This is a genomic window from Sediminibacterium sp. (genome assembly GCF_051860225.1).
Lineage (GTDB): Bacteria > Bacteroidota > Bacteroidia > Chitinophagales > Chitinophagaceae > Sediminibacterium.
On sequence record NZ_JBHYEI010000005.1, the window covers coordinates 114,999 to 172,669 of the forward strand.

General features: G+C 35.1%; 52 protein-coding genes (2 of these 52 cut by a window edge). 22 read left to right on the plus strand and 30 right to left on the minus strand.

Annotated features, from left to right (window positions below):
* The 7 genes from rplW to rpsL all read right to left on the minus strand — a co-directional run.
* Nucleotides 1-188 carry the 5' portion of a 50S ribosomal protein L23 gene (rplW, locus tag ACTIEI_RS14320; protein ID WP_295186368.1) on the minus strand. Its footprint begins 112 nt before the window's first position, so the window shows 188 of its 300 coding nt (coding positions 1-188); it begins with the start codon at nt 186-188; its stop codon lies beyond the left edge, outside the window.
* A gap of 26 nt (nt 189-214) precedes the next feature.
* On the minus strand, nt 215-850 hold the full coding sequence (gene rplD, locus ACTIEI_RS14325; protein WP_439506968.1) for a 50S ribosomal protein L4: 636 nt from the start codon (nt 848-850) through the stop codon (nt 215-217).
* A 35-nt stretch (nt 851-885) separates the two neighbouring features.
* Nucleotides 886-1,503 carry a 50S ribosomal protein L3 gene (rplC, locus tag ACTIEI_RS14330; protein WP_439506969.1) on the minus strand — a complete coding sequence of 206 codons (618 nt, stop codon included), beginning with the start codon at nt 1,501-1,503 and terminating at the stop codon, nt 886-888.
* A gap of 291 nt (nt 1,504-1,794) precedes the next feature.
* On the minus strand, nt 1,795-2,100 hold the full coding sequence (gene rpsJ / locus ACTIEI_RS14335) for a 30S ribosomal protein S10 (protein ID WP_026751395.1): 306 nt from the start codon (nt 2,098-2,100) through the stop codon (nt 1,795-1,797).
* A gap of 296 nt (nt 2,101-2,396) precedes the next feature.
* Complete coding sequence (fusA, locus tag ACTIEI_RS14340; protein ID WP_439506970.1) at nt 2,397-4,547, minus strand: elongation factor G; 2,151 nt, start codon at nt 4,545-4,547, stop codon at nt 2,397-2,399.
* Between the two features lie 193 nt (nt 4,548-4,740).
* Nucleotides 4,741-5,208: a 30S ribosomal protein S7 gene (rpsG, locus tag ACTIEI_RS14345; RefSeq protein WP_439506971.1), complete on the minus strand. Its 468-nt coding sequence runs from the start codon at nt 5,206-5,208 to the stop codon at nt 4,741-4,743.
* Nucleotides 5,209-5,277: 69 nt separating this feature from the next.
* Complete coding sequence (gene rpsL, locus ACTIEI_RS14350) at nt 5,278-5,658, minus strand: 30S ribosomal protein S12 (protein ID WP_026751391.1); 381 nt, start codon at nt 5,656-5,658, stop codon at nt 5,278-5,280.
* Between the two features lie 187 nt (nt 5,659-5,845).
* On the opposite strand from rpsL, the gene ACTIEI_RS14355 reads away from it, so the two are divergent.
* On the plus strand, nt 5,846-9,343 hold the full coding sequence (locus ACTIEI_RS14355; RefSeq protein ID WP_439506972.1) for a T9SS type A sorting domain-containing protein: 3,498 nt from the start codon (nt 5,846-5,848) through the stop codon (nt 9,341-9,343).
* 106 nt (nt 9,344-9,449) lie between these two features.
* Here ACTIEI_RS14355 and ACTIEI_RS14360 read toward each other — a convergent pair whose 3' ends face one another.
* A complete protein-coding gene (locus tag ACTIEI_RS14360) occupies nt 9,450-10,514 on the minus strand; it encodes a branched-chain amino acid aminotransferase (RefSeq protein WP_439506973.1) in 1,065 nt (354 codons plus the stop codon).
* A 73-nt stretch (nt 10,515-10,587) separates the two neighbouring features.
* Here ACTIEI_RS14360 and ACTIEI_RS14365 point away from each other — a divergent pair, with 73 nt between their 5' ends.
* Genes ACTIEI_RS14365 through ACTIEI_RS14375 form a run of 3 tightly spaced genes read left to right on the plus strand, consistent with a single transcriptional unit; the run spans nt 10,588 to nt 12,254 of the window.
* On the plus strand, nt 10,588-11,229 hold the full coding sequence (locus ACTIEI_RS14365) for a hypothetical protein (RefSeq protein ID WP_439506974.1): 642 nt from the start codon (nt 10,588-10,590) through the stop codon (nt 11,227-11,229).
* A gap of 2 nt (nt 11,230-11,231) precedes the next feature.
* On the plus strand, nt 11,232-11,819 hold the full coding sequence (gene rdgB / locus ACTIEI_RS14370) for an RdgB/HAM1 family non-canonical purine NTP pyrophosphatase (protein WP_439506975.1): 588 nt from the start codon (nt 11,232-11,234) through the stop codon (nt 11,817-11,819).
* Nucleotides 11,820-11,822: 3 nt separating this feature from the next.
* Nucleotides 11,823-12,254, plus strand: a complete 432-nt coding sequence (locus tag ACTIEI_RS14375; RefSeq protein WP_439506976.1) for a thioesterase family protein — start codon at nt 11,823-11,825, stop codon at nt 12,252-12,254.
* On the opposite strand, the gene ACTIEI_RS14380 is transcribed toward ACTIEI_RS14375, so the two are convergent.
* The 3 genes from ACTIEI_RS14380 to ACTIEI_RS14390 are packed head-to-tail and all read right to left on the minus strand — an operon-like array spanning nt 12,251 to nt 15,207.
* Nucleotides 12,251-12,985, minus strand: coding sequence for a shikimate dehydrogenase family protein (locus ACTIEI_RS14380; protein WP_439506977.1), 735 nt, complete (start codon nt 12,983-12,985; stop codon nt 12,251-12,253). The genes ACTIEI_RS14375 and ACTIEI_RS14380 overlap by 4 nt on opposite strands.
* Nucleotide 12,986: 1 nt before the next feature.
* On the minus strand, nt 12,987-13,751 hold the full coding sequence (locus tag ACTIEI_RS14385; RefSeq protein WP_439506978.1) for a phosphosulfolactate synthase: 765 nt from the start codon (nt 13,749-13,751) through the stop codon (nt 12,987-12,989).
* Between the two features lie 34 nt (nt 13,752-13,785).
* Nucleotides 13,786-15,207, minus strand: a complete 1,422-nt coding sequence (locus ACTIEI_RS14390) for a tetratricopeptide repeat protein (RefSeq protein WP_439506979.1) — start codon at nt 15,205-15,207, stop codon at nt 13,786-13,788.
* 132 nt (nt 15,208-15,339) lie between these two features.
* On the opposite strand from ACTIEI_RS14390, the gene ACTIEI_RS14395 reads away from it, so the two are divergent.
* Complete coding sequence (locus ACTIEI_RS14395) at nt 15,340-15,693, plus strand: hypothetical protein (protein ID WP_439506980.1); 354 nt, start codon at nt 15,340-15,342, stop codon at nt 15,691-15,693.
* A gap of 15 nt (nt 15,694-15,708) precedes the next feature.
* On the opposite strand, the gene ACTIEI_RS14400 is transcribed toward ACTIEI_RS14395, so the two are convergent.
* Both ACTIEI_RS14400 and yidC read right to left on the minus strand, forming a co-directional pair.
* On the minus strand, nt 15,709-16,347 hold the full coding sequence (locus ACTIEI_RS14400) for a hypothetical protein (RefSeq protein WP_439506981.1): 639 nt from the start codon (nt 16,345-16,347) through the stop codon (nt 15,709-15,711).
* A gap of 4 nt (nt 16,348-16,351) precedes the next feature.
* Nucleotides 16,352-18,190, minus strand: coding sequence for a membrane protein insertase YidC (yidC, locus tag ACTIEI_RS14405; protein ID WP_439506982.1), 1,839 nt, complete (start codon nt 18,188-18,190; stop codon nt 16,352-16,354).
* A 130-nt stretch (nt 18,191-18,320) separates the two neighbouring features.
* On the opposite strand from yidC, the gene ACTIEI_RS14410 reads away from it, so the two are divergent.
* Nucleotides 18,321-19,310: a DUF4407 domain-containing protein gene (locus ACTIEI_RS14410; protein ID WP_439506983.1), complete on the plus strand. Its 990-nt coding sequence runs from the start codon at nt 18,321-18,323 to the stop codon at nt 19,308-19,310.
* Here the strand turns inward: ACTIEI_RS14410 and ACTIEI_RS14415 are convergent.
* Both ACTIEI_RS14415 and ACTIEI_RS14420 read right to left on the minus strand, forming a co-directional pair.
* Entirely contained in the window at nt 19,279-19,659 is a 381-nt protein-coding gene (locus ACTIEI_RS14415) for a hypothetical protein (protein ID WP_439506984.1), read from the minus strand. The two genes, ACTIEI_RS14410 and ACTIEI_RS14415, sit on opposite strands and share 32 nt — an antisense overlap.
* Nucleotides 19,660-19,797: 138 nt before the next feature.
* Entirely contained in the window at nt 19,798-21,447 is a 1,650-nt protein-coding gene (locus ACTIEI_RS14420; RefSeq protein WP_439506985.1) for a CTP synthase, read from the minus strand.
* Between the two features lie 191 nt (nt 21,448-21,638).
* Between ACTIEI_RS14420 and ACTIEI_RS14425 the strand changes: the two genes are divergently transcribed.
* Nucleotides 21,639-22,514: a dienelactone hydrolase family protein gene (locus ACTIEI_RS14425; RefSeq protein WP_439506986.1), complete on the plus strand. Its 876-nt coding sequence runs from the start codon at nt 21,639-21,641 to the stop codon at nt 22,512-22,514.
* A 59-nt stretch (nt 22,515-22,573) separates the two neighbouring features.
* Here the strand turns inward: ACTIEI_RS14425 and rfaD are convergent, their stop codons facing one another.
* Together rfaD and purL are read right to left on the minus strand one after the other, a co-directional pair.
* Complete coding sequence (rfaD, locus tag ACTIEI_RS14430; RefSeq protein ID WP_439506987.1) at nt 22,574-23,578, minus strand: ADP-glyceromanno-heptose 6-epimerase; 1,005 nt, start codon at nt 23,576-23,578, stop codon at nt 22,574-22,576.
* Nucleotides 23,578-25,782 (minus strand): phosphoribosylformylglycinamidine synthase subunit PurL, encoded by a 2,205-nt coding sequence (gene purL / locus ACTIEI_RS14435; protein ID WP_439506988.1) that lies wholly within the window; start codon nt 25,780-25,782, stop codon nt 23,578-23,580. Before purL ends, rfaD begins: the two co-directional genes overlap by 1 nt.
* Nucleotides 25,783-25,944: 162 nt before the next feature.
* On the opposite strand from purL, the gene ACTIEI_RS14440 reads away from it, so the two are divergent.
* Nucleotides 25,945-28,431, plus strand: coding sequence for a DUF4114 domain-containing protein (locus ACTIEI_RS14440; protein WP_439506989.1), 2,487 nt, complete (start codon nt 25,945-25,947; stop codon nt 28,429-28,431).
* A 2-nt stretch (nt 28,432-28,433) separates the two neighbouring features.
* On the opposite strand, the gene ACTIEI_RS14445 is transcribed toward ACTIEI_RS14440, so the two are convergent.
* From ACTIEI_RS14445 to ACTIEI_RS14460, 4 genes are read right to left on the minus strand one after another with little or no spacing between them, the layout of a single operon-like run.
* A complete protein-coding gene (locus ACTIEI_RS14445) occupies nt 28,434-29,072 on the minus strand; it encodes a response regulator (protein ID WP_439506990.1) in 639 nt (212 codons plus the stop codon).
* 11 nt (nt 29,073-29,083) lie between these two features.
* The gene (locus ACTIEI_RS14450) at nt 29,084-30,895 is read right to left on the minus strand and encodes a hypothetical protein (protein ID WP_439506991.1); all 1,812 of its coding nucleotides are present in this window, start codon (nt 30,893-30,895) and stop codon (nt 29,084-29,086) included.
* 3 nt (nt 30,896-30,898) lie between these two features.
* The gene (locus ACTIEI_RS14455; protein WP_439506992.1) at nt 30,899-31,807 is read right to left on the minus strand and encodes a cytochrome c peroxidase; all 909 of its coding nucleotides are present in this window, start codon (nt 31,805-31,807) and stop codon (nt 30,899-30,901) included.
* Nucleotides 31,808-31,809: 2 nt separating this feature from the next.
* Nucleotides 31,810-32,766 (minus strand): hypothetical protein, encoded by a 957-nt coding sequence (locus ACTIEI_RS14460; RefSeq protein WP_439506993.1) that lies wholly within the window; start codon nt 32,764-32,766, stop codon nt 31,810-31,812.
* A 185-nt stretch (nt 32,767-32,951) separates the two neighbouring features.
* On the opposite strand from ACTIEI_RS14460, the gene ACTIEI_RS14465 reads away from it, so the two are divergent.
* The 3 genes from ACTIEI_RS14465 to ACTIEI_RS14475 all read left to right on the plus strand — a co-directional run bounded on the left by ACTIEI_RS14465 (nt 32,952) and on the right by ACTIEI_RS14475 (nt 39,874).
* The gene (locus ACTIEI_RS14465) at nt 32,952-37,088 is read left to right on the plus strand and encodes an SdrD B-like domain-containing protein (RefSeq protein WP_439506994.1); all 4,137 of its coding nucleotides are present in this window, start codon (nt 32,952-32,954) and stop codon (nt 37,086-37,088) included.
* Nucleotides 37,089-37,205: 117 nt separating this feature from the next.
* Complete coding sequence (locus ACTIEI_RS14470) at nt 37,206-39,395, plus strand: glutamine synthetase III family protein (RefSeq protein ID WP_439506995.1); 2,190 nt, start codon at nt 37,206-37,208, stop codon at nt 39,393-39,395.
* Between the two features lie 92 nt (nt 39,396-39,487).
* Nucleotides 39,488-39,874 carry a hypothetical protein gene (locus ACTIEI_RS14475; RefSeq protein ID WP_439506996.1) on the plus strand — a complete coding sequence of 129 codons (387 nt, stop codon included), beginning with the start codon at nt 39,488-39,490 and terminating at the stop codon, nt 39,872-39,874.
* Nucleotides 39,875-39,964: 90 nt separating this feature from the next.
* On the opposite strand, the gene accC is transcribed toward ACTIEI_RS14475, so the two are convergent.
* From accC to ACTIEI_RS14495, 4 genes are all read right to left on the minus strand, one after another.
* The gene (gene accC, locus ACTIEI_RS14480; RefSeq protein WP_439506997.1) at nt 39,965-41,302 is read right to left on the minus strand and encodes an acetyl-CoA carboxylase biotin carboxylase subunit; all 1,338 of its coding nucleotides are present in this window, start codon (nt 41,300-41,302) and stop codon (nt 39,965-39,967) included.
* A 26-nt stretch (nt 41,303-41,328) separates the two neighbouring features.
* On the minus strand, nt 41,329-41,808 hold the full coding sequence (gene accB, locus ACTIEI_RS14485) for an acetyl-CoA carboxylase biotin carboxyl carrier protein (protein ID WP_439506998.1): 480 nt from the start codon (nt 41,806-41,808) through the stop codon (nt 41,329-41,331).
* 155 nt (nt 41,809-41,963) lie between these two features.
* Nucleotides 41,964-42,530, minus strand: a complete 567-nt coding sequence (efp, locus tag ACTIEI_RS14490; RefSeq protein WP_439506999.1) for an elongation factor P — start codon at nt 42,528-42,530, stop codon at nt 41,964-41,966.
* A 96-nt stretch (nt 42,531-42,626) separates the two neighbouring features.
* Nucleotides 42,627-43,130, minus strand: a complete 504-nt coding sequence (locus ACTIEI_RS14495) for a hypothetical protein (RefSeq protein ID WP_439507000.1) — start codon at nt 43,128-43,130, stop codon at nt 42,627-42,629.
* A gap of 147 nt (nt 43,131-43,277) precedes the next feature.
* Between ACTIEI_RS14495 and ACTIEI_RS14500 the strand changes: the two genes are divergently transcribed.
* Genes ACTIEI_RS14500 through ACTIEI_RS14510 form a run of 3 tightly spaced genes read left to right on the plus strand, consistent with a single transcriptional unit; the run spans nt 43,278 to nt 44,996 of the window.
* On the plus strand, nt 43,278-43,616 hold the full coding sequence (locus tag ACTIEI_RS14500) for a PadR family transcriptional regulator (protein WP_439507001.1): 339 nt from the start codon (nt 43,278-43,280) through the stop codon (nt 43,614-43,616).
* On the plus strand, nt 43,613-44,299 hold the full coding sequence (locus tag ACTIEI_RS14505; RefSeq protein WP_439507002.1) for a hypothetical protein: 687 nt from the start codon (nt 43,613-43,615) through the stop codon (nt 44,297-44,299). Before ACTIEI_RS14500 ends, ACTIEI_RS14505 begins: the two co-directional genes overlap by 4 nt.
* 10 nt (nt 44,300-44,309) lie before the next feature.
* Nucleotides 44,310-44,996 carry a hypothetical protein gene (locus ACTIEI_RS14510; RefSeq protein WP_439507003.1) on the plus strand — a complete coding sequence of 229 codons (687 nt, stop codon included), beginning with the start codon at nt 44,310-44,312 and terminating at the stop codon, nt 44,994-44,996.
* Nucleotides 44,997-45,099: 103 nt separating this feature from the next.
* Here the strand turns inward: ACTIEI_RS14510 and aspS are convergent, their stop codons facing one another.
* A complete protein-coding gene (aspS, locus tag ACTIEI_RS14515) occupies nt 45,100-46,926 on the minus strand; it encodes an aspartate--tRNA ligase (protein WP_439507004.1) in 1,827 nt (608 codons plus the stop codon).
* 109 nt (nt 46,927-47,035) lie between these two features.
* Between aspS and ACTIEI_RS14520 the strand changes: the two genes are divergently transcribed.
* Nucleotides 47,036-48,178: an MFS transporter gene (locus tag ACTIEI_RS14520; protein ID WP_439507005.1), complete on the plus strand. Its 1,143-nt coding sequence runs from the start codon at nt 47,036-47,038 to the stop codon at nt 48,176-48,178.
* Here the strand turns inward: ACTIEI_RS14520 and ACTIEI_RS14525 are convergent.
* Together ACTIEI_RS14525 and cysD are read right to left on the minus strand one after the other, a co-directional pair.
* The gene (locus ACTIEI_RS14525; RefSeq protein WP_439507006.1) at nt 48,165-49,346 is read right to left on the minus strand and encodes a GTP-binding protein; all 1,182 of its coding nucleotides are present in this window, start codon (nt 49,344-49,346) and stop codon (nt 48,165-48,167) included. The genes ACTIEI_RS14520 and ACTIEI_RS14525 overlap by 14 nt on opposite strands.
* Nucleotide 49,347: 1 nt before the next feature.
* Nucleotides 49,348-50,244, minus strand: a complete 897-nt coding sequence (gene cysD, locus ACTIEI_RS14530; RefSeq protein ID WP_439507007.1) for a sulfate adenylyltransferase subunit CysD — start codon at nt 50,242-50,244, stop codon at nt 49,348-49,350.
* A gap of 53 nt (nt 50,245-50,297) precedes the next feature.
* On the opposite strand from cysD, the gene cysC reads away from it, so the two are divergent.
* From cysC to ACTIEI_RS14555, 5 genes are all read left to right on the plus strand, one after another.
* Nucleotides 50,298-51,161, plus strand: coding sequence for an adenylyl-sulfate kinase (gene cysC / locus ACTIEI_RS14535; protein ID WP_439507008.1), 864 nt, complete (start codon nt 50,298-50,300; stop codon nt 51,159-51,161).
* On the plus strand, nt 51,158-51,454 hold the full coding sequence (locus tag ACTIEI_RS14540) for a PqqD family peptide modification chaperone (protein WP_439507009.1): 297 nt from the start codon (nt 51,158-51,160) through the stop codon (nt 51,452-51,454). Before cysC ends, ACTIEI_RS14540 begins: the two co-directional genes overlap by 4 nt.
* A 27-nt stretch (nt 51,455-51,481) precedes the next feature.
* The gene (locus ACTIEI_RS14545; RefSeq protein ID WP_439507010.1) at nt 51,482-51,898 is read left to right on the plus strand and encodes a lasso peptide biosynthesis B2 protein; all 417 of its coding nucleotides are present in this window, start codon (nt 51,482-51,484) and stop codon (nt 51,896-51,898) included.
* A 21-nt stretch (nt 51,899-51,919) separates the two neighbouring features.
* The gene (locus ACTIEI_RS14550; RefSeq protein WP_439507011.1) at nt 51,920-53,704 is read left to right on the plus strand and encodes an asparagine synthase-related protein; all 1,785 of its coding nucleotides are present in this window, start codon (nt 51,920-51,922) and stop codon (nt 53,702-53,704) included.
* A 79-nt stretch (nt 53,705-53,783) separates the two neighbouring features.
* A complete protein-coding gene (locus tag ACTIEI_RS14555) occupies nt 53,784-53,930 on the plus strand; it encodes a hypothetical protein (RefSeq protein ID WP_439507012.1) in 147 nt (48 codons plus the stop codon).
* Between the two features lie 27 nt (nt 53,931-53,957).
* Here the strand turns inward: ACTIEI_RS14555 and ACTIEI_RS14560 are convergent, their stop codons facing one another.
* Nucleotides 53,958-54,788 carry a sulfotransferase domain-containing protein gene (locus tag ACTIEI_RS14560; RefSeq protein ID WP_439507013.1) on the minus strand — a complete coding sequence of 277 codons (831 nt, stop codon included), beginning with the start codon at nt 54,786-54,788 and terminating at the stop codon, nt 53,958-53,960.
* 8 nt (nt 54,789-54,796) lie between these two features.
* A complete protein-coding gene (locus ACTIEI_RS14565) occupies nt 54,797-55,714 on the minus strand; it encodes a hypothetical protein (RefSeq protein WP_439507014.1) in 918 nt (305 codons plus the stop codon).
* A 122-nt stretch (nt 55,715-55,836) separates the two neighbouring features.
* Here ACTIEI_RS14565 and ACTIEI_RS14570 point away from each other — a divergent pair, with 122 nt between their 5' ends.
* Both ACTIEI_RS14570 and ACTIEI_RS14575 read left to right on the plus strand, forming a co-directional pair.
* Nucleotides 55,837-57,042 (plus strand): nucleotidyltransferase family protein, encoded by a 1,206-nt coding sequence (locus tag ACTIEI_RS14570; RefSeq protein WP_439507015.1) that lies wholly within the window; start codon nt 55,837-55,839, stop codon nt 57,040-57,042.
* 3 nt (nt 57,043-57,045) lie between these two features.
* Nucleotides 57,046-57,671, plus strand: partial view of an ABC transporter ATP-binding protein gene (locus ACTIEI_RS14575; protein ID WP_439507016.1) — the 5' portion only. It continues 1,138 nt past the right edge of the window; 626 of the gene's 1,764 nt are visible here — the first part of the coding sequence; the start codon lies at nt 57,046-57,048; its stop codon lies beyond the right edge, outside the window.

A 57,671-nucleotide genomic window follows, 5' to 3' on the forward strand; every position in this document is an offset into this window, starting at 1 on the left:
TTTTTTCCTGGAGCAACTGCAGTATTTACATCCACTACATTTACACCATAGAAATCTTCAATTGCTTTCTTAATCTCTAACTTGTTTGCCTTACGATTTACTTTGAAAGCATATCTTCTCAACGTGTCTTGTTGCGCATTTGCTTTCTCAGTTAAGATTGGCTTTATTAAAATTTCTGACTGTCTCATTTTGTATGATTGAAACGTTACTTAAATTAAGCTACTGCTTCTTCTTCTTCGTTAAAGATATTCACAGTGTTTTCTGTTATTACTAATACATCTGCATTCATTATTTCGTAGGTATTAATATCAGCTAACAATGTGCTAGCAACATTAGGTACGTTACGAGTGCTTAAATACAAATTGTCGTTGTATTCTGGTAAAACGATAAGCGCTTTCTTATCAGCAACGTTAAGGTTACCCATAATATCAACCAATTGTTTGGTTTTTGGTGCGTCCATCTTAATCTCTTCTACTACGATGATTGCACTCTCTTTTGCTTTATGACTTAAAGCAGAAATTTTTGCCAAATCTTTTACTTTACGATTCAATTTGAAGTCGTAAGCATGTGGTTTTGGTCCAAAGATAGTACCACCACCCTTGTACAAAGGATTACGGATATTACCTTTACGAGAGCCACCAGTTCCTTTCTGCTTGTGCAACTTGCGACTAGCACCTTGTACTTCTGCGCGAGTTTTTACTTTGTGCGTTCCAGAACGACGTGCGGCTAAGTATTGCTTAACAGCTAGGTAGATAACGTGGTTGTTTGGTTCAATACCAAAGATTTCCTGTGGTAATTCAACCGTTCTACCGGTTTTCTGTCCTTTTATATCTAATACATCTACTTGCATGATCTTTCAATTAATCTGTCAATTAAACAGGGTGATTATTTCTGAATTAAAACGATAGAACCGTTATGACCTGGAACAGAACCGCTGATCAGGATATAGTTCTTTTCTGAAAATATTTTTACTACTTTCAAACCTTTCATTTTAACACGGTCTCCACCCATACGGCCGGCCATTCTCATTCCTTTAAATACTCTTGAAGGATAAGAAGATCCACCAATAGAACCTGGCGCACGTTGACGATCGTGCTGGCCATGGGAAGCTTCACCCACACCAGAGAATCCGTGGCGCTTAACAACACCCTGGAAACCTTTACCCTTGGTAGTTCCAACAACTTCAACACTATCTCCTTCAGAGAAGATGTCTAAGGTTACTGTTTCACCTAAATTTTTTTCTATTGAATAATTGCGGAATTCTTTAACGAATTTCTTGGCTGGAGTTTGAGCCTTTGCAAAGTGATTGATTTCGGCTTTTGTAGCGTGTTTTTCTTTCTTGTCGCCGATAGCTAATTGAACAGCAGAATAACCATCGGTTTCCTGTGTTTTGATCTGTGTTACGGTGTTTGGAGCAACTTCAACAATGGTACAAGCTGTTTGCTTACCATCGGCTGCGAAGATGCTGGTCATCCCGATTTTTTTTCCAATAATTCCTTTCATCGTTTTGCGGTTTATGCCCCGCTCGGTTATGAGGACATCCCACCGATGAAGCGGGATTCAATCCTAGTTTGCTACCGACCTTTTCCGTTGTTTCCAAAACTTACATTTTGAAGAGGAAGTACCGGTAGTAAACAAACCTCGAAGGGCCTGTTTATATGTTACTCATTTAATTCATTGTGAACTAAATGATTTATAATTTCTTTATCAGAGCTGCTTTTTCTGGCCTAAGCCGATTGGCAGATAATTGGGTATATAAGAACTACTTTCTCTCTTTCTAGAGAAATGGCTTTATCAAGCTTTGATTTCAACCTCAACACCAGACGGTAAGTCTAGCTTGCTCAACGCATCTACTGTTCTAGAAGAAGAAGTGTAGATATCCATTAGACGCTTATGCGTAGCTAATTGGAACTGCTCACGGCTTTTCTTATTAACGTGTGGTGAACGCAATACAGTAAAGATTTTCTTATGAGTAGGCAAAGGAATAGGTCCTGTTACTACTGCACCTGTACTACGTACTGTCTTAACGATCTTCTCTGCAGATTTATCTACTAGATTGTGATCGTATGATTGTAATTTGATTCTGATTCGCTGAGACATAGTCAAAAACCAATTTTTACGTTGGGGTTGCAAAGGTAAGGAGCTGTAATCGAACAGACAAGTTTTTTATCTTCTTTTTATATGTTTTTGTGGATTTATTTTTTATTTTTTTCAAAATTACCCTGTTTTTCCCCAAAAAGCAACATGATATACTATTTTATTTTAATACAAATGAACTACAACTCATTTTGTGATCCCAACTTTCAGACCGTTTAACTTCAAAGACAGCATCAATCCCACCTCAAAAAAAACGCCCCGAGTAAACTCGAGGCGCGTCATATAAATTGAATAGAGAACTAGTCATCAGATTTAACCTTTCCCTTGTTCTTTGCCATTACTTCTTCTGCAACGTTATTTGGAGCAGGATTATAATGAGAGAACTCCATAGTAGAAGTTGCACGACCAGAACTTAATGAACGAAGTTGAGTTACATAACCAAACATTTCGCTCAATGGAACTTTAGCTTTGATAACCTGTAGGTTAGCGCGACTATCCATTCCTTCTAGCATACCACGACGACGGTTCAAGTCTCCGGTAACATCTCCCATGTATTGATCTGGAGTTAATACTTCAACCTTCATGATTGGCTCTAATAAAGTAGGCTTAGCTTTACGACCCGCTTCGCGGAAACCAGCTTTCGCACACAATTCAAAACTCATAGCATCAGAATCCACATCATGGTAGCTACCATCAAATACACGAACTTTCATATTATTAACTGGGTATCCAGCTAAAACACCAGCTGTCATTGCGGTTTCAAACCCTTTAGTGATTGCAGGCACAAATTCTTTAGGAATAGATCCACCAAATAAATCGTTTACAAATTGGAAGCTCTTTCCTTCGTTTTCTTTTAACCACTCTGCATCAGCTGGTCCAATTTCAAATTGAATATCGGCAAACTTACCACGACCACCAGACTGTTTCTTCAACACTTCTCTATGGGTAATAGTAGTTCCAAATGATTCTTTATAAGCAACCTGAGGAGCACCTTGGTTTACTTCAACCTTAAACTCACGACGCATACGGTCAATGATGATTTCAAGGTGTAATTCACCCATTCCACGTAAAATGGTTTGGCCAGTATCTTCGTCAGTATTTACACGTAAAGTAGGATCTTCTTCTACTAACTTTGCAATAGCCATACCCATTTTATCAACGTCTGCTTGAGTTTTAGGCTCAACAGCAATCGCGATAACAGGCTCTGGAATGAACATATTCTCCAAAGTAATAGGATGGTTTTCATCGCAAAGTGTATCTCCAGTTTTGATTTCTTTGAAACCTACTGCAGCCGCAATATCTCCTGCTTCAATAAAATCAATTGGGTTTTGTTTGTTGGCAAACATCTTCATGATACGGCTGATACGCTCTTTCTTACCACTTCTCACGTTCAATACATAAGAACCTGCATCTAAACGACCAGAGTAACAACGGAAGAATGCCAAACGACCTACGAAAGGATCGGTCATAATTTTAAATGCCAATGCAGCAAAAGGTTCTTTAGCATTTGGCTTTCTAGTGATTGGCTCACCAGAATCAGGATCAGTACCTACTGTATCTTCAACGTCTACTGGAGAAGGTAAGTAACGACAAACCGCATCAAGTGCAGTTTGCACTCCTTTATTTTTGAATGAAGATCCACACATCATTGGAACAATGCTCAAATCGATACAAGCTTTACGGATTGCTTCGTGTACCTCATCTTCAGAAATTGAATCTGGGTTATCAAAGAATTTCTCCATCAACTTATCATCATATTCAGCAACAGCCTCAATCAAGTTTTGTCTCCAATGTAAAACGTCTTCCATCATATCTGCAGGCACAGGAATTTCGTCGAAAGTCATTCCCTCTGTTTCAGCATGCCATACAATACCTTTCATCTTAATCAGGTCTACAACGCCCTTGAAATTATCTTCTGCACCAATAGGTAATTGCAATGGAACTGCCTTCGCACCCAACATTTCTTTAACCTGTGTTACCACCATTAAGAAATCGGCACCAGCACGATCCATTTTATTTACGAATCCAATACGTGGAACTTTATAACGGTTAGCTTGACGCCAAACAGTTTCAGACTGAGGTTCTACACCATCTACTGCAGAAAACAACGCAATCAAACCATCCAATACACGCATAGAACGCTCTACCTCTACGGTAAAATCTACGTGTCCTGGAGTATCGATGATGTTGAAATAATAATTCTTGGTTTCAGGAGTGGCTTTACCCAATACAGTTGGGAAATTCCACTGACAGCTTACTGCCGCAGAAGTAATGGTAATACCTCTTTCCTTTTCTTGCTCCATCCAGTCGGTAGTAGCACCACCATCATGTACTTCACCAATCTTATGGATCATACCAGTGTAGCGCAAAATACGCTCGGTGGTAGTGGTTTTACCGGCATCAATGTGGGCGGCAATACCAAAGTTTCGTTGAAATTTCAAATCAGCCATATAGTATTCTTGTTTTTTTAGAGGCCGCAAAGGTACATATAATACCGAACCAACAAAGGGTTCGGACCGTTTTATTTAGAATGGGGAAAAATCGTTACCAAACTAACTTATTAAGTAATTGAAATGCAGGAGCTTGGCCCAAAAAAAAACCTCTCCATTTTTATGGAGAGGCCGTATAAATATCTGTGAAAAATTACACTTTGAAGTGAGAGAATGCTTTGTTAGCTTCTGCCATACGGTGTGTATCTTCTTTTTTCTTGAATGCAGCACCTTCGCCTTTTGCAGCAGACATGATTTCATTTGATAACTTATCTGCCATGGTACGTCCGTTTCTTTCGCGGCTGTAGCGGATTAACCACTTCATGCTCAAAGAAATTTTACGATCAGGGCGAACTTCAGCAGGAATCTGGAAAGTGGCTCCACCGATTCTACGGCTTCTTACTTCTACAGCAGGTGTTACATTAGCGATTGCTTTCTTCCACACTTCATAGCCATCTTCGCCAGTAATTTTTGTTATTTTGTCAACTGCATCATAGAAAATGTTGATTGCAGTACTTTTTTTACCATCCCACATCAAGTTGTTGATGAAACGAGTAACCAACTTGTCGTTAAAACGACCGTCTGGTGCTAAGGGTAATTTTTTCGCTTGTGCTTTACGCATGATTTAATTTTTAAGAGACTGATCTTCTTCAAGTATTAAAACTTTACTCAGTCACAGTTATGAATAGAACTATTTTTTAGCTTTTTCCTTCTTTGTACCATACTTAGAACGGCTCTGCTTACGGTCTTTAACACCGGCAGTATCTAAGCTACCACGTACAATATGGTAACGTACCCCTGGTAAGTCTTTTACACGACCACCACGGATTAATACGATTGAGTGCTCTTGTAAGTTGTGGCCTTCACCTGGAATATAGGCAATCACCTCAACTTTATTGGTCAAACGTACTTTCGCTACTTTACGCAAAGCAGAGTTTGGTTTTTTAGGAGTGGTAGTATATACACGGGTACATACGCCACGACGCTGAGGACAAGCATCCAAAGCTCTTGACTTACTCTTAGCCCTGATTATTTCGCGGCCTTTTCTAACTAATTGTTGTATTGTAGGCATTATAAACCATTTAAAATTTCGGACGGCAAAGGTAATGGCTCTTAACGAGAATCCAAAATGTTTTCAAAAAAAAGTATTTCTACGGACAAAAATAAAGGGATTTAACCCAATTTAATCCGCACTATTGTTGATTTCAATAGTTGTTTGTTGCTTTACAATGTAACCCCACAAACTCCCCCTTTCTGCCATGAGGCCATATATTTTCACTTTGCTGCTTTTTTTAGCAGCTACTGGCGCTGTATTTGGACAAGCCAGTAACGCAGTTATTTATTCAAACAAAAAAAACTTGTACCAGCAAAATTTCAATGATTTACCCTCAGGGGGATCTACAACGCTAACAGGTAAAGGACCATTTGCATTTTCACAAGCCCCATTTGCGCTGAGTGGCTTAGTAGGTTGGGAATTTTTGCAAAAATCTGGGACTTCCACCAATGCAGTATTCGCTATTGGAGCAGGCACTTCTACTTCAGCTGGTGTATACAGTGTTGGCGCAACTGGCAGCATCGACCGAGGACTGGGCATGCTTGCAGCAGGTACGGGGGTTTATGCAGTTGGACTAGTCATTACCAATCAAACTGGCGATTCTTTGAACACCATAACAGGCTCTTTTACAACAAAACAATGGAGAAAAGGTGGATCTGGAAACAGTAATACTTGGACTGGTAAATATGCTGTTGGTGCCATCAACAATATTGATCATCCTAACCCAATCAATCACGGACCATTGAACTTTACCTCTATTCAATTTAGTTCAGGAGTAGGAAGTTTAAATGGGAATTTGGTAGAAAACCAGCAAGTAATTCAGTTTACTATTACTGGCATACAATGGAAAAACGGTGAACAATTGATGCTAAGATGGGATGATTTAGATGAATCTGGCAGTGATGATCTAGTAGCAATTGATAATTTTAGCTTTAGTGCAGACAAGGTATCTACAACAAATAATGCCGTTACCGTGGATAGCCTTCACTCTTTAGCCTCTTCAATAACTAATACAGATACCATTCGATATGCATTTAAACCAGGTGGAGATATAACTGGATTGAGCACTTCCAATTTTGCGTTAATTACTGATGGATTAACCAATGCCACTATAACAGGCGTAAGTGGGACTGGATCAGATTATTTAATCAATGTTTATACAGGTTCAGGCGCCGGTAAAATGGTATTAGGAATCAACAACGATAATAATTTAATACCAGGACTAAGGGGACTCCCCTTTTTTAGCATAGATACGCAGCAAATCGATAAAATAAAACCTTTACAAATTAGCTTTAGTTCTCTAAATGATACGATTATAAAGTTGGGAGATACATTAAAACTACAGCTGACTTTTAATGAAACAGTTCATTTAGACAGCGCCTCTCCATTAAGGTCCATTCCCATTTTGATAGGGAATAAAAAAATCAACGTTCAATATGTAAGTGGAAATAATAGCAATCAACTTTTATTTCAGCATATTATTGAAGCAGGCGAAAAAGACAGGGACGGAATTACCCTTGCTGATGGGTTTAATAACGATCAGTTGATTGTAAAAGATATAGCTACTAATGCTAGTTTATTATCACTTACCTCATCCCCAATACAACATGTACAAGTTGATGCAAGTACCATAAAGTATCTTCTACCAAAAGACAGTACGATTACCCAATGTAATACTAGAGATAGCATTGACATTGTACCTCTATTAGTAATAGACAGTACAGATGCAGGCGATAAAATTAAATGGGAAGTAACTCAATTACCCAAACATTGGAGTACTTCTCAACAAAGCTTAGAAATACAAAGTGGAGGAGGCACGGTGCAACCCATTCAATGGAAAATGAGTTCAAATGGATCTGAAAAACTAGATAGCATTTCCATTAGAATTTTCAATGAATTTTCTAGCGCAGAAAAAACTATTTTTTTACAATCCAATAGTTGGATAGGGAATACAGACAGTAACTGGCATAATCCGCTAAACTGGTGTAATACCCTTATCCCTAATGACAGTGCTACAATAACTATTAGTCAATCAGCTTTATATCAGCCCGTATTAACAGGAACTCATGGAGTCAAAAATCTTTATCTTTCTAAAGGTGCAAGTCTCCGAATATCCGGTACTTTAAAAATGAGTGGAGTTATGCAAGCGGATAGCGCTTCAATAGCTGCTAATAATGCAACCATTGAATTAAATGGAAATAATCCACAAACAATCAATGGTCAACTATTTAAAGAAAATAAGATTGAACATTTAATAATAAAAAACAACACTAATACTCAAGTGAGCAATCAACTTATTGTTAGAGGAAATATGCAACTTGCCGCTGGTAGCTTAAGTACCAACAGCAATTTATTCTTGACAGAAACCGCTGCAATTACATCTTCTGCAGCAGGAACTAGCATCAATGGCATAGTGCATGCTGCCAACATTTTTTCAAAGAAAGCTGCTGGGACTTATTTAGCTGGACAACCGTTTGATCAATCTCTAACTTTTAATAATTGGGCCAACAAACCCACCATATTTTATAATCATGCTGCCTCAAACACTGATAGTTTCTCCATTGAAAGTAGTTGGAAGCCTTTTGACTTTGCAGGAGATACCACAACAAATAGTTGGAAGAAGTATCAAGGTATACAATGGCGTGTTTTGAGTAATCAAAATAGTGAGAATAACCCGACTTATTTAAGTGGCACCATTCAAATGGGTACACAACAAATCTTACTAAGTCAATTAGGAAATGGATTTAACGTAATAGCAAATCCTTACCTGAGCCCAGTCAATACAGGAACATTTACAAAAGCAAAAATGGTAAGTAACTATAAATATATATGGAATCCATTAATGGGCAACAAAGGTGGCTATATGGTACTCCCATTTGCACAACAATATATACTCAATCCATTTGAAGCATATATTGTTCAAACAGATAGTAGCATAGAAAATGAAATCACCGTTTCGGAAGCTTCAAAATCCATTGAATGGAACAAAGGAATCATTGATGATTACAAGGAAACAGTCGGATATTTTGCAACTATCAATTTACTCAATAATCAAATTTTGCAAGACCGATTTATCCTTAGAGAACACGCTGGCGCTAAAAATGGTAAAGACTCTCTGGATGCTGATAAATTATTGAATCCTGGAGTAAACCTATTTAGTAAATCTTCTGATGGCGCTAAATTGGCTGTTGACAGTAGGATTCTTCAAGCACAAACTATTGTACCTATTGAATTAAGCAATGTTGAACCTGGTAATTATACTTTCCAAATTCATGAAGCATTTATGCCATCTGAATTTAAGCTAGTATTATATGATACTTATACAAACAATAGTATGCCATTAATTAAAGACAGTATTTATCAGTTTAGTATTACAACAGACAGTTTAAGTAAAGCGTCGAGTAGATTTTATATTGGAAAATATATTCCAAAATCAACTAGTCCGCTCAGCAATTTATTGACCGTAAAACTATATCCTAATCCTGCAACAAGTGAAATTAAAGTTTCTATCAAAGCCAATAGCATTGCCAATAGCACAGTGAGACTATTTAATATGGCAGGTACTTTAATAAAAACAATTGAATTAGGAAATATACAACAAGGACTCATTAGCATTCCCATTACATCCATTAGCAATGGACAATACTTTATACAAGTAACTAGTGGTTCTCTTCAGCAGAATATACCTTTTATAAAACAATAGCTATTTTATTTACTATTATAAAATAAGCTAAATCCAAAAGCCCCGTCTCGGTTATTCGAGACGGGGCTTTACTATTAGGTATAAGATTTAAGTAGAGCAAATCGCTTTAAATTGCTAGCATCCAGCCATGTGTATCAGTGGTTTTACCCTGACGAATATCATTTAATCTTTTCTTTAATTCTGGGGCGATTGTCCAATTTTCAGTATCAAAAAACATAGACTCCTCTTTATATCTTAATTCTTTGATTAAAGATATAGTAGCAGCAGTTCCAGCACCAAAAACTTCGCGTAATTGACCAGCTTTATATGCATCCATTAATTCATTGATAGATATTTTTTTCTCAACAACTTCAAGACCCATTTCAGCTAAAATAGTTAAAGCACTCATTCTGGTAATCCCAGCCAAAATAGTTCCTTCTTCCAAAGAAGGGGTCACAGCTTGATTTCCAATAATAAAAAACACGTTCATCATTCCTACTTCCTGTAAATACTTATGTTCATAAGCATCGGTCCAAAGCACTTGGTCATAACCCATTTCTTTAGCCAACTGTGTTGGGTACATGCTAGAGCCATAGTTTCCAGCATTTTTAGAATATCCAACTCCACCTGCTACAGCACGGGTATATTTTTCTTCAACAAAAATGCGCATCGGAGTGCTGAAGTAAGGTCCTGTAGGACTTAGAATAATCATAAACTTATATGAATCAGATGGCTTAACACCTAATACCGCATCTGTTGCAAACATAAATGGTCTGATATACAGAGAATGATCTGGCAAAGTTGGTATCCAATTTTTGTCTAGATTAATTAGTTCACGCATTCCATTGATGAAAATCTCTTCTGGCACAGTGGGCATTTGCATTCTGGTAGCAGAAATATTGAAACGCTTAAAATTTTCGTATGGCCTAAAAATAGCTGCATAACCCTCATTATTTCTATACGCTTTAATCCCTTCAAAAATAGATTGCCCGTAGTGCAATGCTGCCAGTGAGGGGTCCATAGATAACGGTTCGTAAGGTCTAATCTCTACATTCTTCCAAACTCCATTACTGTAGTCAGCAACCAACATATGATCGGTAAACACACGCCCAAAAGGTATATTTTCTAAACTAATGGTATCTAGCTTAGACTTTTCGGCTCTCTTAATGTTTATGTCTAGTACTGCGTTCATAGTTTTATATTTGGCGCAAAGAAACAAAAAAAATAAAAAACTAACAACTGTTAATATTTAAAACAGAGAAACCATGCCTGATCAACTACCCGATTTTGTTTTAGCTGATTTATTTCCCAGCAATTTGGTAATTATTGAATCAGGTAAATCTTCCGTCCTAAATGCAGCCACACCAACAACTTCAGATAGTTTAACTGCTGTGGAAACTCCAATTCAAACTAATGCTCAAACAGTTGAAAAAATAATTGCTAAAGAAAAGATAAAAACGATATCACCGGAATCCTCCCCTTCGCATACAGAACAATCTGAAAAACCAGAGAAATGGTATTTGGGAAATAACGCTAAAAATTGCACCATCTTAGTTTATGAAACCAATGCAGCATTTCTTAATGAAGCAAGTTTAGAATTCTTAACTAAAATATTAGGGGCTTGTAAATTAAATATGGGAGATGTAGCCGTTATCAATATGGCCCGTTATCAAGCGCATTTTGCAGAAATAAAAAAAGAATTAAATCCATCCACCTGCTTATTATTCAATGTAACTACTGCTTCAATTAAATTGCCTTTCATAATTCCACCATACCAAGTGCAACAATTTGATCAATGCAAATTTTTAATCGCACCAGCATTGGCCAATTATTATGAAGAAAACGCAGAAGCCAAATTAGAAAAAACCAAACTTTGGGTAAGTCTTAAATCACTTTTCAACATATAACTATGGCAAATATCGATCTCATTTTTGCTACTAATAATGCCAATAAAGTAAAAGAAATAAAAGCTGTTACCGGTAATCATTTGAATATACTTTCACTTAAAGAGGCCGGAATTGAAATTGACATTCCAGAACCACACGACACACTGGAAGCCAACGCTAGTGAGAAGTCTAGGGTCATTCATGCAATAACAAAAAAGAATTGTTTTAGTGAAGATACTGGATTAGAAGTATTTGCATTAAATGGCGAGCCAGGTGTTAAAAGCGCTCGATATGCAGGCGATACTAGAGATTTTCAAGCCAATATTGACTTACTACTTCATAGGCTTTCCAATAAGGTAAATAAGACTGCACAATTCAGAACAGTAATATCGCTAATATGGAATAACCAAGAATATTTGTTTGAAGGAATCTGTAAAGGTCAAATTAATGCTGATCAGAAAGGATCAGAAGGCTTTGGTTATGATCCAATATTTATTCCTGACGGTTCATCAAAGCGTTTTGCGGAAATGACAATGGATGAAAAAAATAAGTTTAGTCACCGTAAAAAAGCTATGCAGCAATTAATGTCATTTTTAAACACAAAATGGTAGCGTATGAATAGAATCAAAATCAATTTACCGAATCAGTTCAATTTTGCCATTCAAATGCAAATTAGAGTGACCGATTTGAATTACGGAGGTCATGTAGGTAATGACACCATACTTTCTCTTTTACAAGAAGCACGTCAACAATTTTTACAATCTAAAGGATATGAAGAGTTAAAAGTTGCATCTTATGGATTAATCATGGCTGACGCTATGGTAGAATACAAAAGAGAATTAAACCATAAAGACAGCATTAAAATTGAAGTTACCGCTTCCGATTTTGATAAACTAGGTTTCGACCTGTACTATAAAGTCTTGATTGTAAATACTGAGGAAGAAGTTCTAGCCGTTAAAGCAAAAACGGGAATGATGCTTTATGATTACCATGCAAAAAAGAAGGTATCACTTTCAGATGAAATTATTGAAGCGTTAAGTTATTAAGCATTCCAAATACGCCAACTTTCCTCAGCCTGTATTACAAGCATTTCGTATCCATTTTGAACAGAAGCCCCTTGTGCTTTCCCGTTCAATAAAAACTGAGTTTCTGTTGGATTATAAATTAAATCGAACAAATGATGTTCGGATGTTAATACGTGATAAGGGATTGGCGGTGCTTCGGTTATCGCCGGGTATTGCCCAATGGGACTTGTATTGATAATTAAAGTATATTTTGAAAGTAACGATTCATTTAATGCTTCGTAACCAATACTTGATTCAGTAGGCGTTCTAGAAACTGATAAATAAGGTATTTGCAACTTATTTAAAACATAGGCAACAGCTGCTGCAGCCCCCCCAGTACCTAATATCAATGCTTTAGAATGATGGCTTTTCAAAAATGGTTTAAGAGATTGCTCAAAACCAACCACATCCGTATTGAAACCGAGTAATTTTTTTTCTTTAATTAAAACACAATTACTTGCCCCAATAGCAGCTACTTCAGGGCTTACTTGATGTAAAAATGGAATGATCTGTTTTTTGTATGGAATAGTGATATTAAAGCCATGCAGGCCCTTCTTTTGCAACAATAATAAAGGAAAATCATCAATCGATGGAATTGAAAAATTTTCATACTTATATTGATCCGACAAGTTTAATTGTGCAAATTTTTCTGTAAAATATTTTTGCGAAAAAGAATGCGTTAACGGATACCCAACTAAACCAAATAAACGCATATTATGCTTTGTCTAAATAAAGATGAAAAGTGTCCCCCCTTAAACCAATACGCATTGCTTCTAATGGTAAGACTTCGTTAGGCGCAATATTACCCAAATTAACATTACAACCAATTAATTCTAAGAAATATAGCTGCTGAGCTTTCTGAGGGGCTTCCCAAATAATTTTTTCAGCAGGAATTTGTGTTAAAATTTCTTGAACCAGCCCTTCCCTAACTTCTCCACTACCTCTGTAAATTCCCACATTTCCCGCTTCCCTAGCCTCTGCAATAACATAAGATGAACCCGCCTCTAATTCAGCCCTCATCAATTCTATCCACTTATATGGTGGAATAATATGTGCAGCATCTTTACTTCCCACTTCACTTAATACTGTGGCGTGCTTTGTTAATTTTTCTATGTAACCACATTTTTCAGCATGAGGAATGGTAATGGACCCATCTGAAACTTCAATATAACTAACTCCAAAGTCCCTACATACTTCAACGTAGTCATCAAATTGATTTCTAATTAAAAAGGCCTCGAAAAGTGTACCACCAAAATAAACTGGCATATTGGCTTCACGATAAACATCCAGCTTCTCCCTTAAATTAGGTGTAACAAATGAAGTACCAAATCCTAGCTTAACAATATCCACATGAGGACCAGCAACACTTAGAAAGTCTTTTGCTTGATTAATGCTCAATCCCTTATCCATGACCATAGTTAAGCCAGATAACCTTGGTTTTTGAGTACGCTCGGGTATTTGTGTAAGTCTGTAGTTCATTCTGTTGTTCTTATTTGAGCGCAAAAATACATATTTATATTTTCTTTCCTTTCTTATAACGTGCGATGATATCCACTACTTGGTTATTTTGTAAAATAGATGGATTGAGCTCTATGAATTTTTTAAGCAGCTTGGGTGCTTTATCCATTGCCGTTTCTAATCTCAAAAGCGCTTCCTTAGACTTCCCCATTCCAAACAATAGGGTACTCGCATAAAAGTAAAAAATAGGTTTTTGTCCTGTTGCAGAAAGTGCAACAATACATTGACTGTATGCTTCTTCTAATAAATCAGCTTTAATTAAACAACGTAATAATGCCTCCCAACCATTTACCGATTTAGGCTTATGCTTAACTACCGCTCCAAAATAAATAATCGCATCCTTGAATTTTTCAAGGTTCATCATACATTCACCCATTGCTAAATTATACTCAGGAACGCTTCTATTCATTCGCATTGCATTTTCTAATTGCTTGCAAGCAGCCTGCCATTGCTCTTCTAGCATATAAGTCACCGCAATTTTATAGTGCAACTTACTGTCAGTTGAATTTAGATGAACGGCTTTTTTATAATTAAACCTTGCTTGGGCATATTTTCCCATTCTATGATAACAATGTCCTATTGCTTCATATATCACATCCTCGGGCCTACTTAGTTCTAATACTTTTTCGAGCACTTCAATGGCTTCCTTGTATTTACGCAATCGTAAATAGGCATCCCCCATATTTCTATAGGCATAATCAAATTTCTCGTCAATTGCTACTGCATATTGATAAGCATCAATTGATTTTTCATAAAGTTTAAGGCCTTGAAAAGCAGCCGCTAAATTAAACCAAGCTAGCTCACTAAAAGGATGATCCTCAATGATAGCTTGATGTAATTTGATACTCTCTTCATTCCTTCCCGTAAAATCAGTCCAGAAACAAATTTTATATAATGCTTCTTCATTATTGGGATCTTCAGCTAAAATCAATTTTAAGCAATCAAAAACCTTATCAAACTCTTCATAATCATCATATACATCCGCTAGCTCAAACAATAAATCTAGCCTTTCTTCCCCTTCAAATTGAAGCAATGCTGCTTCCAATAAATCGACTGCTTTTGCTTGCTGATCCAATGCTAAGTATGCATCGGTCTTTAAAATAAACAAATTCAAGTCGGAACTATCAAACAGTTCTGCGGTTTCCAATAAATCAAGTGCTTCTTGGTATTTTCTGCTAGCTAGTAATAAATCTGCCTTCTTAATCATCAGATTAGCAGAGTATGGAAATTGCTCTAATGCCAAATTAGCCGCAAACATTGCTTCTGCCAAATCATCTTTTTCATCATAGTAGTCAATAATCCTTTCAAAAGCATCTTCTTCTAAAAAAGGATGACTCCTCCCATGCTTAAGGTGTTGATACTGAATAATCAACTCCCTTAATTCTTCTTTGTCTTCGCGATACGGATTTTGGCTCATGGGTTGACGTTTACCTAATTTAGGCAAATAATTAAACTTTTTTTTGCAAAAACCAAACTTTTTACCCCTTATTAACGTTTGTTAATAAAAATAAATCGTTAAAATATTTAGGATATATCCTACCTTTGCCATATGTTAATGCAAATTAAATCAGCAAAAAAAGCCCCTTGGGTGATGCTCCTTGTGAGTTTGCACATGACTATTGCTGCATTAGCATTCACTGGAATAGTAGACGATAAAGCCAAGAGCAGTAAGTTTACATTGAAAAGCCTTAACAGTTTTTCTAAAAAAGGACTATCCTTATCTGCAATTAAATCTACCCTACATTATAAAGGTTTATCACTTACAAGTGATGGACCGATGATGATGAATACAGATATGAATTCCATCCTTCAGTATAATAATGGTAATACCACTTACGTGTACCCTTACAAGATTAAAGTTAAAGTCCCAAAGTTTAAGACCCCACAAGAAAGTCGCAATTAGTTTATTAGATCCTAACTATTCATTTAGCAATCGATATCCTTGAGTAGGAATATCAAACTTTGTTGCTGAAACTGGGTTCAAACTAATCTTCGTAGCAGTATAGGTAATTTTTTGAGTATACCCATCTTTTGCTTCATATTCTAATACAAACCCAGGTATATCTTTAAATTGGTATTCAAATTCTCTTACAGAAGGAATGATAGTACTTGCATAAAATACAGAGAAAGTGCTTCCGTCTTTTAATAGTAATGTTGCACGCTTGCAATCATAGCCTAATATAGTTTTACGCTCATCTGAATATTGTATAAGCATGTCACTAAACTTATCGTTTTGCTTAATCCAATTGAGCGAATTCATTTTAGTGATAAACTTGTTTGCACCAATTTCTCTCAATATCACTGCATTCCCTGTTACTTTATTAAAAATTAAAGACTGAGAAAATGAAGGACTAATTAAATCGGACCTACTATTATTGCCCTTTATATAGATTACTTTACTACTTTGCTTTAAAAGAGCAACAGCATCTTTATCCACTTGATTTTCATTATTAACTGTTATTGCATAATTAACAGTGCATTCTGCTACTACTCGAGCTTGAGAAGTTGCGCTACTTATTATTAAGCAATAAAATATCAAACATAATAAGTAGCGCATCATTTTATTTTTTGGTGGTTTTGTTCTTCAATTCTTGAACTTTCTTTTGGCTCTCTAACATTTGCTCGTAACGTTCCTGCCATTTACTCTTGGTTTTAGGCGCTTTGCGTTTTGCTTCAATTTTTGCCAAAATTTTATCGTGGTTGATAATATAATTCTGAATTACAAATTGCAATAATAAAGTAATTACGTTCGATACCGTATAATACCATGTTAAAGCTGATGGCAAGCTGTTAAAGATAAACAGCAACATGAATGGAAATATATAAGGCATATACTTCAACGCGGGATTATCCTGGGTTGGAGTCATGCTCATATTATAAATAGAAATCAAAAAGCTGGTTATTACAGCAGTGATAGTAAATAAACTTACATGATTACCAAAAGCAGGTATACTAAAAGGAAGTGATGCAATAGAATCAAAACTAGATAAGTCTTCACTCCAAAGAAATGCCTGCCCTCTAAGCGCTATTTCAGAGTTGAAAAAACTATATAATGCAAAGAAGATAGGAATTTGCAGCAAAGCTGGAATACAACCTCCTAATGGGTTAACACCCGCTTCTCTAAACAATTTCATCTGCTCCATTGCAAAGCCCTGTTGATCTGCACCCATTTTTTTCTTCAATACATCTAATTCAGGACGCAAAGCCTTCATTTTTGCGCCACTTAAATAACTACTGTAAGTTAATGGTGCTGTTATTAAACGAATGAATAGGGTTAACAAGAAAATTACCCAACCATAATTCTTTACAAAAGAAGCAAAGAAGTCAAATACAGGCATGATAATGTACTTGTTAATAGGACGTACAAAAGAATACATATCTCTACCAAGATTCACAATCTTATCCATTTCTGGAGCTTGCTTAGCCAAAATTTCGTATTCATTAGGACCAACATAAAAATGAAAAGGAATATTAACGGATGCAGCAGCTGGAACTTTTAATTGTAAAGTACTGGTTGCAGATGCTAAGTCACGAGTAGAATCTGTTGCTCTAGCCCATTTTATACTTCCGCTATTAAATGAATTATCTGCAATTAAAGTACTATTAAAAAACTGCTGTACTACAGCAATCCACTGAGCTGGCTTTTCAAAACTATGATCTGTATTAGATGAGATATAATCGAACTCATTGTCTTCAGAAAAACAAATATTCGAAACCTGACGCTCATACTGAGAAGTCCTTTCCATTTGTGAAGTAGCAACAGTCCAATTAAGGTTTAAAGCGTTATTGGTTAGTAACTGACTAGCACCGTTCATTCCTAACTTCCAACCAACCTTATAACTATTAGGAACTAAAGTAAATTCATGAACTACAGACTGACCGTTTGCAGCAGTTAATGTGAATTTTAGCGTTTGTGATCCATCAGCATTTTTCACTACAGTTCCAGCTGTAAAGAAAAGATTATCAATTGTTGCAGATTGAGCAGGTGCAGTATTAATTGCATAAGAAATTGTGCTTTTATCAGAAAGAACAACTAATTGTTCATTAGCGTCTTTATAATTTTTTAAAGTAACCGACTTAATTTGCCCCCCTTTATTGGTAAACTTCACTTTAACTACTTCATTTTCAACAGTAATAAACTGTTCTTGACCCACAGCAGCATCCGTAAAATTGCCTGCAACAGTAACTCTTACTGCAGAATCTCTTTTAAGAGAATCCGTTTTTAATGCAACCGTATCAATCAGCTTCATTCTTGCTGCTGCTACTTTTGCAAGAGAATCTTCTTCTCTTTTCTTCATTTCAATAATTGCATTCTGTTGCTGGCTAGTGTACCAGAAATATAGGAACATCAAAATTCCCAACAACACAAAACCAATGACCGTATTTTTGTCCGTCTTCATACAAACTTTTATTGAGCGGCAAAGGTAACGTTTGCCTAACAAAAAAAACCTTTTCTTTGTCATTCAAACCAAGCGCCTTCAACCAACCAAATATAACCTGTGCCTGCCGTAACCATTAAAAAAAAGTGTTATGCAGGAAAATTACCTTCCCAGCCGCCGGGAGCAATTTTTATGGTGGCTTAGTACTGCCGAGACAGTACTTTTAAAAAATGCTGTAGTAGACAGAAATAGGCACTCCATTATAGGTATGCTTGTTTTAGCTACTTGGAGTTTTGCAACTCTAGCCTGGACTTATTTTTTCAGCACTATTGTAGATAAAGTTTGGATAGCATGTTTGCTAGGGCTTTTTATGGGTGGGATTATACTTTTTATAGATCGAGCCCTAATAAAAGGAATTAACCATTCAGGAAAGCAAGGTTGGAAACCACTGATTTTCAGAATGTTTTTAGCTTATACAATAGGCCTATTTATGGCACAACCAGCACTACTTTTCTTATTTGAAAAAGAGATTCTTGTTCAAACCTCTTTAGACAATGAGGTAAAGAAGAAAAATAAATATGTTGAACTTGAAAAATTATATGCTCCGCAAAAAAAACAACTGTTAGATGAAAAAAAACAATTAAACACAAATCTATCGCTACGGTATCAAGAAATGATCCAGACCAGCAATCAATTTATTAGGGAGAGCGATGGAACAGGAGGATCAAAAAAAATTGGTTTAAAATCAATTGCACTTGCTAAGAAAGCCGCAGCAGACAAAGCAGCAGCTGACTATTATGAAGCCGCTAAATTGATAAACCCATCAATAAAGAGCATTGATAGTAATATACAAATGATAGATCAAACAATTACAAAAGAACTAATTGCATTTAATCAATTATTGAACAATGGCTTTATTACTAGGATAGAAGCTTTAGACCATTTGGTTAATCAAAATAATGCTGTTAAGTTCAGGTATTATTTGCTTATAGTGCTGCTGATGTTAATTGAGTTAATGCCGGTGTTATCAAAATATTTGTTGCCTTCGGGAACCTATGCTTTGAATGCAGCACTTACAGAAAAGGTTGAAATGGAAAATCTGAGAAAAGTTAATCGTAACGAACCAATTGATAGTTTTTAATACCAACACTGGCCATCATATCAACCACTTTAATGACCTGCATATAATCTGTTCCTCTTGCAACTGCTAAACTGAGTTTTTTTTGATTTAGCACTAAAAGATTCGCTTTAAGAAAATCGGATAATGAATTGTATACTAAGGATTTTTCGTCCGCATTAACGTTAGCCACAACTTTATCACTTAATAAAATTAAACTATGCATTAATTCAATATCGCTTGCTATGGGCTGGTCTTCAACTGGAGAAATTACAGGAACAAAAGCCTTTGATTCTGTTGCTTCTAAATCAGGCTTTATGTAATAGCTTACGGAAGGCAATAACAAAAGAAGAAATAAAATGGCTTTTTTCATAAGATTTTAAGAAAAATAAATTTCTATATAAAATGGACATTAGATTCAAAAACTTTACTAATACCCCCATTTTTTTCATGAAAAGCAAAATCCCACACTTGAAAGTGTGGGATTAGACTGTTTAAATCAATTTAGTAGTTATATCACTGCATCTTTTTTACTCGAAGACTTTAGGTTACTCTTATTATCATTATACTTTTTGGCAGCATCAATAAAACCAACAAATAATGGAGCTGGTCTCTCTACAGTACTCTTTAATTCGGGATGATATTGAACCCCAATAAAAAATGGATGATTGGGTAATTCGATAATTTCTACCAGTCCGGTAGCTGGATTTTTACCACTTGCTCGCATCCCAGCAGCCTGGTATTGATCTAGGTAATCATTATTAAACTCATAACGATGTCTGTGTCGTTCAGTAAAACTCGTAGTTCCATAAATTTTATGTGCCAAAGAGCCATCTTCTACTTCACAAGGATATGCACCGAGTCTCATTGTTCCACCCATTAGTGTTATTTTCTTTTGTTCTTCCATCATATTGATGACCGGATGAGCCGAATTGGTATCCATCTCAACTGAATGTGCATCTTTTAGACCTAATACATTTCTTCCAAACTCAATAACAGCCATTTGCATTCCTAAGCAAATTCCAAAGAATGGCAAGCCCTTTTCCCGAGCATATTTAACCGCAATAATTTTACCTTCGATTCCCCTATTCCCAAATCCGGGGGCTACTAACAATCCATCTAAGCCATTCAATTTCTCAGCCACATTTTCATCCGTAATAAACTCAGAATGAACATTCACTACCTGCACTTTTACTTCATTAATTGCTCCAGCATGCACAAAGCTTTCTAAAATAGATTTATAGGCATCCTGAAGCTCAATATACTTGCCAATTAATCCAATAGTAACCTTACTCTTGGGATACTTCAATTTATCTAAAAACTCTTTCCAATTATTCAAATTAGGTTCAGCGAACCCTGTAATATTCAATTTTTTTAAACAGATCAAATCAAGCTTTTCCCTTAACATATGCAACGGCACTTCATATATTGTACTTGCATCCATTGCTTCAATCACTGCTTCTTGTTTTACATTACAAAAAAGTGCAATTTTCCTTTTGATATCATTATTTAATGGTTCTTCTGTTCTACAAACAATAATATCTGGATGAACGCCTGTTTCACTTAACATTTTCACACTATGCTGAGTAGGCTTGGTTTTTAATTCTTTAGCTGCCTTTAAATAAGGGATTAGCGTTAAGTGAACTACCATCACATCTTCTTCTGGCAATTCCCATTGCAATTGTCTTACAGCCTCTATAAATGGCAAACTCTCAATATCCCCAACTGTACCACCAATTTCTGTTAATACAATATCATACTGATCATCCTGACCCAATAAAAGCATGCGATGCTTAATCTCATCAGTAATATGCGGTACCACTTGAACTGTTTTACCTAAAAAATCTCCCGCTCTTTCTTTATTAATTACTGTCTGATAAATTCTTCCTGTTGTAACATTATTGGCTTGTGAAGTATATATATTCAAGAATCTTTCATAATGCCCAAGGTCTAAGTCTGTTTCAGCTCCATCTTCAGTAACATAACACTCCCCATGCTCATAGGGATTGAGCGTTCCTGGATCTACGTTGATATAGGGATCGAATTTTTGTATAGTTACTTTAAGCCCTCTGGCCTGTAATAATTTTGCCAATGAGGCGGCAATAATCCCTTTACCTAAACTGCTTGTTACACCACCGGTAACAAAAATATACTTGGCCATAAAATGAATACTTTATTGCAATAAATTAAAAAACAATCTTGGACCTGAAAAATTGAACTGAAATAGTTCGGAGGTCAAACAAAGCTAGCTTAAAAAATGAAACAAGAAAAATACCGACCTCATTTTCAACCAATCTGACAAAAAACTGTTAGTGAAAAGTGAACAAGTCTTTAAATTAACAACCTAGACATATGAAACAATTACGAATTTTTGCCTTATTTGTAACAGTAATGATAGCAATTCAGGGTTTCCGATATACTGAAACCAAACAAAGTATTCGCTCCGCTGAAGACTACCTTGCTTGCTATTCAGATATTCGTGATCAATTTAGAGATGAAGCAATGACACCTGAATTTGCTGCAATGCACGAAAATCCATTGCCTTTTACATTAACCAATGGTACGGGCGAAACAGTTTCCTTTGATGCTCCAGATGGCACCAAAGCTGCTGGTTATTTTATTAAAAGCAAGAAAAAAACCAATAACTGGATTTTTGTGATTCAAGAATGGTGGGGATTAAACGACCAAATAAAGCAAGAAGCTGAAAAATTAGCTGCTGAGCTGGGCAATGTAAATGTAATTGCACTAGATATGTACGATGGTAAAGTTGCTGCAACTCCAGACAGTGCTATGAAGCTGATGAGAGCTGCAACCAATACAAGATTGGAAGCAATAGTAAAAGGAGCGTTGGCTTATGCGGGTACAAAAGCAAAAATATTCACGATTGGTTGGTGCTTTGGGGGTATGTGGAGTTTACAAAGTAGCATTTTAGCAGGCAAGCAAGCTGCGGGAACAGTTATGTATTATGGCCGCCCTGAAAATAATTTAGAAAAATTAAAGACACTTCAGTCTGATGTGATTGGATTTTTTGGCAACCAAGATAGAAGCCCTTCTCCTGAAGTAGTGAATGCGTTCGAAAAAGACATGGCTACTGCTGGTAAAAAATTAACGCTCCACCGTTACGAAGCCAATCATGGTTTTGCAAACCCAAGCAATCCTTCCTTTAATAAAGAAGCAACGGAAGATGCGCACAAAAAGACGATTGAATTTTTGAAAGCTCGTTTATAAAATACAATCTTATCATAAAAAAAGAGGCGGCGTTAAATTGCTGCCTCTTTTTATTTCTACTAATAAGACTTTTCAATATTTAAATAATTTCTTACGTAATCGTCTACGCCCTCTTCTAATGAATAAAAGGGTTTTGAATAGCCTACTTTATTTAATTTAGTCATATTGGCTTCAGTAAAATATTGGTATTTGTCTCTAATATCTAGAGGCATATCTATAAACTCAATATTGGGTATAATATCCATCCCAGCAAAAGTGGCATTCACTAAATCAATGAAGGTTCTTGCTTTTCCGGTACCCAAATTGTATAATCCATTATTACTACTGGACCATTTGGATTGAACCATTTCTTCCATCATCCACTCAATTACTGAAACCACATCTTTTACATATACAAAATCTCGCAGTTGTTCTCCATCTTTAAATGAAGGGTGATGACTTTTAAATAATCTAACTAAACCGTTGTTCTTTATTTGATTAAAAGAGTGAAAAATAACAGAAGCCATTCTGTTCTTATGCGATTCATTAGGACCATATACATTGAAAAATTTTAAGCCTGTCCAATAGGGTGGTTGGGCGTTTTGTTGCAACGCCCATTTATCGAATTCATTTTTACTTACTCCGTAAGGATTTAAAGGGCTTAACTGATTCACCAATGCATGATCATCATTATATCCATACTCGCCGTTACCATAAGTTGCAGCACTGGACGCATATATCAATGGCACTTGATGAATGCAACAATAATTCCAAACATCTTTGGAATACGCTAGGTTCAATTCTTCGTGAATAGAATAATCAAATTCTGTTGTATCCGTTCTTGCACCTAAGTGAATAATGATATCTAACTTAGGCTTATGCTCATCTAACCAATCTAATAAATTATAGCGCTCAATAATGGTGATAAATTCTTTGTTTTGCCAATTATTTCTTTTTGACTCTACCCCAAAATCATCTACCAAATAAATATTCGAATAGCCTTGCTCATTTAAGTATTGAACCATACAACTGCCTATAAACCCGGCAGCTCCTGTAACCATGATATGCAAGTTGTTGCGCTTCATTATTGTATCAACTTTTCAATGGCAGTATCATATTTATTTTTCCATTCATCAATAGTTCCCCAGTTATTCCCTGCTATCACGACGTCATTTGAAGTAACTGACCCTAATTGAGTCACAGCAGTGCCTGCAGCAGTCGCAGCTGCAACCACATCAGCCAAATTACTTGAAGAAACAGATACAACTATACGACCCTGTGCTTCACCAAACCAATAAGCATCTTGCCTGATATCAACTGTTGGATTTACACTAAAACCTTTACCACCGCTGAACCCACTTTCTAATAAGGCGATCATTAATCCCCCTTCGCTTATATCATGGGCACTTTTAATTTTTTGAGATTTAATTAGTTGACTAATTAATTGCTGTGTGTTGTATTCCTCATCTAAATTGAAATAAGGAGCAGGAGAATATTGAACCCCTTTCAGTTTATGCAGGTATTCACTTGATGCAATATCATTGTGTTGTGCTCCAATTAAAAGAATGATATCTCCATCATCTTTGAAATGCATAGTCATTTTTTGGTCCACATTATCTAAAATTCCTACCATGCCAATCGTAGGGGTTGGATAAACGGGTCCATCAGGATTTTGGTTGTAAAAACTCACATTACCTCCAGTTACAGGCGTGTTGAATTTTTTACATGCATCTCCCATACCAGTAACTGCATGAACAAATTGAAAATATACTTCAGGATCATAGGGGTTACCAAAATTTAAACAATTGGTAACGCCAATGGGCTCTCCTCCACTACAAATAATATTTCTTGCAGCTTCTGCTACTGCAATCATTCCACCAATATAAGGATTAGCAAAAACATATTTACTGTTACAGTCAACGGTAATAGCCAACGCTTTACCTGTTCCTTTTGCCAATACAACAGAAGCATCGCTAGGACTATTTGTACTGGTATTAGCAGCCCCAACCATGCTATCATATTGAGTGTATACCCATCTTTTGCTGGCGATATTAGGTAGGGTGATCAAAGCCTCTGCCGTAGCTTTCAGGTCTTGAACATCCGCTAACGCCGTTGCATCAAATGCATTTATTTTTTCAAAGTATTTTGGCTCTGTATATTCTCTAGTATATTGAGGGGCTCCTCCACCTAGAACCAATTCATATGCAGGTATGCTGGCTTCCAAGGCCCCATCCATATAAAAATTCAACAACCCATCATCGGTTACATGCCCTATGGTACTAGCACTTAAATCCCACTTTTCAAAAACAGCAACCACTTCAGCTTCTCTTCCTTTTTCTACCACCATTAACATCCTTTCTTGACTCTCACTTAAAAGTAGCTCCCAAGCTTTCATATTTTGTTGACGGGTAGGTACTTTTTCTAAGTCAATATGCATCCCTACTTCACCTTTTGCACTCATTTCTGCTGTAGAACAAATAATACCTGCCGCACCCATATCTTGCATTCCTACTACAGCTCCTGTTTCAAGAACTTCTAAACAAGCTTCCAATAATTTCTTTTCTTGAAATGGATCACCTACTTGAACGGCAGGTAATTCCTGAACAGAATCGTGTGTGATATCGGCGCTTGCGAAGCTTGCGCCACCAATACCGTCCTTACCGGTAGCACTACCAACATAAATAACTGGATTACCAATTCCTTTTGCAGTAGCACTGACCATTTTATTGGCTTGCATGATCCCTACACTCATTGCATTTACTAGCGGATTGGTATGGTAGCAATCTTCAAAATAAACTTCGCCTCCAACTGTTGGCACGCCAAAGCAATTTCCATAATGACCAATCCCCTTTACAACTCCAGCTAATAAGTGTTGTGTTTTTTTATCTTTTAAATTACCAAACCGTAAGCTATTTAATGAAGCAATCGGTCTTGCTCCCATAGTGAAAATATCACGTTGAATTCCACCCACTCCAGTTGCAGCGCCTTGAAATGGCTCAATAGCACTAGGATGATTATGACTTTCAATTTTAAAAACTACTCCAAAACCATTACCCATATCCATAAGGCCGGCATTTTCTTCCCCTGCAGCAACCAACATTCTTCCGCCATCTCTAGGAAGCGTTTTTAACCACTTAATGGAATTTTTATAACTACAATGTTCGCTCCACATGCCACTAAAAGCACAGAGCTCAGTAAAATTAGGGGTGCGTCCCAATTTTTGCTTTATCAACTCAAATTCATCTGCAGTTAATCGTAACTGCTGGGCTGTTTTTACGGTGATTTCCATGATGTTGCGAAGGTACAAAACCAAGCCAATGTGTCCGAATGAAGTTTTCCCTATTTAATCCATACAAATTAGTAGGTATTTAATTCAGAAAATCTCGAAATCGACCCATTTAAACGATCAAATGCTTTGTAATACAGTATTTTTGTATTAAACCACTACACTATGAGCCGTAAAAACCTATTCATTACTATTGCAATATTTATTTTTGCAATAATCCATCAGGTTCAGGCACAGAACTATACCTATATGGGTAGCTATAATTCAAGAGGCCTCCCTAATTATTTACTTACGCCAAGAGATAGTATTAGTTCAAATTTTAGAAATTCAATTGAAGCTACTTTACCAGAATACAGACCTGTTCCAGTTTACAACCCACTCTTAATATCCAATAATCATGTTAAAACAATTGGCATCAACTGCCCATCAGATATTTGGATAAGTTTTATTGATGAGGGGGCTTCATATTTAAATACTTTGGGATATTATACTTATCCAAAAGGAAATCCACCAACTGTTGCTCCTAATAATCAAGATATCACAATCATTTTTCCCAATGCATCAAAGAGTGGTTTTGGCGGATCTTTAATTGCCGGAGATAAAGTCTTTCTCGGAAGATTTCCAGCAAATACAGAAATTGGATTTGTTTTAATTTCAGATGGTTGGGATGGCTCTAGAGTAAAAAATGGAAATTGGAAAGTTTATTCGAATTCTGAATTTAATCCAGAAAGAAATGACTCTCTAAAGCAACACACCGTAATTATACGTGACCCTGCAACCAACAGACTAGTAGTTGGATTTGAAGACATATTAAGAGATAGAAACGATTGTGACCAAGATTTTAATGACTTGTTATTTTATGCCACTATAGAGCCAATAACATGCGCAGAAAAACTTGATTCCATTCCCATTTTTTCTGAAGATGGAGGAGTATCTTTTTCTGGCAACACAGGTGGTTTAGAAAGTCAAAGTCTTGGCAATAAAATTGCCAAAAGAACAATGGCGAAAATAAAACAGGGCAAAAATGGACCTGTAGATTATTCTACCATGGAAAAATTAGACTTGAGCAATATTCAGCTAACCAATATGTCTACCAATAGCCCCCTTTCGCTTTCTGATATAATGCCAGATAGAATCCCTGAAGGATCTTATACTGCTTATTTAAGCACCCCTACTGATATTCCTGCAATTACTAATGCAATAGAAGTAAGGGCGGTTGACTTTATTGAAAATGATACCTGTAAAGCTGTTGCCTTTGCTACTAAAACTTTGGGCAAAGTATACGACCATACCAAACCTATTTGTGATCGTTTAAAAGGAGCAACGCTAATTAAAATGGATCAATTCAAACTTCGGAATTTAGTATTTACTCGATACGAATTGAAACAAGAAAATGGTAATATAGAATATTCAATGAGTTTCTCTGTTGGCAAAAAAGTTGGCCGAAACTCATTCTCTTTCCAAAGTAATTGGCTGAATGCAGATTTCATTGGAGAAGACACCATGTACAATTATCAAATATGGGGTGTAGCGCCTTACTTATGTATTGATCTTGCATTGAATATATTAGATAAACTGGAAGCTATGATGCCCCTAGAATCAATTGCGGCTTCAAAACCTTTACCGAACACATATATAAGATATGGAAACAGAGATGGACTAAATGTAAATTTACTTGTAGAAAATGAAACCAATATCAACAATGGTTATATAGAATTGATTGAGAAATACAATGAACTATCCCCACTAAATGTAAAACGAACTATTCCATTCACTTTAAATACTAAAGGGAAAACAATGGTATCGTTCCCCATGAATGATACACACGAAAGCTTGATTTCTTTGTTCATAAATGGCAAATTACAAGACGTAGTTTACATGAGTGATGGCAGTTGGGATATTGATTATGACTCTTCAAAAACAGTGATAGAGTCTTACACTATCTCTAATGATTCAGCTAGAAACTTTGCAGACACTTACCCTGTTTTTAGAGATGTTACTGTAAAAGCTAAAACTGATGGTTATGTAAGTGCCTATAAATTATTAAGGGGTGCAGCAGCAGAACAAGACTTGACAGCTTATAAAACAATGAGTTTTAAAGCCAAAGGAGAAGGAACCACCTTGTTAATTACGTTGATTAAAAACTCAGTTAAAGATTTTACCAAACAACCACATTATAAATTACCGCTGACTAAAGGACTCTTAGATTATAATATTAACCTAGAGGATTTTGTAGGAGAAGATGAACTTGTTAAAGTAAAAACAAATGATTTAACAACAGTCGTATTTACTTTTGAAAACGCTTCAAAAGTTCAATCGACTATTGATGTTGCTGTAGCAGATATATTTTTCTCGAAGAAACCTAAGGAATTTGTTGAAAATTTAAATCAGCAAAAAATTCATATCTATCCAAATCCAAGTAAAAACGGAATTTTTAATGCAAGTTTTAGATCTGATATAAACGGGCCACTTTCAATTCGTATTATTAATGCGGCAACAGGCAAAGTGATTTATAACAAAGTATTTCAAGCCATAAAAGGAGATAATATAGTACCTATTCAACTGAGCAGCAAACCTGGAGCAGGCATGTATATGATCGCAATTGAAGGTAATGGGATAAAATATACTACTAACAGAATTATGCTGAATTAAAATCAGATATTAAACTCAACTAAAAACTTAACCAAAGCTGCAGGAGAATTCAACTGCAGCTTTTGCATTATATTTTTACGATGTGTTTCTACTGTATAAACACTTAAAAAAAGTTTATCTGCAATTTGTTGATTGGTATAAGTTTGTTTTAGATAAAGTAATATTTCCTTCTCGCGTTTAGTTAAATTATACTTGCGTAAAAAAATATCCATTTTCTTAAAAGCGTCATCTTGATTAGGCTCATTCTGTAAATCAAAATGTGTTTTCCCATTCACCACATCAACAATCGCTTTCATCAATTCGTCCTTACTACTATTCTTCAGGATATATCCATCTGCTCCTGCTTTCTTTGCCTGATCAACTACTTTTTCGTCGCTGTATGCAGAAATCATTAAAACTTTTGATCCGCCAAATGATTGTTTAATGTATTTAATGGTATCTAACCCATTTAAATGAGGCATATTAACATCTAATAAAATGAGGTCAATATTCGGCTGCTGTGTTAACAAGTATAATAATTGTTTTCCATCGTTGGCAATACCAGCAATTTGTAAAAGATTATTACTACTCAAAATCATCTTAAGCCCCTCTACAAAGAGCGGATGATCATCAGCAATCATTATTTGAATCTTTTTTTCCATATTAATATACTTCAATATAGGTTTTTTTGTGGAACAAACATCGGACCAGCAAAACAAGGATAGGCTTTAATTTTATAAACACCATTTTCATAATAGGTTTCAGCCCAACAATATTTTGAACCTTCCCTGTCATCGTTTTTCATTTGTGGAACATACCATAGTACTAAATCGGTATTCACTGTTTTTTCAGGATTTGAATCAATAAATTTTTCTGGCCCCTGACGAAAATCTGTATTACAACAAGGACCAATAGTTACCAAATCACTTTCCCCCTCATTTTTATCTAAATGATTTTTTGTTAAATAAACATACGCATTATCTCCCCTACCCCCATCTTTAAATTGCCCATTACCAGGTTCAATAAAATAACCAGTTTCAACTCCAGTGGTAATTTTATATTGGTAGCCTTTGGGATGATATAGTGTTGACGGCTTTTGTAATTGCCACCCTTCTGTTTCCCACTTTTTCCATCCCACTTGAGCATATTCATAAAAATTCTGTTCATTCCCAGAGAATGAAATTCGAAATACCGGTCTATAAGTACCATTGTTTCCACAACCTCTTCCAATACTTGCGCAGGTAATTCTAAATCGACCGTCTTTATAAAAAAAATAACGCTGAGAATAGCTATAATTACAAGGACCTGGCCATAATTCTGAAAAGAACTTTTGCTCTAACATAAATCCAACAACTGAATCCCCCTCTATCAATTCAGCCACTTTAGGTGGGTCTGTTGCAACAACAGCCGCTTGACTGTATATTGGACACCCAACTGCGTCACTATATCCAAATCCATCTGTTCCTGAATAACTTACATGCCAATCAACCAACTTAACACTATTAAGAATTTGCTTATCATTGAATTTTACATTACTAATTTGCAAACCATCAGAAGCAGTGAGTAAATAATCCATATTCCAACCATATTGATTGATGGTATTAACCTTTTCACAATAACAATCTGCAACATTTTCATTCTGCATTTTCCTTTCAGTCACTACTGCCGCATCTTTCCCAGTATTAGTCCATCTCAAACCCACCAATCGATTGTCTGTTAAATCTACAATGGCCCATAAAGCTCGATTGCCTTGTATAAAGGTTGGCGCTACACATAAGTGTTGTGAACGTTCGCACTTGGTTCTATTCAAGGCAGTCTTTGTGCTACTCATCACTGGCATATTTGCCACTGGCTTATATCCTAATGCTTTTTCAACTTCTGGGGAATGAATGGCAATTTTTTCCGCCAACTGAATCAATGAAGTTGGAATATCTGGCTGCATATCCGGGTAATGATCTGCACTTACTAATTTCATACTAAAAATATCTACCAAACCAATCGTAGTAAGATTGTTGGCATAATTATACATTTCTACACGCATTAATGCCCCCGGTAAAGCAGTAATCCCTTTTTTAATATCCCCGGGTCGAGCAGGATACACACCAAAGATTTCATTCCACAATGGCTTCTTTGTTTTTAAGTCAAATAAATAGCGTGTAAAAAAAGGATCTGCTAAAGCAATTTTTTGAGCCAATATCGCTTGTTCACCCCCTTTTTCTAAATACCATTTTACGGGCAAACTATCTTTTAAAATCTGTTCAATTTCTTTTTTCCTTGCAATAATAAAATTGGCTGTATCTAAAGCAGATGGAGTCATTAATCCTGCTCTATATTCATTTAAGAAAACTGCAGCAGACTGCTTAGGCTTTACTGTCTTTTTTGCTATAGTACTTTTTGGATTGTTGTTTAATTTCTTTTGCGTAAAGCCTTTAAACAAAAAACAATGCAATAGGGCTATTATTAAAAAGTATTTGAATTTAAGCATATCCTATTGGTATTGAAATGGATTTAAGAGTTCCTTATTGCTAAGATAACTAGTATCTGTCAAAGTATATAAGAAAGATATAATCTGTTTTTTCTCTTTATTTGTTAAATACAATGAATTCTTTTGGCTATAATATTCAAGCACTCCATTGATATTTTCAATTCTTCCGTCATGCATATAAGGAGCAGTTAATAATACATTTCTTAATGAAGGCACTCTAATCCCCTTACTGAATAGTGGATGATCTTTTTTAAAAGGTTGTTCCCACCGATGACAACCAGTACACCCAAGTCTATTGGAGGAAAATAGTGTTAATCCATTTCGCTCATCTTCACTAAACGAACTGAAATTTCCTTTTACATACCTATCATATTTTGCATTATAAGAAACCAATTGCTCTTCAAATGCAATGATAGCCGTTTGAACATTGGCTAATTGAAAAGGATTACTTTGAAGTGGAAATGCCTTTTTAAATAAACGTTGATATTGTGTATCATTTAAAAAACGCTTTAAAATAATTTGTTCATTTCCTTTCCATCCTAACTCTTTTGGATGCTCGTTAAAAAAAGGAAACTGTAATTGAGCCTTTAATGTAGTAACGCTTTGTTTAGTCCATGTAAAAACTGTTCTATATTTTACATTTAATAATGAAATGGCATTGTGCTTTAAATTATAGCCATCCGCTCCTGAAGAGGTTCTATACCCATCTGTAAATGCCATCACAGGATCATGGCAAGAGACACATGTTTTAGTTTGATTATAAGATAGTTTAGTATCGTAAAATAAATATTGCCCTAATTTTATCCTGGCTTTTTGTGTTGAAATATTTGCAGTAGCATCTATTCGAATTAATAGAAAACCTGCATATGCCGCAGCTGTAATCATCCCAATTATCAACCCTTTCCTATTCATAACTATTGGTAATCTATTAAACCCCATTTTTTTTGCTTAGGCAACCAAACAAATGAGTAAACTGTCTCAGGCTTTTCACTGGATGCTTGTAAATTATAATGAAAAGCTGTTCCACTAATAATCAATTGGTTTCCATTAAATTTTAATTTTCGCGCTTTATCATCACCTCTAGGACCATACCCCTCTAAACTCAATTCTTTTCGTAAAGATTGTTTAATCATTGTTCCTTTTGCTCCAATTATCACAGAATAAATGTCCCCAGTTCGAGTTTTTCCAAAGTATAATCTTTTTTTTCCAGCTTCGTCAATTGCAAATGTCAAACCCATTGCATCTATATCTTTTAATTTGTCTGTTATTTTTCTTGTAGCAACATCAATCAAATAGATTTCCCCCCTTTCATTGTATCGATCGGAACCAGCAACCGTTGCTGCTGCTAAGAAATTTGCACTACAATCGTAGCTGATACCCAATAAACCAAAGGGATTTTTATTACTAGGCTTTGCAGCAAATGGCAAAGATTTCCACTCAGCCATTTCGCCTGTATTGGCATCAATAGAATAAATGGTATTGAGCTTTTCAGTTTTGTTATATAATGTTGAAATTAGTGGGGCTGGTATTGTATAAATATTCCCTTTAAAATCGAATGTGATTGTAGACAGATATCCAGCCATTTTCCAACTAGGATGCTGGTAAACTGTTTGCTTAGGAGTTTGAGCCGTTGGAAGAGTTTTACCCAATTGCTTTTCAAAAACAATTAAACTAATTCCTATTGCGGTCTTTTCTGAAGTACTCATTCCCGTCCATAGAGGATCATACCCTAAAGTTCTAATGAATGCTGGTTCCTGCTGACAAGGTTTAATTTCTTGTTGTGCTTTTATTCCAGAAAGAGTTAGGAACAAAAAACAAAAAATAAATTTATAGTATAAATTATTCATCAAAAAGAATTGTTTTAGCTTCAAATAACCATTTTTTGCTACCAACAGATTGGTATTTTTTTCCTAAGACCCCTATCTATACTCAAAAATTTAAAAAAATCGTTATTTAATTGTAATTTTATTTAGATTTTAAATAACATAGGACATCCGAATTTCTAACTAGCACATTATTATATATGAAATATTTTTACTCATTAAAGTTACATACTATGAACGTCAATAAGCAGAGCGTGTTGCTTATTGCTTCCTTTTTATGTATAGGAACTTTATTACAAACAAATGTAAACGCTCAGGTTAGTGGTGTAGTATATAGAGACTTCAATGCAAATGGAGCAAAAAATAACACAGCCTCTTACAACGAACCAGGTGCTCCGGGAATCACGGTAAAAGCCTATAATAATGCAGGAATATTATTAGGAACAACTACCTCAGGTTCAAACGGTGCATATAGTTTTACTGCTGGCGTCATTCCTGCTTCAACCAAGGTAAGACTTGAATTTTCAGGTTGGCAATCAGCTGATTTTACTGCTCCATTTGGATCAAACAATAAAACAAGCGTTCAATTTGTTACTGCACCTTCTGCAACTGCAGATTTTGGTATTAACTATCCAGGCGATTATATAGACAATTTAAATGCGAGAATAATTGTTCCAACATATACCAATGGCGATAATCAAATTAACCCAAGTGCAGATTGGTTTAATGCAAAAAATGGAGACGCTAGCTATGCTTTTGATTATGATGATGGCGTAGCTCCTGCAAAGGTTGTTGCGGATATGGGACAAATTGGATCAGTTTGGGCTACAGCCTATAGCAGAAAAGCCAATAAATTATTTTATGCTGCATTTGTAAAGCGCCACGTTTCTATGGGTCCTCTAGGACTAAACGGAATATACGTTACCAATAACGCTAAGTCTACTACTAATAAATCGAATACTGCAAACTTTGTCAATTTAAATGCTGTAAATCCTTTATTTGATGCAGGTTCTATTCTAGGAAGAGATTTAATGCCAGGGGTTAGTGATATGAGATTGCCTAGTAACGATGCATTAGCATTTGATGCGGTAGGTAAAAAAGGAATTGGTGGTATGGCTATTTCAGATGATGGTAGATATTTGTATTTGATTAATTTGAATGACCGTAAGCTTTGGAGAGTTGATATTGGCGTAAATGGAACAGCTCCTACCAATTCATCACAAATTGTGTCATACAACTCCTTCCCAGTTACAGAAGGCAATAGTAGCTTTAGACCTTTTGCAGTTAAATTTTACAGAGGAGCTATATATGTGGGTGGAGTGTTAGATGGTGTTAAACCAGACAATTCTACTGTAAATAGAAATGAACTAAAAATGGTAGTTCTAAAAGTGAATGCTTCAGAAACACCAGGTTCAGCAACTTTTACCACTGTGCTTGATGCACCACTCACTTTTAATAGAAGGGCCAATTTAAATACTGGCTTCGCCATCAATAGTACAAGTGATTACAAAGATCCTAATGGAACAATTCCAGCAGCTACAATTAGTCATGGCTCATGGCATCCTTGGGCAAGAAATTTTGATGAACTAACTGTTGTAGGAAGTGCTGGTACTGCTGTTTATCCTCAGCCAATATTATCAAGTATTGAATTCAACCCAGCAGATGGAGCAATGATTTTAGGTATCATGGATCGTACCGGTCATCAAACTGGAAATCAAAACATGGGCACTTTTGTGAATACTTTATTTACAGGAAATGCTGCGGGCGATATTTTAAAAGCAAGTAATAATGGAAATTATTCAGGTTTTACGTTAGAAAATAATGGTAATGATGGTAATACTTCTTCCGCAGGTGCTGGAAACGGTGAAGGACCTGGTGGCGGTGAATTTTATTTTACCGATCGATACGAAAAAAATAGAGGCGGTTCATTAGGAATTGGCAATACTGCATTAGGAAAAGAGACCAATATTTCTCACGAAGAAAATAGCACGGGTTCTTTACTTAATTTTCCAGGGAAAGAGCTAATATCGACCGCATTTGACCCAATAACAGATTGGTATACCGGTGGAGTTCGATATTATAACAACAACAATGGTGTTGCCAAAAGTGGAAAGGTTTTGTATACAGGTGGTGATGTGAGTGTATTTGGTAAAGCAAATGGCTTGGGTGATTTAGAAATCATCAGTGCACCCGCTCCTATTGAAATAGGGAACAGGATATGGTTCGACGCAGACGGAGATGGAGTTCAAGACGCAGAAGAACTTGGAATTGCAGGAGTAACTGTTCAATTGGTTCAAGGAGGTACAGTTATTGCTACTGCTGTTACAGATGCAGAAGGTAACTATATTTTTTCTTCGGATCCTAATGGTGTAAATACCACTTCAGCCATTTATAATATCACTCAACTACAACCAACCGCCAATTTTATTATACGTATTCCTAATGCAATCGGTGGCAGCGTTCAAGCCCCATTAAGTACATATGAATTAACCGTGAGGGATAATGGCGGAATAGATGCTGATGCAGATTTAAGAGACAGTGATGCATTAATGAATAACAACGATGCAGAAATTTCTTTTACTTCAGGAATTGCTGGTGAAAACAACCACACTTATGACTTTGGCTTCGTAACCATCGGTGGTGTGGGTGGTGGTATCGGCGGCGGTGTAGAAAGCAAAAGCTTAGGAGATGCAATCGCATTCAGGGTATACAACAGAGCGGTTAAAAGTGAGCAAGGACCAGTGGATTATACCAAATCTCAACAGCCAGACCAATACAATCGCTATGCAGGAGCTTCAGTTGGAACTGGATTGAAATTGCAAGATATTCTACCTACCAGATTAGCAAATGGCTACCAATCATTTATATCTACACCAAATGATATCATTTCAATCACTAATGCTAAAGAGATTTTATCAATTGACTTTGTAAGAAATAATGTTTCAAAAGCTGTTGCATTTGGAACCAGAACAGTTGGTCAAGTTTATGATCACACCAAAGCAGTATGTGATAGGTTAAAAGGTTATGAACTGATTTCACTTGGCACCATCAATGTAAAAGGCTACGATTTAGTTCAATACAATCTTAAAAATAATAAAGGCGAGATTGAATATGCAACTAGCTTTATCATCGGTGCTCAATCAGGAAGAAATCTATATACTTTGCAATCAAACTGGCTTAATAGAGATTATACCCCTGAAGAAATGATGTTTAATATTCAGCTTTGGGCTGGATCTCCTAGCTTGGTAATTGAGATGGCTTCAGATATCATCAATCGCTTAAGCGCAGGACTTCCAATTGTTGCTGTTCCTAATACCGCAGGTCTTCCAAAAGTCTATGTAACCGAAGGAACTAGATTAGATGAAAACGTTATTCTTACATTTAAGAATAATACTAACGCAACCAGTGGTTATTTTGAAATAACAGATAGAGCTAATGAACAAGCAACTACTAAAGTAAAGAGAACTATACCATTTACTGCAACAGCCAACGGCATTACAAGTGTTTCAATTCCTACTGGTGATTTGTTTGAATCAAATATTAATTTATTCCTAAATGGAAAATTAGAAGATCAGGTATTTATGGCTGACGGCGCTTGGGGCGTAGATTACAATACTAATACCAGTAGCCTGAAAAAGTTTGGTGTAACAAACGATAACACAACTAGAGCAAAAGATGAGTTTAACTTATTTAGAAATGCAGAAATTGCTGGAATTACACCAGACTATTTAACTGTTTACAAGTTGCTAAGGGCCGGTGGAGTTTCAGAAGATTTAAGTGGATTCAAATCAATTAAATTCAAAGCTTTAGGTAATGCTCCATTAAAAATTACCCTTGTAAAGGAATCAATAAAACAATGGAACGATCAATACAGTTTGACCATGCCAATAAGTAGTGATTCTAAGGAGTATATGATTGGACTAGATGATTTCAAATCAATTGCTTCAAGTGCTAAAATTGATTTGAAAGATATTACTACTATTGTGTTTACAATTGTTCCTCCTAATGCTGGCAAGTCCACTGATATCCAATTGGGCTTATCTAATATTTCATTCAGCAAAGAAGACATCAATTATATCAATAGCTTAAAAGTCAAAAGTATTGATGTATTCCCTAACCCTGTAACAGGCAATCAATTTAATGTTCGCTTTAAAAGCGATGCCGATAAGTTACTACAATTAAAAATAAGTGATGCGGTAACAGGTAGAGTTGTATTTACTAAGCAAGTAAATGCAATGCGAGGAGAAAACATTGTACAAGTTGTAATGGACAATACTGGTTCGCAAAAAATAATGATAATTAATTTAGATGGTATTGGAGCAGATAATTCTAAATATAAAGCGACCAAAATCATATCAGGAAAATATTAAAAAAAATTACATGTAATATTTTTTGAGTTTTTTATTCACATTTTAAGCCTATTTGCTCCTAAGATTTAATTCTTAACGACAAATAGGCTTATTTTTGTAATAAATAAATCAAAAATTATGTCTTTAAGATTTAACGCAATTAGCAGTATTGCAAAAGATGCGGAAACTTCTATACCGCAATTCAGTTCTAAAATCACCGGAATTTTCGGGGAAAACGTATTTACTCAAAAAACTGCACGTGAATTCTTAAGCGATGAAGCATATAAAAGCTTAATTACCAGCATAAGGGGTGGTAAAAAAATTGATCGTAGTGTAGCCAGTCAAATTGCCAATGGAATAAGAGCTTGGGCAGAAAGCAAGGGAGTGACTCACTACACTCACTGGTTTCAGCCATTAACTGGAACTACTGCTGAAAAACACGACTCTTTCTTTACACTGAAGAGCGATGGTACTGCCATAGAAGAATTTGATGGAGCAGCTTTAATTCAACAAGAACCAGATGCTTCTTCTTTTCCAAGTGGTGGATTAAGAGCAACATTTGAAGCTCGTGGATATACAGCATGGGACCCATCTTCTCCAGCATTCATCATGGAGATTGGAAAAGGAAAAACTTTATGCATTCCTACCCTTTTTGTATCATATACAGGTGAGTCATTAGACTATAAAGCTCCTTTACTTAAAGCTACTGAAGCATTAAACAAAGCTGCTGTTGAAGTATGTAACTATTTTGATAAAAATGTCACGAAAGTGACTCCTACATTAGGCTGGGAACAAGAGTATTTTGTTATTGATGCTGGCCTCGCTACTGCCAGACCAGATCTTGTTCAGTGTGGCAGAACTGTTTTTGGTGCTGCACCTGCAAAAGGACAACAAATGGAAGACCATTACTTTGGGTCTATTCCAGAAAGAGTGTATGCTTTCATGAGAGACTACGAGCAAGAAGCTTACAAATTAGGTATCCCTTTACGTACACGCCATAATGAAGTTGCACCAGCTCAGTTTGAGTGTGCTCCTATTTTTGAAGATGTAAATATTGCAGTTGACCACAATATCCTTTTGATGGATGTAATGGAAAGAGTAGCAAAAAGACATAACCTTGTAGTACTTCAACACGAAAAACCATTTGCTGGTATTAATGGCAGTGGTAAGCATAATAACTGGAGCTTAGCAACTGACACAGGGGTTAATTTACTTGCTCCGGGTAAAACGCCTAAGACCAATTTAATGTTCTTGACTTTCTTTGTGAATACTATTAAAGCTGTTCACGATAATGCAGACATTATGAGAGCAGCAATTGCATCTGCATCCAATGATTATAGATTAGGAGCCAATGAAGCACCTCCTGCAATTATATCGGTTTTTGTTGGACAATACTTATCAAAAGTCTTGGCAGATGTTGAAACAAGAGTAGGTACTAAATTTGACGAGCAAGATGAAGCGATTTTGAAATTAGACTTACATCGCAGTATACCTGAATTAATGCTTGACAACACCGATCGAAACAGAACTTCTCCGTTTGCATTTACTGGGAATAAATTTGAATTCCGTGCAGTAGGTTCTTCTGCAAATTGTGCTAATGCCATGACCGTTATGAACACCATTATGGCTGATACTTTAAAGAAATTTAAAGTTGAAGTAGATGGTTTAATTGAAAAAGGAGAGAAAAAAGAAATTGCAATTATGCATGTGATTCAGCAATACATTGTTGCAAGTAAAAAAGTATTATTCGAAGGAGATGGATATAGCGAAGAATGGCATCAGGAGGCAGAAAGAAGAGGATTACCTAATTTAAAAACAACCCCAGTAGCATTAGATGCTATGGTAACAGAAAAAGCAATGAAGCTTTATCAAACAAATGGTATTTACTCCCATTCTGAATTAGAAGCTAGGTATGAAATTGAATTGGAAAAATACATCAAGACAGTTCAAATTGAAGCAAGAGTAATGGGTGATTTAGCCATTAATCATATTTTACCTGCAGCAATTAAATACCAAAACGATTTAATTAAGAATGTAACTGGATTAAAAGAAGCAGGCTTAGATGAATCCTCTTACACGAGTCAATTAACTATTTTGAAGTTTATAAGCAACCATATTTCTGTTATTCATACAAAAGTGTATGAAATGGTTGAAGCTAGAAAAGTAGCCAATAATATTGTTCATAGTCGTGATAAAGCAATCGCGTACGAAAATATCAAGAGCACGTATTTTGAGGAAATAAGATACCATGTAGATAAATTAGAGCATTTAGTAGATGACGAATATTGGACTTTACCTAAATACAGAGAAATGTTGTTCTTACGTTAATTAGGACTGCCGACCGACATAAGCTTTTGACCGATAAACGAATAGTGGATTTAAAAAAATCCACTATTTTGTTTACATAAACAATCAATAAAATGAAAAAAATAATCACATTAGCCGTTTTTGCGCTTTTCTGCACATTTAACAACGTGCAAGCACAAGGTGGTGGACAAATGGATCCAGCACAAATGCTTGAAATGATGAAACAACGTGTTAAACCAGGACTTATTGAAAAAACAAAATTAACAGATGCTCAAGCTGATAAGGTTTTGGAAATTCAATTATGGAGTCAAGGAGAAATGCGTGGCATGCGCGATCTTAGCGAAGAAGAAAGAGCAGCCAAAATGAAAACAGTGAATGAAGAAAAAACAAAAAAGTTTAAAGCCATTCCATTAACTGATGATCAAATTAAATCAGTTAATGATTTTTATGAAGAGATGAGAAAAAATCGTCCGCAAAGAGGCGGTGGTGGATCTAAGTAAATACTATTAAAAAAGCCCCAACTAATTATTGGGGCTTTTTTGTAATAGCAACTGTTCTACATTAAAATAGCATTACAGTCTACCAATCAATTATTTCATGGTAAATGATTCTAAAAACTTTGTAGTAAAGTTCCCTTTTCTAAAATCTTCATTTTGCATCAATTGTAAGTGAAATGGAATAGTAGTTTTTACTCCTTCAATTACATATTCACTTAAGGCACGATACATGGTGTCAATAGCTTCTTCACGAGTTTGAGCAACTGTAATTAATTTCCCAATCATTGAATCATAGTAAGGAGGAATTACATACCCTGCATACACATGACTATCCACTCTTACACCATGGCCACCAGGAGTGAAAAGGTTAGTAATTTTACCAGGTGATGGCCTAAAATCATTGTATGGATCTTCTGCGTTAATTCTACATTCAATTGCATGCATGGTTGGTTCATAATTTCTTCCGGAAATTTTTTCACCCATTGCAATCTTGATTTGTTCTTTAATTAAATCGAAGCTTACTACTTCCTCTGTTACACAATGTTCTACTTGAATACGGGTATTCATCTCCATGAAGTAGAAATTACGATGCTTATCAACTAAGAACTCTATAGTTCCAACGCTTTCATAATTAATTGCAGATGCTGCTTTTATAGCTGCTTCTCCCATTTTAGCACGCAAATCTGCAGTCATGAATGGAGAGGGAGATTCTTCAACCAGCTTTTGGTGACGACGCTGAATTGAACAGTCGCGCTCACTTAAATGACAAACATTACCATACTGATCTCCGGCAACTTGAATCTCTATATGACGAGGTTCCTCTACGAACTTCTCCATATAAATTCCATCATTTTTAAATGAGGCAGCTGCTTCCATCTTGGCAGTCGTGTATGCTTTCTCTATCTCTTCCTCGCTCCAAACAACACGCATCCCTTTACCACCACCACCAGCCGTAGCTTTTAAAATTACAGGGTAGCCAACTTCTTTTGCTAAAGATTTGGTTTGTTCGATACTTTCCAACAACCCTTCTCCACCTGGAACAACAGGAACCCCTGCTCTTATCATAGTTTCTTTTGCCGTAATCTTATCCCCCATTTTATTGATCATATCAGGAGTTGGACCAATAAACTTGATGCCGTGATCAGCACAAATTTGAGAGAAACGAGCATTTTCTGCTAAAAATCCATATCCAGGATGAATGGCATCTGCGTTAGTTATCTCCGCTGCCGCCATTATATGAGCAATATTTAAATAAGAATCACTGCTTTGAGGTTTCCCAATACAAACAGCTTCATCAGCAAACTTTACGTGTAAGCTTTCTCTGTCTGCAGTTGAGTAAACAGCAACAGTTTTAATGCCCATTTCACGACAGGTCCTGATTACACGCAATGCAATCTCTCCCCTATTAGCAATTAATATTTTTTTAAACATGTACAATTTTTTTGGTAAAGAATTGATTAAGCCGGTTCTACTAAGAATAAAGGCTGATCGTATTCTACGGGACTGGCATCTTCAACCAACACCTTTACAATAGTGCCTTTCACTTCACTCTCTATTTCATTGAATAATTTCATTGCTTCAATGATGCAAAGCACTTTACCCGGAGCTATTTCAGTTCCTACATCAGCAAGAATAGGTTTGTCTGGAGAAGGTCTACGGTAAAAAGTACCAATCATAGGACTCTTCACCGTAATCAAATTGTCGGCTTTAGGAGTTACAGCAGCAGGGGCTGGAGCTGCATCAACAGCTACTGGAGCTGGTGTAACAGCGGGAGCTGCAGTAGTATATACTTGATGAGCTGGTGCAGAAGTAACATTCACCACTGGCTCTTCCTTTTGCTTAATGGTTACTTTACCATCCTTGTCTTCAATACTAATTTCTCCGATATTGCTTTTGTTAATGATCTTGATTAATTCGTGGATTTGTTTTAAGTCCATAAATGGCAGTTTTAAGGGTAAAATCAGTTAGTTTATGCGAAAATGTGGGGCAAAATAGCCTTTTTTTACTAAAAAACAGGTATTTTCTCATTCTAAACAAAATGACCTGAAACGAATAGAATCAGGTCATTGATTTCCGGATGAACCGGTAAAAATTATTCTTTAACGCGTTCTACATAATCACCTGTCTTGGTGTTTACGCGTATCAACTCATCTTGATCAACAAATAGGGGCACCATCACTGTTGCGCCAGTCTCAATTGTTGCTGCTTTTAAAGCTCTTGTTGCTGTATCGCCTTTTAAACCTGGTTCGCAATAAGTAATTCTTACAACAATTTTTTCAGGCAACTCAGCACCTATTGGCAATTCGGTTTCAGTATTAATAAAAACAAATACTTCTGAACCATCCATTAAAAACTGAGGAGCATCAATCATTTCCTCAGAAAGGGCAATCTGTTCAAAGGTTTCATTATTCATTAAATTATATCCAGTTTCATCTTTATAGAGATACTGAAAGGTCTTCTTTTCTACTCTTACTGGATAAATATTTTCACCACTATTCCAAGTCTTTTCAATGGAGCGCTTATTATCTACGCCCTTCAATTTGGCCCAAACTTTAGCTGCGGCTCTTGCAGTTTTATTTTCGCCAAACTCAACAACAGAGTAAAGGTTACCATCCAATTTAAGAATCATGCCACGACTAATGTCGGAAGTAGTTGCCATAAATAATTTTTTAAATATAAAGTCTAAATAAGACGGCTGCAAAAGTAGGAAATAGCAGTGAAACAACAAACAAGGTATAAAAATGCATTATTGTTGTCATTTGAACAGATAGGCGTATTGACGCAGCAGTCTAAAACCAATTTGAACATGAACAATGGCCGTTATGCTGATAAAGAACATGATTAATGCAACTGTTTTGAACAGTTGAATCATTGTATCCATAGAAATTTTGTCTGCTAATTCAGGCTGTTGCTCCATCACTTCAGATAACATTTGTTCTAATTGAATATTATCAAGAAAAAACACTCCAGTTGAATTTAGAAAAAACATACCAGCAATAAATAAGGTACCATAGGCATTAACCTTAATCCAATCCCTTAAAGAAGATTTACAAGGACGCTCATTTCCTATTCCGTGCAAAAGGAATCTAAGTGAGGCAAATACATAAATGACTAGGCAAGCCATCACAAAAGCGATAAATAACATAGCAGGGTTGCCCGACAATCCCATTATTAGAACGAAGAGATCTAAAAATCCAATGATTAAAGCAATAGGAACCAAAATAAAGGAGAGTATTCTGTAAATGGTTAGTTGTTTCATAAATATGTTGAGTAAATGCATGTAAAGGTAAAGAATAATCAATAGGGGTTCAGATTCAACCGGGACTTGATAGAATACTTTATTTTTTATGCATAATTTTCTTATGTATTTTAAAATGATGTATTTTTGAAAAGCAAAACAGTGTATATGAAGAAATCATCCCTCTATAAAGGTTGCCTAGAACCTATCTTGTTAAGGCTACTAAAAGACAATGGCAGAATGTATGGCTATCAGATGACCCAAATGGTCAAAGAGATTACCAAGGGCGAATTGGCTATTACAGAGGGCGCACTTTACCCACTATTGCATAAACTAGAGGAACAGGGTATTGTAGAAACAGAAACAGAAATGAATGGCAATAGAATGCGCAAGTACTACAGTTTAACCAAAGCAGGTAAAAAACAAACATCGCTTGCAATGGAAGAAATGAAAGCTTTTATGCAAAGCCTAGAATTCATTGTTAATCCTAAAACAGCCATAGGATGATTACAGATGCTCAATTCGAGAGTCTCTTTGCTTTTTGTAGAAAACACTATGTTCACTACTATGATGTACAAGTTGAGCTAGTAGATCATTTAGCAGAAGCTATCGAAGAAAAAATGAACATGAACCCTAAGCTGAGTTTTGATCAAGGGCTAGATCAAGTGTACGCAGGTTTTGGCATCAAGGGATTTGCTGATATAGTTGCCACAAGAATAGAAATGGTAAGTAAGAAAAGTAGAAGACAAAAATGGAAATTATTTTTTTCCTATTTCACTGTACCAAAAATTGCAATGACTGTTTGTATATATGCATTTCTATTATTATTGGGTCGATTTTTAACGCAAGATTATTTTAGAGGAGTTTTTCTCGCTGTTTTAGGTGTTTCACTTTTTGTTTTTGAAATTATTTATTCATTTCATCTAAATAGACTTTTCAAAAAGCAAATAAAAGAAATGATTTTTACTAATGAGCGACTATCTGGAATCATAGACACAGTATTTTTTGTACAAATACTCTTTACTAGTAGTGTTTTTGATTTCGCAGAAGCAAAACAAATGCACTTCCTTGCTTATTCCATGATTTCCTTGTTCATGTTAGTCATTTTTATTTCAATTCTAGCACATCGAGATTTTGTAAAGGAACTACACAGTAATGCCCTCAAACTTTATCCCAAAGCATTTGCCTAAATAAATATGTATGGAACTTTCAAAAGAACAATATTCACTTGTTAGCGATTACTGTAGAAAAACTGGAAAACAGTTTTATGATGTTGAACTAGAGTTAACAGATCATATGGTTAATTACATTGAAGAAAGATTAACTGAACCCAGCCTATTCCCTACATTATTTGATGCAATAAAAAAGAAATTTAACTCATCCGTTTTTGAAAGTATTATCAAAGAAAAATCAAACGCTATCAAAAGCAATATAAAACAACAACTACAAGCAGAATTGTTGCAATTTCTGACTCTACCTAAAATTGCTGTGACATTCTTATTGGCAGCAGCTGTTATTTGGTTAGACCAAAATCATTCTATTGATAAAATAGCTACTTCCTTTATTCATTTAATCAATCTCTTAAATATCACCTACAGTTTTGGAAAAGGGAAACAAGCCAATGCTAATATCAGAGAAAAAAAGCGAACACTACTCAGCATGACTATTATTCGTATTTATCATGTAGCATTTATTGTACCCACTATTTTCTATTTATTCATTTCTTTCGGAGTGATTTTTGAAATTACTGGCAACTATTATCAATTCATTTATAAAATGGCCCTTTACTTGCTGCCATTTGTCATTTTACTCAACTTGGCATGGCAACAGGTATATATCCGGGCACAATTCAAAATCAGGAAACAATACCCCAACGCATTCGCCTAATAAAATTAAGCATAAAAAAGCCGCTCTAATTAAATGGAGCGGCTCTATTTGCATGATTTAATTTTCTTAGCGTTTGCCTGCTTAAGAAATAAATAGAAACATTTTATTTCAAATTCAACTTAATCTGCAATTCATCAAACTGTTTATCATCTATAGTGCTTGGTGCATCTAGCATGACGTCTCTACCACTATTATTTTTAGGGAAGGCAATGAAGTCTCTAATACTTTCGCTACCGCCTAAAATTGAACATAATCGATCAAATCCAAATGCAATACCTCCATGTGGTGGAGCCCCATATTCAAATGCACCCAATAAAAATCCAAATTTATGTTGGGCTTCTTCTTCGGTCATTCCTAATGCTGCAAACATTTTTTCTTGTAATGGTCGTTGATAAATTCTAATTGAACCTCCGCCAATTTCGTTCCCGTTTAAAACCATATCATAAGCATTGGCTTTAATATTGGAATAAGGATGTTCTAAATATTTATCTGCATTTTCAATAACTGGATTGTTATTGATCATCACTTCAATATGATCTGGCTTAGGAGAAGTGAATGGATGGTGTCTAGCTACCCAACGGTTTTCTTCTTCGGCATATTCAAACAATGGGAAATCCATTACCCATAATAATTTGAATTCATCGTCTTTGCGCATACCCAAACGCTTACCCATTTCTAAACGCAAATCAGATATGGCTTTACGTGTACGCTCTTCCCTTCCTGCAAGAATCAATACCAAATCCCCAGCTTGTGCTCCAGCAGAATCTGCAATGGCTTTCAACTTTTCTTCTGAATAAAATTTATCTACACTACTCTTGTAAGTGCCGTCAACATTGCATTTGATATACACCATCCCTTGCATGCCAACTTGTGGGCGCTTAACCCACTCTGTTAATTCATCCGTTTGCTTCCGTGTATATTCGGAACAACCAGGTACCGCAATAGCCAATACTGTTTCCGCATTATCAAACACCCCAAAACCAGCACCATTAATCAGTGCTCCAGTTGCTTGAATTTGTCCATCCTTCAAAAAGGCGGATTTTAAATTAGACAGCTTCATACCAAAACGAATATCGGGTTTGTCATTACCATAATTCCACATGGCATCTTCCCAAGACATTCTCTCTACTTGCTCGGTATAATCAATATTTTTAACGTCTTTAAATATCCGTTTCACCAAACCCTCAAACATTTGCAAAATATCTTCTTGTTCTACAAATGCCATTTCACAGTCGATCTGTGTGAACTCAGGTTGACGATCGGCTCGTAAATCTTCATCTCTAAAACATTTTACGATTTGATAGTATCGATCATAACCACTCACCATCAACAACTGTTTGAAAGTTTGTGGACTTTGAGGCAATGCATAAAACTGTCCAGGATTCATTCTTGAAGGAACTACAAAATCTCTTGCACCTTCAGGAGTAGATTTAATCAAAAAAGGCGTTTCAATATCCATGAAACTATTTTCATGCAAATAATTTCTTGCAGATCTATTTACCGCATAACGCAATTCCAAATTCTTTTTAACCGCATTTCGTCTTAAATCTAAAAAGCGATACTTCATTCTCAAATCATCTCCACCATCTGTATCATCTTGTATGGTAAAAGGAGGAACCGCTGATTTATTCAATACTTTAAATTCTGTAACAGCTATTTCAATTTCTCCAGTTGGAATATTAGCATTCTTACTACTTCTTTCTTGTACAATTCCTTTCACTTGCAAAACATATTCACGGCCTAAAGGCTGCTGATCTAACAAAGCGGTTAAAGCTTCCCCAAATAATAATTGAGTAATTCCATAACGGTCTCTCAAATCAACAAAAGTGATAGCACCAAACTTTCGAACAGTTTGAACCCAGCCAGCCAAAGTAGTTTCTTGACCCGCATTTGCTAATCTTAATTCTCCACAGGTATTAGTACGATACATACGCAAAAAATAATTTATACAAGTGGCCAAATAGCCATTTAAAAGCGCAAATATAACCTAAATGGGTCAAGTAGTCTTATTGAGGTATTTTTGCCCTTGAATTAAAGTTATGAACGTAAATACCCTTTCTCGAAGAACCCATCGTTGGTCTATTGGGAGTTACTTTTTTATTGCAGGAATTACTTTTGCTAGTTGGGCTAGTCGAATTCCAGACATTAAACTAAAACTGCAATTAAATGATGCGGAATTAGGGGGAATACTATTTGCATTACCTGCTGGTTCTATGGTCAGTTTACCCATATCTGGATGGTTAGTGGCTAAATTAGGTAGCCGAACGGTCATGTTAATTGCTGCATTGATTTATCCTCTAATACTTTTATTATTGGGCAATGCTTCTACCACAGTTGTCCTAACTACTTTACTTTTCGTCTTTGGATTAATTGGGAATATGATGAATATTGCTGTAAACACACAAGCAGTTGCAGTAGAAGAATTATATGGGCGTTCTATCATGGCTTCTTTCCATGGAATCTGGAGTATGGCTGGTTTTACGGGCGCAGCTGTAGGAACGCTAATGATTTCTTTGGGCTTAGATCCACTAAAACATTTCATAATAATTGCTACACTAATGATTTTACTGGCCTTTCTCATGAAGTTTGGAAGAATGCCAAAAGATGCTGTTGTTGGCAATCAGCCCTTATTCGTAAAGCCAGATACAGTATTATTAAAACTCGGATTGATTTCTTTTTGTTGCATGGCGGCAGAAGGAACCATGTTCGACTGGAGTGGAATTTATTTTCAAAAAATTGTTGAAGCACCCCCAGGTTTAGTTACGCTAGGTTACGCAGCATTTATGGGCACTATGGCATTGGGTAGATTTTTAGGCGATGGACTGGTATTGCGTTTTGGTAGAAAAGAAATTCTACAAGGCAGCGGAATTTTGATTGCCCTTGGATTACTCCTAGCTGTATTTATTCCAACCCTTGTTTTTGCTACTATTGGTTTTTTATTGGTAGGTTTTGGGGTTTCCTCCGTAGTGCCAATTGTATATAGTCAAGCAGGTAAATCAGAAAAAATGAGTGCTGGCATGGCTTTGGCAGCCGTTTCAAGTATCGGATTTTTTGGATTTTTTATTGGTCCCCCATTAATTGGATTTATTGCAGAAGCATTTGGATTACAATGGTCTTTCGGGATGATTGCTTTACTGGGATTTGGCACGACTATATTAGCTAGTTTTCTCAAAAATGAATAAGCCCAGCAACGGTATTTAAAGTTACGGGGTCAATTAAAATTGCCCTTCCTGTTTCCTTATTCATTTCAAAAGGTTCTATAAAACACAATTCAGTTGAATTAAAAAAGACTTCATTTAGTTGGTTAACATAAATTTGAGCATTGCATTCTGTACTAAATTGAACCTCGAATTTTCTAGAACCCATTTGCATCCAATATACTTTATGGGGAATCCCAGGTTCCTCATCCATCCAAAATATGAGTGATTTCCAATTATTACGCAAAAACGGTACAGTTTCCGAAAAAGGAACAAGAATATCACCCTCTAAATTAACTATACTGCCTTTAATAATGAGACTAGCTTTATCCCCAGCAAACAGTTGACTATATTCTTGATCTCCTTGGTAAATATGTGAAATCTCAACTAGAGATCCTGTATAAACAGACTTATATATCGTTGATTTATTCAATTCGCCATTTAGTACTGAGCAACGCAAAATGGTTTTGCCATTATGTTGTTCTAAACCAATAACGCATATTCGATTCACTAAATCCTGACGATTATCCTCTACAATGTCTTTATGAAGCAAATCTAATAGCGATTCATCTTTGTACCATTCCATGCTTTTACTTCTGGTTAAAACATTATCCCCGTTTAATGCACTTATTGGAATAAAGTTTATAATGGGCTTATAGTTAACATTGGTAAGAAAGCTTTGAATAAGGGTAACAATTGAATTATAATTAGATTCTTGAAAATTAAAAGCATCCATCTTATTGATCACTAAAATCCACTGAGGAATGCGAAGTTTGGAGGAAAGCCTCATGTGCATTTCGGACTGCGAACTGATTCCTTTTGTAATGTCTATTAAAATAATGACTATATCGCATTTAGTAGCCCCTGTAAAAAAAAATTTAGTGTATTCGGAGTGACCTGGTGCATCAATTAGAGTAAACTTAATATCGTTATTATAAAAATATCGATAAGCAATATCCATGGTAATATTCCCATCCTTTTCTTTTTTTAATCCGTCAGTGAGCTTAGAAAGATCTGTTGATCCATTAGAGTGAACTTTTAAGTTTTCTAATATGTCCTGCTTAATATTATTTGTATCGTACAAGATTCTGCCAACCAATGTACTTTTACCATCATCAACATTTCCGGCAACTGTTATCGTTTTTGATTTCATATTAAAAATATCCTTTTTTCTTTCGATCTTCCATTGCAGTGTCTGAAATTTGGTCATCTAGTCTAGTCGCACCTCTTTCACTGATTGGTGAAGTTTCTATTTCATGAATAATATCTTTTAAAGAAGTAGCATTTGACTCAAGTGCCGCGGTGCAAGTCATATCCCCAATTGTTCTAAACCGAACTTTTTTTGAAGCAATAATGTCATCATTAGAGAGATTTAAATAAGGTGAAAAAGCAACCCATTTATTGTCAACTTGCACAACCTTACGCAAATGAGCAAAATATAAAGATGGCAACGCGATTCCTTCCCTTTCAATGTATTTCCAAATATCAAGTTCTGTAAAATTTGAAATAGGGAAAGCCCGAATCTGTTCGCTGTAATTTATGCATATATTATACTCATTCCAGGGTTCAGGTCGTTGCATATAAGGATTCCATTCTCCGGTATAAGATCGCAGAGAGAAGATTCTTTCTTTAGCTCTTGCTTTTTCTTCATCCCTTCTCCCTCCCCCAATACAACAATTAACTTTTAATTCATGTATAGCATCCATTAATGTAATTGACTGAAGCATATTCCTACTAGGCGTCTTTCCTTCGGGTTCCAAAATACCATTTTTCTTAATTGTATCTGCTACGTACTTAACTTCAAGCGAGAGCCCATACTTTTTGATAAGTTGGTCTCTGAATAATAAAGTTTCAGGAAAATTGTGTCCAGTATCAATGTGCAAAAGCTTAAATGGAATTTTAGCTGGGAAAAAAGCTTTGATAGATAATTGCAGTAAAACAATCGAATCTTTCCCTCCACTAAAAAGAATATATGGGTTATTGAATTTAGCACATTTCCACAATATTTCAATTGCTTCTTGCTCAAGAAAATATAAATAATCTCTTTTCACGTACCGCAAATTAAATTTAACAAAAACATAAATTTTAATAACTTAGTCACACAATGATAATAGATATATTATTAAATTCTGTAAAAAAAGATCCAACTCTAAAACGTCATTTTGTTAAGGCTGTTTCATGGCGAATTCTTGGATCAATAGACACAGCTATTCTTGGATTCTTGATAACCGGGAAACCTTCCGTTGGAATAAAAATTGGGATGCTGGAATTGGCTACTAAAATCTTTTTGTATTTCATTCATGAGCGACTTTGGGCTAGAATTCCATTTGGACAGTTGGAAATCATTAAACAACAAAATAAAAATATAGATATTCAAAATAATATTTATAAAACAACCCCTACAATTCAAAAAGAGAAAAGAGAAGAACTAAATGGTCATAAGGCATTTACTATTTGGCTAACAGGTTTATCTGGGTCAGGCAAGAGTAGCATTGCAAACTTATTTAATACTTGGCTTATTGATAATGGATATCAATCTTTTATATTGGATGGCGACAATACAAGAGGAGGCATAAATAGAGATCTTAGTTTTACTCCCGAGGGAAGAAAAGAAAATACCAGAAGAATAGCAGAAATTGCAAAACTTTTTAATGAATCTGGAAGTATCGTAATTGCTGCACTTATCTCACCTTTTGAAAAAGACAGAAAAGCAGTAACGGAAATAATAGGAAAAGATTCATATATTGAAGTCTACTTAAATGCTTCACTTGATACATGTATTGAAAGAGATAAAAAAGGTCTATATAAAAGAGCTATATCAGGAGAAATTAAGGATTTTACAGGCGTAAACAGCCCTTATGAAATACCAAAGAATTCTTCAATAGTATTAGACGCTGATAAAAAAACGGTTGAAACATTAATGAATGATTTAATTGATTATTTAAGAAAAGAAAATAAACTAAAATGACACAAATAATTTTTCAAGAAAATACTACTCTCAAAAGAAAAGATGAACATCTTTTAATCAGCAATTTGGGAGATGATATGGTTATGATGGACATAGAAGATGGCACGTATTTTTCATTGAATAAAATCGGAATGGTGATTTGGGATAAACTCGAAAAAAACATCAGCTTCAGTGAATTAATTCAACATTTAATAGACACTTATGAAGTTGAAAGAGCAGTTTGTGAAGTAGAAACAAAAAAATTACTTGATAGCTTGTACGAAAAGAAAATGCTTGAAATAGTAACCATTTAATGGATAGTTCCTAATAATGTTTAAACTATGAAGCTCTATCCAATTGTACTATTTCTAGAAGCGGTAATGATAAGCCTTTTTATGAAAACAGGAACCATTTTATTACAACAAAAGTTTTCGAATAAGTTCAGAGGCAAATGTATTTCTAGCAAAGAAATACCATATTACGAAGTTGATTTAAAAACACTTTATTTACTAAAACAAATAAGAGCAGCAATAAAAAGGATGAACCATTACACTTTTTGGGAAACCAATTGCCTCAATCAATCACTTACTGGTAAGCAAATGCTCAACAGACGAGGTTTAAAGCCAACGTTGTATATTGGTTTCAGAAAAAAAGAACTATTAATCGAAGGCCATGCTTGGCTAAAGTATAATAATATTGTTCTTACTGGTGCTGAATCAGAGAATAATACATACACAATCAATGGAACGTTTAATTAATTAACATTCTTAAAATTAATCATGAGCACTATTTTAGGACTTGTTTCTAGAAAAAACAAACCCATTGATTCAATTGCATTTGACGCTATTTATAAAGCGATGCACCATTGGCAAGCGGATGATGCTCAAAAGTGGTTTAACGAAACTAAAAATGTTGCATTTGGTCATTTTATGCTATGGAATACACCTGAATCAAAAAAGGAAAAACTTCCTTTTAGTAATCCCGAAAACAGGTTTACAATAACAGCGGACGCAAGAATTGATAACAGAGAGGAACTATTTGAACTACTTAGTCTCCATCAAGATCAAAATAACCCCCTACCTGATAGTTATCTTATTCTGAAATTATTTGAGAGATTTAAAGAACAATGTGTAGCGCATTTAATTGGTGATTTTGCCTTTGCAATTTGGGATCATATTCAAGAAGAGCTGTTCTGTGCACGCGATCAAATGGGGATTAAACCTTTTTTTTATTACCATGATAGAGATAAATTGATATTCGCATCCGAAAAGAAGGGAATCATGTCATATCCTGGATTTGTTTCGAAATACGACTTAAGAATTTTATTTAGAAATGCGTTTTATTTTGAATATGACTGTACAAGAACAACCACAAAAAAAATATTTCGACTTGCACCAGCTCATTGCTTAAGTCTAAAAAAAGGCAAGTTAAAATTATGGCGTTATTGGGATTTGAAAGTTACGAAGAGTCTTACAATTACTGAAGATGAAGCAGCTGAACAGTTAAAAGAATTATTAAAAAATGCAGTTAAGTGCAGATTAAGATCAGACTACCCAATTGGTGCCGAATTAAGTGGGGGAGTTGATTCTAGTGCAATTACGGGATTAGCGGCACCAATATTAGTTGCCCAAAATAAGTCATTATTTACCTTTTCAAATGTATTCTCTAAAGAATCAAAACAAAAGTATCCTGAATTAAAGGATGAATATGAGTATATAAAATCTGCAAACGACTTCAATCAAATTAAACATGCATTTTATATAGACCAACCCTATCACCAAGATCCAAGTGAACAACTAAAAAAAATAACTGAAATTCATGATGGTTTAGAACAATGGTCAGGTGATTGGTTATTATCATCCAAAAAAGAAATACAGAAACATAAAATTAGAACAGTATTATCTGGGTTTGGAGGGGATGAAATGGTGTCACACAAAGGGCAATTCCATTTCTTACATTTTTTAGAACAAAAAAAACTAATAAAATACTTGAAAGCTGATCAACATCCTTCAGATAAAGGGTTTAATCGTCTGATTCCTCTTATACCTATTCTATTATTTATACCATTATCACTGCTAAAAGGAATTATTATACCTACAAAAAAAAGAAATAATAACGAAATTTTTAAGCTCCCATGGTGGATTGAAAGGATACCATTAATAATTGTTTACAAGGAATTAGCATATTTCCGTCCATTCCGTTCTTATAAATATTTCTTACGGTATAATGTTCTTAAATCCCAAAAAAGCATACGTAGCGAGGCAGAAACAAAAATGGGTATTTATTTTAATCATGAAGTCAGATATCCCTTGCTAGATATTCGACTTCTACAGTTTTTTATAAGTTTACCAGATGAATATAAATATAAATATCCATATAAGGGAAGGCCACTATTTTTAAATGCGACAAAGGCCTTTTTGCCAAATAAAATTATAACAAGAGCAGAAAAATCCATTGAAACTGGTTTCAATGGAGGTGTTGCCCCCTTTGAATTGACTCCAGAAAGAAAAGGGCGCCCCAAAAAAGCAATAGAAGAAATGTTAAGATATATTATAAAATCCTGAAAAAAATTATTATAATTTTCTAAAATAAGAATAAATTCATAACTTGTATTTGGAAACACTTTAATATAAAATCTACAATATGGAAACAAAAATTGAAAAAAACAATGAGGCGAAATTAGAATGGATAACTCCGAAGCTAGAAATTATATCTGAGAATCAAATTAAATCTGGTGCTATTCCGGGGCCACCCGAAGGTGGTGATACTCTTTATGCAGGGGTTTCATAAATGTTAAATAAAATAAATTAGACCATGCTAATAGGTATAATCAAACAATGACATTGTTTTAGCATGTTGCTTTATTATACATTCAGCTTGCTCATTTGTTAATTCTATTTTCCATCTACCAGCTTTACCAAATCTAAAAAAAGGATTTCCATTTTTACTACTTTCACTAAATCCTTTTTCAGCTTCTTTTTTACGAAGATTGTTGAAATGAGTTTCTTGGATTGCTTTTGAAATATCATGTGGAGAAACCCTAATTCCGATAAAATCGACAATTTCGGTAAATGTGGATAAAGGATTTTTTACCATATCCTCATATTTGATCACTTTCACAGGAAAGGGTAATTGAGCAAAAGCCCATGATTCTACATGATAGCTCCAATTGCCTATAAAAAGCGGGAAATAATTGTGATCGTTTTCATTATTATTTTGTTTCACAAGCCAAGCATTATCATCAATCATAAAATTGATGATTTGTTGGATATTTTTATTCAAATGATTTGCAAAAGAAGCAACGATGTCTAATGGATTTCTAACGAGGTAAATAGCACACTTTGTATTACCTGATGGAATAGTATTAAAAGAATATGCATCATGAATTTTTAAGAAAATATTCCTATGTTCATTTTCTTTTGATAATTGTTGATATACATGAGGTATCATCCTATTTACCTCATCAAATGTTAAGTAGGTTGAATCAAGATCGGTAAATGAAGAAAAAATACTTCTCGAAGAAAAAATACCATCTGATTTAAACTCATTCAATTTTAATTGATCATTATTCATCAAAGCAGATAGAAATAACCTAAGCCAGGTATTACCACTTTTCGGATAAGAAGCCAACCATACTATATTTTTCATTGTAAAACTTAAATTTTATTAATTGTTTCTTTAACTAGAGACATACTATCTTTTAATGAGTTTTCCAGCTTATTTCTACTTAATAAATAAGTGGGAACTGATTGGCTTAAGACGGTCAATAATTCAAAAAACGTCTTCTTTTCTCCCATAGTTGAAAATTGCAAGGGCCTATACAGGTTGTCCATGATTTTTTTTAGCGAACTAAGTTCAGTTAACTTTTTAACTTCAACTTTTCCCTCATTAATAGCATGAAATTCAAGTAAAAAAATAGCCTTAATTGGCATAATTTCGTTAATGAATTCATTGATTGTATCAATATAATATTTAGGTAATTCTTTTCGAATACGGAAAGCTGAATCTGGCAATTCCCAATCAAATTGTCTAAAACTTTGTTGCCAGAGTTTTATTCTTGGAAAAGATGAAGCAACTATCGGAATACTATTTTCAACAGATTTTTGTAATACGCAAACATCATCAGATAGAATCTTTTTTCCGCTCCGCCTGAATGCTTCCAATAATGAAGATTTACCTGCTCCAGAAGGCCCCATAAATAATACAGCCTTCCCATCATCAATAAATGCGGATGCATGTAAAGGGAATACCCCTCGCTGATACAATATTGCAGAAAATGCATTGTTAATCAGAAATAACCGGACACAATCCATTTCAGCATTAGGGTAAATGTATACGATGATTTGCTTACCTCCAAATACATAGTAAGTAGCAATATCTTTTATATCTAAGAGATATTCAGTACGAGTAATACTTAGATTTACATGACGTACTACGTTTTCACCCGATAGCTCCGTTGGTACATTACCAATTGTAATTTGAACATTATGCACTTTGGATAAACTCGGAATAAACTCAGGAAAAAAGATTTCTGAATTGATTGATAAGCCATATGCGTTGTAGAAAAATTCCATATTGTATTCACTTGTATAAAAAAGAGTATTAAATACTATATTTAATCGTTATAATTGATTGACGAATAATATTGCATTTTATCCAATCTCCAAAAAGGTTAAATTAACTAAAATATCTAAAAATGTCGTTAGAAATTATTGATATTGAAAAAAAATACAATGCAGAAATAGCGCTAATCATTTTACTGCTACGTAATTACTTTAAAACAACAGACCAAAATCAAGTTGTAGAATTCATTGATGAGAGAAAAAATAAAATAAATTGGTCTAAGTTAAAATCACTTGCAGCATATCATCGAATACGCCCTCTCCTATTTAAAGAACTAGTTAAATTAGAATGCTTAGATTATGAACTTAAAAAGGCACTTAAAAATGATATTCGTCAATTTACGATAAGAAATTTTCAATTGGTTTATGAAGCCCAAAGAGTGATTCATTTATTTGAAAAAAATGGAATCAAGGCCATTCCGTATAAAGGCCCATTTTTTTCAAAGGAATTTTTTGGAGATTACGCTTCTAGAGAGTCCTCTGATATTGATATATTAATTGAATGGAAAGACTTAAAAACTTGTATTGCAATATTAGAAAAAGAAGGGTACATATCAGTAGTAGACTTTATTAAATTTTACGGTGAAACCACAAAAGTCAGAGAAAATGAATACAATATGGATTTTTATGAAAATGGCCACAGAATATTTCATATTGAATTACATTGGAATATTGGGAATCCACATAGCCATCCACTTAATTGCAATAGTGCTTTACTTCAAATAGAAAAAAATGATGGTAAAATTACCAATATTCAATATTCAATGTCAAGTGCGGCATTATTGTTTTCCACACTAGTTCATCATTCAGTTAAAGACACATTCGGTATATTAAGAAATGTGACAGATTTAGCAAAAGCATTTGTTTCACTTGATGAAAAAAATCGAGCTGAGTTGTTTTTTTATATTGAAAATAATTCATTCGAAAGTCAGGCCCAGATGGCAATACAATTATCAAATAGTCTTTTAAATTTATCTATCCCAATAGGTAATTGCAATTTTAAAATGAATACTCACTTATTTACACATCATTTGCTAGATTCTAAATATCAAAAATCGCCGATGAAGCACTTATTCTATCCGTACATAAGAAAAATTATACTAGAAAAATCATGGAAAAATAAGATGTACATATTTATTTATATGATTAAGCTATTGTTTTACCCTAATTACGAGGATTACCAATGGATTTCCCTACCAAGAGGTTTAAAATGGGCTTATTTCCTGCTTAAACCAATAAGATTCATAAAAGATCATTCCTTTGATGCACAAAAAAAGTAACACATGCATGAATTTTCTTTCATCAAAAACTATAAAAGAGCAGCTTTACTTATAACCGATGCTTCACCTATTTATGCTGCAAAATTATTGAGTATACAAGTTGTGCTTGCAATAATTCCTTCAGCATTAATATTTGTTGTGAAAAAATTGGTTGATATAATAACACAACCAAGCCTATTTAAGATTACTGAACTTACTAATTTAATAATCGTTTATATTGGGATTCAACTCATAAGTGCCTTACTTACGCAATGGTCTTCACAATTACTTCAGATATATCAGGAAAAATTGACCAATACTGTTTCATCAACGGTACTTTTAAAAGCTACCCAAGTTGACTACATGTATTATGAACAATCAAAATATCACGACACCTTACATATTGCTCAACAACAGGCATTGCATAAATCCGGTGCACTTTTAACCAATTTAACTACATTTATACAACAATTTCTTACTTTATTAGCAATTAGCATTTTTCTCTTTACGATTCACTGGGGTTACGCATTATTTTTTATCTCCATTCCAATCCCACTAAGTATTGTGAAGGCATATTTTACTAGAGAGAGTTTTATAAAAGAAAAAGATCTTGCAGAAAAAGATAGGCAATCAATTTACTTTCAACATTT

What these genes read in the sequence shown, in the direction of transcription:
- rplD (WP_439506968.1), bottom strand. Translation starts at nt 850, where the DNA reads ATGCAAGTAGATGTATTAGATATAAAAGGACAGAAAACCGGTAGAACG.
- rplC (WP_439506969.1), bottom strand. Translation starts at nt 1,503, where the DNA reads ATGAAAGGAATTATTGGAAAAAAAATCGGGATGACCAGCATCTTCGCA.
- rpsJ (WP_026751395.1), bottom strand. Translation starts at nt 2,100, where the DNA reads ATGTCTCAGCGAATCAGAATCAAATTACAATCATACGATCACAATCTA.
- fusA (WP_439506970.1), bottom strand. Translation starts at nt 4,547, where the DNA reads ATGGCTGATTTGAAATTTCAACGAAACTTTGGTATTGCCGCCCACATT.
- rpsG (WP_439506971.1), bottom strand. Translation starts at nt 5,208, where the DNA reads ATGCGTAAAGCACAAGCGAAAAAATTACCCTTAGCACCAGACGGTCGT.
- rpsL (WP_026751391.1), bottom strand. Translation starts at nt 5,658, where the DNA reads ATGCCTACAATACAACAATTAGTTAGAAAAGGCCGCGAAATAATCAGG.
- ACTIEI_RS14355 (WP_439506972.1), top strand. Translation starts at nt 5,846, where the DNA reads ATGAGGCCATATATTTTCACTTTGCTGCTTTTTTTAGCAGCTACTGGC.
- ACTIEI_RS14360 (WP_439506973.1), bottom strand. Translation starts at nt 10,514, where the DNA reads ATGAACGCAGTACTAGACATAAACATTAAGAGAGCCGAAAAGTCTAAG.
- ACTIEI_RS14365 (WP_439506974.1), top strand. Translation starts at nt 10,588, where the DNA reads ATGCCTGATCAACTACCCGATTTTGTTTTAGCTGATTTATTTCCCAGC.
- rdgB (WP_439506975.1), top strand. Translation starts at nt 11,232, where the DNA reads ATGGCAAATATCGATCTCATTTTTGCTACTAATAATGCCAATAAAGTA.
- ACTIEI_RS14375 (WP_439506976.1), top strand. Translation starts at nt 11,823, where the DNA reads ATGAATAGAATCAAAATCAATTTACCGAATCAGTTCAATTTTGCCATT.
- ACTIEI_RS14380 (WP_439506977.1), bottom strand. Translation starts at nt 12,985, where the DNA reads ATGCGTTTATTTGGTTTAGTTGGGTATCCGTTAACGCATTCTTTTTCG.
- ACTIEI_RS14385 (WP_439506978.1), bottom strand. Translation starts at nt 13,751, where the DNA reads ATGAACTACAGACTTACACAAATACCCGAGCGTACTCAAAAACCAAGG.
- ACTIEI_RS14390 (WP_439506979.1), bottom strand. Translation starts at nt 15,207, where the DNA reads ATGAGCCAAAATCCGTATCGCGAAGACAAAGAAGAATTAAGGGAGTTG.
- ACTIEI_RS14395 (WP_439506980.1), top strand. Translation starts at nt 15,340, where the DNA reads ATGTTAATGCAAATTAAATCAGCAAAAAAAGCCCCTTGGGTGATGCTC.
- ACTIEI_RS14400 (WP_439506981.1), bottom strand. Translation starts at nt 16,347, where the DNA reads ATGCGCTACTTATTATGTTTGATATTTTATTGCTTAATAATAAGTAGC.
- yidC (WP_439506982.1), bottom strand. Translation starts at nt 18,190, where the DNA reads ATGAAGACGGACAAAAATACGGTCATTGGTTTTGTGTTGTTGGGAATT.
- ACTIEI_RS14410 (WP_439506983.1), top strand. Translation starts at nt 18,321, where the DNA reads ATGCAGGAAAATTACCTTCCCAGCCGCCGGGAGCAATTTTTATGGTGG.
- ACTIEI_RS14415 (WP_439506984.1), bottom strand. Translation starts at nt 19,659, where the DNA reads ATGAAAAAAGCCATTTTATTTCTTCTTTTGTTATTGCCTTCCGTAAGC.
- ACTIEI_RS14420 (WP_439506985.1), bottom strand. Translation starts at nt 21,447, where the DNA reads ATGGCCAAGTATATTTTTGTTACCGGTGGTGTAACAAGCAGTTTAGGT.
- ACTIEI_RS14425 (WP_439506986.1), top strand. Translation starts at nt 21,639, where the DNA reads ATGAAACAATTACGAATTTTTGCCTTATTTGTAACAGTAATGATAGCA.
- rfaD (WP_439506987.1), bottom strand. Translation starts at nt 23,578, where the DNA reads ATGAAGCGCAACAACTTGCATATCATGGTTACAGGAGCTGCCGGGTTT.
- purL (WP_439506988.1), bottom strand. Translation starts at nt 25,782, where the DNA reads ATGGAAATCACCGTAAAAACAGCCCAGCAGTTACGATTAACTGCAGAT.
- ACTIEI_RS14440 (WP_439506989.1), top strand. Translation starts at nt 25,945, where the DNA reads ATGAGCCGTAAAAACCTATTCATTACTATTGCAATATTTATTTTTGCA.
- ACTIEI_RS14445 (WP_439506990.1), bottom strand. Translation starts at nt 29,072, where the DNA reads ATGGAAAAAAAGATTCAAATAATGATTGCTGATGATCATCCGCTCTTT.
- ACTIEI_RS14450 (WP_439506991.1), bottom strand. Translation starts at nt 30,895, where the DNA reads ATGCTTAAATTCAAATACTTTTTAATAATAGCCCTATTGCATTGTTTT.
- ACTIEI_RS14455 (WP_439506992.1), bottom strand. Translation starts at nt 31,807, where the DNA reads ATGAATAGGAAAGGGTTGATAATTGGGATGATTACAGCTGCGGCATAT.
- ACTIEI_RS14465 (WP_439506994.1), top strand. Translation starts at nt 32,952, where the DNA reads ATGAACGTCAATAAGCAGAGCGTGTTGCTTATTGCTTCCTTTTTATGT.
- ACTIEI_RS14470 (WP_439506995.1), top strand. Translation starts at nt 37,206, where the DNA reads ATGTCTTTAAGATTTAACGCAATTAGCAGTATTGCAAAAGATGCGGAA.
- ACTIEI_RS14475 (WP_439506996.1), top strand. Translation starts at nt 39,488, where the DNA reads ATGAAAAAAATAATCACATTAGCCGTTTTTGCGCTTTTCTGCACATTT.
- accC (WP_439506997.1), bottom strand. Translation starts at nt 41,302, where the DNA reads ATGTTTAAAAAAATATTAATTGCTAATAGGGGAGAGATTGCATTGCGT.
- accB (WP_439506998.1), bottom strand. Translation starts at nt 41,808, where the DNA reads ATGGACTTAAAACAAATCCACGAATTAATCAAGATCATTAACAAAAGC.
- efp (WP_439506999.1), bottom strand. Translation starts at nt 42,530, where the DNA reads ATGGCAACTACTTCCGACATTAGTCGTGGCATGATTCTTAAATTGGAT.
- ACTIEI_RS14495 (WP_439507000.1), bottom strand. Translation starts at nt 43,130, where the DNA reads ATGAAACAACTAACCATTTACAGAATACTCTCCTTTATTTTGGTTCCT.
- ACTIEI_RS14500 (WP_439507001.1), top strand. Translation starts at nt 43,278, where the DNA reads ATGAAGAAATCATCCCTCTATAAAGGTTGCCTAGAACCTATCTTGTTA.
- ACTIEI_RS14505 (WP_439507002.1), top strand. Translation starts at nt 43,613, where the DNA reads ATGATTACAGATGCTCAATTCGAGAGTCTCTTTGCTTTTTGTAGAAAA.
- ACTIEI_RS14510 (WP_439507003.1), top strand. Translation starts at nt 44,310, where the DNA reads ATGGAACTTTCAAAAGAACAATATTCACTTGTTAGCGATTACTGTAGA.
- aspS (WP_439507004.1), bottom strand. Translation starts at nt 46,926, where the DNA reads ATGTATCGTACTAATACCTGTGGAGAATTAAGATTAGCAAATGCGGGT.
- ACTIEI_RS14520 (WP_439507005.1), top strand. Translation starts at nt 47,036, where the DNA reads ATGAACGTAAATACCCTTTCTCGAAGAACCCATCGTTGGTCTATTGGG.
- ACTIEI_RS14525 (WP_439507006.1), bottom strand. Translation starts at nt 49,346, where the DNA reads ATGAAATCAAAAACGATAACAGTTGCCGGAAATGTTGATGATGGTAAA.
- cysC (WP_439507008.1), top strand. Translation starts at nt 50,298, where the DNA reads ATGATAATAGATATATTATTAAATTCTGTAAAAAAAGATCCAACTCTA.
- ACTIEI_RS14540 (WP_439507009.1), top strand. Translation starts at nt 51,158, where the DNA reads ATGACACAAATAATTTTTCAAGAAAATACTACTCTCAAAAGAAAAGAT.
- ACTIEI_RS14545 (WP_439507010.1), top strand. Translation starts at nt 51,482, where the DNA reads ATGAAGCTCTATCCAATTGTACTATTTCTAGAAGCGGTAATGATAAGC.
- ACTIEI_RS14550 (WP_439507011.1), top strand. Translation starts at nt 51,920, where the DNA reads ATGAGCACTATTTTAGGACTTGTTTCTAGAAAAAACAAACCCATTGAT.
- ACTIEI_RS14555 (WP_439507012.1), top strand. Translation starts at nt 53,784, where the DNA reads ATGGAAACAAAAATTGAAAAAAACAATGAGGCGAAATTAGAATGGATA.
- ACTIEI_RS14560 (WP_439507013.1), bottom strand. Translation starts at nt 54,788, where the DNA reads ATGAAAAATATAGTATGGTTGGCTTCTTATCCGAAAAGTGGTAATACC.
- ACTIEI_RS14565 (WP_439507014.1), bottom strand. Translation starts at nt 55,714, where the DNA reads ATGGAATTTTTCTACAACGCATATGGCTTATCAATCAATTCAGAAATC.
- ACTIEI_RS14570 (WP_439507015.1), top strand. Translation starts at nt 55,837, where the DNA reads ATGTCGTTAGAAATTATTGATATTGAAAAAAAATACAATGCAGAAATA.